54 protein-coding genes and 2 pseudogenes (1 of these 56 running past the window's edge) are annotated in these 55,664 nt (G+C 63.4%); 23 read left to right on the top strand and 33 right to left on the bottom strand.

From position 1 onward, the window contains the following. Positions 1-1,308, bottom strand: the 5' portion of a protein-coding gene (locus NKI97_RS21060; RefSeq protein ID WP_352745160.1) for an acetolactate synthase 3 large subunit. The gene continues 489 nt to the left of window position 1, outside the view; the window shows 1,308 of its 1,797 coding nt (coding positions 1-1,308); it begins with the start codon at positions 1,306-1,308; its stop codon lies beyond the left edge, outside the window. 404 nt (positions 1,309-1,712) lie between these two features. Here NKI97_RS21060 and NKI97_RS21055 point away from each other — a divergent pair, with 404 nt between their 5' ends. Next, the gene (locus NKI97_RS21055) at positions 1,713-2,453 is read left to right on the top strand and encodes an SDR family oxidoreductase (protein ID WP_352745163.1); all 741 of its coding nucleotides are present in this window, start codon (positions 1,713-1,715) and stop codon (positions 2,451-2,453) included. 72 nt (positions 2,454-2,525) lie between these two features. Here NKI97_RS21055 and NKI97_RS21050 read toward each other — a convergent pair. Then, positions 2,526-3,341: pseudogene (locus tag NKI97_RS21050) on the bottom strand (LysR family transcriptional regulator); the annotation flags it as partial. A gap of 101 nt (positions 3,342-3,442) precedes the next feature. After that, on the bottom strand, positions 3,443-4,648 hold the full coding sequence (locus NKI97_RS21045) for a multidrug effflux MFS transporter (protein WP_023676705.1): 1,206 nt from the start codon (positions 4,646-4,648) through the stop codon (positions 3,443-3,445). 168 nt (positions 4,649-4,816) lie between these two features. On the opposite strand from NKI97_RS21045, the gene NKI97_RS21040 reads away from it, so the two are divergent. The 4 genes from NKI97_RS21040 (at position 4,817) to NKI97_RS21025 (ending at position 6,641) form a co-directional block, all read left to right on the top strand. After that, complete coding sequence (locus NKI97_RS21040; RefSeq protein WP_352745169.1) at positions 4,817-5,506, top strand: TetR/AcrR family transcriptional regulator; 690 nt, start codon at positions 4,817-4,819, stop codon at positions 5,504-5,506. A gap of 134 nt (positions 5,507-5,640) precedes the next feature. After that, positions 5,641-6,177, top strand: coding sequence for an SspB family protein (locus NKI97_RS21035; RefSeq protein ID WP_352450077.1), 537 nt, complete (start codon positions 5,641-5,643; stop codon positions 6,175-6,177). Positions 6,178-6,195: 18 nt separating this feature from the next. Next, positions 6,196-6,399: a DUF4169 family protein gene (locus NKI97_RS21030; protein WP_023676708.1), complete on the top strand. Its 204-nt coding sequence runs from the start codon at positions 6,196-6,198 to the stop codon at positions 6,397-6,399. 20 nt (positions 6,400-6,419) lie between these two features. Next, the gene (locus NKI97_RS21025) at positions 6,420-6,641 is read left to right on the top strand and encodes a ribbon-helix-helix domain-containing protein (RefSeq protein ID WP_352450079.1); all 222 of its coding nucleotides are present in this window, start codon (positions 6,420-6,422) and stop codon (positions 6,639-6,641) included. 160 nt (positions 6,642-6,801) lie between these two features. Here the strand turns inward: NKI97_RS21025 and NKI97_RS21020 are convergent, their stop codons facing one another. Continuing rightward, positions 6,802-6,927 carry a hypothetical protein gene (locus tag NKI97_RS21020; protein ID WP_352450080.1) on the bottom strand — a complete coding sequence of 42 codons (126 nt, stop codon included), beginning with the start codon at positions 6,925-6,927 and terminating at the stop codon, positions 6,802-6,804. 86 nt (positions 6,928-7,013) lie between these two features. On the opposite strand from NKI97_RS21020, the pseudogene NKI97_RS21015 reads away from it, so the two are divergent. Further along, positions 7,014-7,385 (top strand): annotated as a pseudogene (locus tag NKI97_RS21015) (MarR family winged helix-turn-helix transcriptional regulator); the annotation flags it as partial. On the opposite strand, the gene NKI97_RS21010 reads toward NKI97_RS21015, so the two are convergent. Continuing rightward, a complete protein-coding gene (locus tag NKI97_RS21010; RefSeq protein WP_352836390.1) occupies positions 7,330-11,427 on the bottom strand; it encodes an AsmA family protein in 4,098 nt (1,365 codons plus the stop codon). The pseudogene NKI97_RS21015 and the gene NKI97_RS21010 overlap by 56 nt on opposite strands. 94 nt (positions 11,428-11,521) lie before the next feature. After that, a complete protein-coding gene (locus tag NKI97_RS21005; RefSeq protein WP_352836387.1) occupies positions 11,522-12,937 on the bottom strand; it encodes an FAD-binding oxidoreductase in 1,416 nt (471 codons plus the stop codon). Between the two features lie 119 nt (positions 12,938-13,056). On the opposite strand from NKI97_RS21005, the gene NKI97_RS21000 reads away from it, so the two are divergent. The 5 genes from NKI97_RS21000 to NKI97_RS20980 all read left to right on the top strand — a co-directional run bounded on the left by NKI97_RS21000 (position 13,057) and on the right by NKI97_RS20980 (position 15,165). Then, positions 13,057-13,542, top strand: coding sequence for a thioesterase family protein (locus NKI97_RS21000; RefSeq protein WP_352505630.1), 486 nt, complete (start codon positions 13,057-13,059; stop codon positions 13,540-13,542). Positions 13,543-13,689: 147 nt separating this feature from the next. After that, complete coding sequence (locus NKI97_RS20995; protein WP_023676715.1) at positions 13,690-13,887, top strand: hypothetical protein; 198 nt, start codon at positions 13,690-13,692, stop codon at positions 13,885-13,887. Positions 13,888-14,064: 177 nt separating this feature from the next. After that, positions 14,065-14,295 carry a hypothetical protein gene (locus tag NKI97_RS20990; RefSeq protein WP_352745179.1) on the top strand — a complete coding sequence of 77 codons (231 nt, stop codon included), beginning with the start codon at positions 14,065-14,067 and terminating at the stop codon, positions 14,293-14,295. Between the two features lie 130 nt (positions 14,296-14,425). Beyond that, positions 14,426-14,893, top strand: coding sequence for a hypothetical protein (locus tag NKI97_RS20985; RefSeq protein WP_352836384.1), 468 nt, complete (start codon positions 14,426-14,428; stop codon positions 14,891-14,893). 35 nt (positions 14,894-14,928) lie between these two features. Then, positions 14,929-15,165 carry a hypothetical protein gene (locus tag NKI97_RS20980; protein ID WP_352745184.1) on the top strand — a complete coding sequence of 79 codons (237 nt, stop codon included), beginning with the start codon at positions 14,929-14,931 and terminating at the stop codon, positions 15,163-15,165. 129 nt (positions 15,166-15,294) lie between these two features. Here the strand turns inward: NKI97_RS20980 and NKI97_RS20975 are convergent, their stop codons facing one another. Further along, a complete protein-coding gene (locus NKI97_RS20975; RefSeq protein WP_352745186.1) occupies positions 15,295-15,498 on the bottom strand; it encodes a hypothetical protein in 204 nt (67 codons plus the stop codon). A 106-nt stretch (positions 15,499-15,604) separates the two neighbouring features. Beyond that, positions 15,605-16,084, bottom strand: a complete 480-nt coding sequence (locus tag NKI97_RS20970) for an Lrp/AsnC family transcriptional regulator (protein ID WP_352836436.1) — start codon at positions 16,082-16,084, stop codon at positions 15,605-15,607. A 90-nt stretch (positions 16,085-16,174) separates the two neighbouring features. On the opposite strand from NKI97_RS20970, the gene NKI97_RS20965 reads away from it, so the two are divergent. Next, positions 16,175-17,083 carry an EamA family transporter gene (locus NKI97_RS20965; protein WP_352836381.1) on the top strand — a complete coding sequence of 303 codons (909 nt, stop codon included), beginning with the start codon at positions 16,175-16,177 and terminating at the stop codon, positions 17,081-17,083. Here the strand turns inward: NKI97_RS20965 and NKI97_RS20960 are convergent, their stop codons facing one another. After that, the gene (locus NKI97_RS20960; RefSeq protein WP_352836377.1) at positions 17,084-17,983 is read right to left on the bottom strand and encodes a dienelactone hydrolase family protein; all 900 of its coding nucleotides are present in this window, start codon (positions 17,981-17,983) and stop codon (positions 17,084-17,086) included. It abuts the gene before it with no gap. A gap of 191 nt (positions 17,984-18,174) precedes the next feature. Between NKI97_RS20960 and NKI97_RS20955 the strand changes: the two genes are divergently transcribed. Continuing rightward, positions 18,175-18,351, top strand: coding sequence for a hypothetical protein (locus NKI97_RS20955; protein ID WP_352836374.1), 177 nt, complete (start codon positions 18,175-18,177; stop codon positions 18,349-18,351). 9 nt (positions 18,352-18,360) lie between these two features. After that, positions 18,361-18,792 carry a hypothetical protein gene (locus NKI97_RS20950; RefSeq protein WP_352836372.1) on the top strand — a complete coding sequence of 144 codons (432 nt, stop codon included), beginning with the start codon at positions 18,361-18,363 and terminating at the stop codon, positions 18,790-18,792. A gap of 10 nt (positions 18,793-18,802) precedes the next feature. Here the strand turns inward: NKI97_RS20950 and NKI97_RS20945 are convergent, their stop codons facing one another. Beyond that, a complete protein-coding gene (locus tag NKI97_RS20945; protein ID WP_352836369.1) occupies positions 18,803-21,115 on the bottom strand; it encodes a glucose/quinate/shikimate family membrane-bound PQQ-dependent dehydrogenase in 2,313 nt (770 codons plus the stop codon). 252 nt (positions 21,116-21,367) lie between these two features. Between NKI97_RS20945 and NKI97_RS20940 the strand changes: the two genes are divergently transcribed. After that, positions 21,368-24,091: an ATP-dependent helicase gene (locus tag NKI97_RS20940; RefSeq protein ID WP_352836366.1), complete on the top strand. Its 2,724-nt coding sequence runs from the start codon at positions 21,368-21,370 to the stop codon at positions 24,089-24,091. A 12-nt stretch (positions 24,092-24,103) separates the two neighbouring features. Here NKI97_RS20940 and NKI97_RS20935 read toward each other — a convergent pair whose 3' ends face one another. From NKI97_RS20935 to NKI97_RS20915, 5 genes are all read right to left on the bottom strand, one after another. Further along, positions 24,104-25,153, bottom strand: coding sequence for an ABC transporter permease (locus NKI97_RS20935; protein WP_352836363.1), 1,050 nt, complete (start codon positions 25,151-25,153; stop codon positions 24,104-24,106). Then, positions 25,150-25,947, bottom strand: a complete 798-nt coding sequence (locus NKI97_RS20930) for an ATP-binding cassette domain-containing protein (protein ID WP_352471593.1) — start codon at positions 25,945-25,947, stop codon at positions 25,150-25,152. The genes NKI97_RS20935 and NKI97_RS20930 overlap by 4 nt, the downstream gene beginning before the upstream one ends. A gap of 86 nt (positions 25,948-26,033) precedes the next feature. Next, positions 26,034-27,047 (bottom strand): substrate-binding domain-containing protein, encoded by a 1,014-nt coding sequence (locus NKI97_RS20925; RefSeq protein WP_352836359.1) that lies wholly within the window; start codon positions 27,045-27,047, stop codon positions 26,034-26,036. A gap of 162 nt (positions 27,048-27,209) precedes the next feature. Beyond that, a complete protein-coding gene (locus NKI97_RS20920) occupies positions 27,210-28,115 on the bottom strand; it encodes a sugar phosphate isomerase/epimerase family protein (RefSeq protein ID WP_352836433.1) in 906 nt (301 codons plus the stop codon). Continuing rightward, positions 28,115-29,149 (bottom strand): Gfo/Idh/MocA family protein, encoded by a 1,035-nt coding sequence (locus NKI97_RS20915; RefSeq protein WP_352836356.1) that lies wholly within the window; start codon positions 29,147-29,149, stop codon positions 28,115-28,117. The genes NKI97_RS20920 and NKI97_RS20915 overlap by 1 nt, the downstream gene beginning before the upstream one ends. Positions 29,150-29,345: 196 nt before the next feature. On the opposite strand from NKI97_RS20915, the gene NKI97_RS20910 reads away from it, so the two are divergent. Then, entirely contained in the window at positions 29,346-30,371 is a 1,026-nt protein-coding gene (locus tag NKI97_RS20910; protein ID WP_023676728.1) for a LacI family DNA-binding transcriptional regulator, read from the top strand. Positions 30,372-30,381: 10 nt separating this feature from the next. On the opposite strand, the gene NKI97_RS20905 is transcribed toward NKI97_RS20910, so the two are convergent. Genes NKI97_RS20905 through NKI97_RS20880 form a run of 6 tightly spaced genes read right to left on the bottom strand, consistent with a single transcriptional unit; the run spans position 30,382 to position 36,835 of the window. After that, positions 30,382-31,299 carry a ribokinase gene (locus NKI97_RS20905; protein ID WP_352450095.1) on the bottom strand — a complete coding sequence of 306 codons (918 nt, stop codon included), beginning with the start codon at positions 31,297-31,299 and terminating at the stop codon, positions 30,382-30,384. Beyond that, positions 31,296-32,171 carry a MurR/RpiR family transcriptional regulator gene (locus tag NKI97_RS20900; RefSeq protein ID WP_023676730.1) on the bottom strand — a complete coding sequence of 292 codons (876 nt, stop codon included), beginning with the start codon at positions 32,169-32,171 and terminating at the stop codon, positions 31,296-31,298. Before NKI97_RS20900 ends, NKI97_RS20905 begins: the two co-directional genes overlap by 4 nt. Next, entirely contained in the window at positions 32,168-33,145 is a 978-nt protein-coding gene (locus tag NKI97_RS20895; protein ID WP_352450097.1) for an ABC transporter permease, read from the bottom strand. The genes NKI97_RS20900 and NKI97_RS20895 overlap by 4 nt, the downstream gene beginning before the upstream one ends. Before the next feature lie 16 nt (positions 33,146-33,161). Then, complete coding sequence (locus NKI97_RS20890) at positions 33,162-34,688, bottom strand: sugar ABC transporter ATP-binding protein (protein WP_352450098.1); 1,527 nt, start codon at positions 34,686-34,688, stop codon at positions 33,162-33,164. A gap of 56 nt (positions 34,689-34,744) precedes the next feature. Then, positions 34,745-35,803: a sugar ABC transporter substrate-binding protein gene (locus NKI97_RS20885; RefSeq protein WP_352450099.1), complete on the bottom strand. Its 1,059-nt coding sequence runs from the start codon at positions 35,801-35,803 to the stop codon at positions 34,745-34,747. 42 nt (positions 35,804-35,845) lie between these two features. Continuing rightward, positions 35,846-36,835: a TIM barrel protein gene (locus NKI97_RS20880; RefSeq protein ID WP_352836351.1), complete on the bottom strand. Its 990-nt coding sequence runs from the start codon at positions 36,833-36,835 to the stop codon at positions 35,846-35,848. Positions 36,836-37,049: 214 nt separating this feature from the next. On the opposite strand from NKI97_RS20880, the gene NKI97_RS20875 reads away from it, so the two are divergent. Continuing rightward, on the top strand, positions 37,050-38,528 hold the full coding sequence (locus NKI97_RS20875) for an esterase-like activity of phytase family protein (protein ID WP_352836348.1): 1,479 nt from the start codon (positions 37,050-37,052) through the stop codon (positions 38,526-38,528). Positions 38,529-38,674: 146 nt separating this feature from the next. Here NKI97_RS20875 and NKI97_RS20870 read toward each other — a convergent pair whose 3' ends face one another. After that, positions 38,675-39,463 carry a L,D-transpeptidase gene (locus NKI97_RS20870; RefSeq protein WP_352836345.1) on the bottom strand — a complete coding sequence of 263 codons (789 nt, stop codon included), beginning with the start codon at positions 39,461-39,463 and terminating at the stop codon, positions 38,675-38,677. A 193-nt stretch (positions 39,464-39,656) separates the two neighbouring features. Here NKI97_RS20870 and NKI97_RS20865 point away from each other — a divergent pair, with 193 nt between their 5' ends. Beyond that, entirely contained in the window at positions 39,657-41,129 is a 1,473-nt protein-coding gene (locus tag NKI97_RS20865) for an MATE family efflux transporter (protein WP_352836342.1), read from the top strand. A 9-nt stretch (positions 41,130-41,138) separates the two neighbouring features. Here the strand turns inward: NKI97_RS20865 and NKI97_RS20860 are convergent, their stop codons facing one another. Beyond that, entirely contained in the window at positions 41,139-42,347 is a 1,209-nt protein-coding gene (locus tag NKI97_RS20860; protein WP_352836339.1) for an MFS transporter, read from the bottom strand. 156 nt (positions 42,348-42,503) lie between these two features. Here NKI97_RS20860 and NKI97_RS20855 point away from each other — a divergent pair, with 156 nt between their 5' ends. Beyond that, positions 42,504-43,079, top strand: a complete 576-nt coding sequence (locus tag NKI97_RS20855; RefSeq protein ID WP_023676740.1) for a TMEM175 family protein — start codon at positions 42,504-42,506, stop codon at positions 43,077-43,079. A 6-nt stretch (positions 43,080-43,085) separates the two neighbouring features. Here NKI97_RS20855 and NKI97_RS20850 read toward each other — a convergent pair whose 3' ends face one another. After that, the gene (locus tag NKI97_RS20850) at positions 43,086-43,367 is read right to left on the bottom strand and encodes a hypothetical protein (protein WP_352742449.1); all 282 of its coding nucleotides are present in this window, start codon (positions 43,365-43,367) and stop codon (positions 43,086-43,088) included. 130 nt (positions 43,368-43,497) lie between these two features. Here NKI97_RS20850 and NKI97_RS20845 point away from each other — a divergent pair, with 130 nt between their 5' ends. Further along, positions 43,498-44,370, top strand: coding sequence for an SDR family NAD(P)-dependent oxidoreductase (locus tag NKI97_RS20845; RefSeq protein ID WP_352836336.1), 873 nt, complete (start codon positions 43,498-43,500; stop codon positions 44,368-44,370). Between the two features lie 69 nt (positions 44,371-44,439). Here the strand turns inward: NKI97_RS20845 and NKI97_RS20840 are convergent, their stop codons facing one another. The 3 genes from NKI97_RS20840 to NKI97_RS20830 form a co-directional block, all read right to left on the bottom strand. Next, on the bottom strand, positions 44,440-44,871 hold the full coding sequence (locus tag NKI97_RS20840; RefSeq protein ID WP_352836333.1) for a low affinity iron permease family protein: 432 nt from the start codon (positions 44,869-44,871) through the stop codon (positions 44,440-44,442). A 168-nt stretch (positions 44,872-45,039) separates the two neighbouring features. Next, on the bottom strand, positions 45,040-45,681 hold the full coding sequence (locus tag NKI97_RS20835; RefSeq protein ID WP_352680253.1) for a DapH/DapD/GlmU-related protein: 642 nt from the start codon (positions 45,679-45,681) through the stop codon (positions 45,040-45,042). Positions 45,682-45,777: 96 nt separating this feature from the next. Then, entirely contained in the window at positions 45,778-46,269 is a 492-nt protein-coding gene (locus NKI97_RS20830) for a CreA family protein (protein ID WP_352836330.1), read from the bottom strand. A gap of 205 nt (positions 46,270-46,474) precedes the next feature. On the opposite strand from NKI97_RS20830, the gene NKI97_RS20825 reads away from it, so the two are divergent. Continuing rightward, positions 46,475-47,053 (top strand): SCO family protein, encoded by a 579-nt coding sequence (locus NKI97_RS20825; RefSeq protein WP_352836328.1) that lies wholly within the window; start codon positions 46,475-46,477, stop codon positions 47,051-47,053. Between the two features lie 11 nt (positions 47,054-47,064). After that, positions 47,065-47,937, top strand: a complete 873-nt coding sequence (locus NKI97_RS20820) for a 50S ribosomal protein L11 methyltransferase (RefSeq protein ID WP_352836326.1) — start codon at positions 47,065-47,067, stop codon at positions 47,935-47,937. Between the two features lie 39 nt (positions 47,938-47,976). Here the strand turns inward: NKI97_RS20820 and NKI97_RS20815 are convergent, their stop codons facing one another. After that, positions 47,977-48,321 (bottom strand): hypothetical protein, encoded by a 345-nt coding sequence (locus tag NKI97_RS20815; RefSeq protein WP_352836323.1) that lies wholly within the window; start codon positions 48,319-48,321, stop codon positions 47,977-47,979. Positions 48,322-48,357: 36 nt separating this feature from the next. Here NKI97_RS20815 and NKI97_RS20810 point away from each other — a divergent pair, with 36 nt between their 5' ends. After that, complete coding sequence (locus tag NKI97_RS20810) at positions 48,358-50,202, top strand: aminopeptidase P family protein (protein ID WP_352836320.1); 1,845 nt, start codon at positions 48,358-48,360, stop codon at positions 50,200-50,202. Here NKI97_RS20810 and NKI97_RS20805 read toward each other — a convergent pair. The 5 genes from NKI97_RS20805 to ligA form a co-directional block, all read right to left on the bottom strand. Further along, positions 50,192-51,082 (bottom strand): LysR family transcriptional regulator, encoded by an 891-nt coding sequence (locus tag NKI97_RS20805; RefSeq protein ID WP_352450117.1) that lies wholly within the window; start codon positions 51,080-51,082, stop codon positions 50,192-50,194. The genes NKI97_RS20810 and NKI97_RS20805 overlap by 11 nt on opposite strands. A gap of 316 nt (positions 51,083-51,398) precedes the next feature. Next, a complete protein-coding gene (locus NKI97_RS20800; protein ID WP_352450118.1) occupies positions 51,399-51,695 on the bottom strand; it encodes an AzlD family protein in 297 nt (98 codons plus the stop codon). Next, complete coding sequence (locus tag NKI97_RS20795) at positions 51,692-52,420, bottom strand: AzlC family ABC transporter permease (RefSeq protein WP_352450120.1); 729 nt, start codon at positions 52,418-52,420, stop codon at positions 51,692-51,694. The genes NKI97_RS20800 and NKI97_RS20795 overlap by 4 nt, the downstream gene beginning before the upstream one ends. A 119-nt stretch (positions 52,421-52,539) precedes the next feature. Next, entirely contained in the window at positions 52,540-53,232 is a 693-nt protein-coding gene (locus tag NKI97_RS20790) for a DUF2461 domain-containing protein (protein ID WP_352450121.1), read from the bottom strand. After that, complete coding sequence (gene ligA, locus NKI97_RS20785) at positions 53,232-55,439, bottom strand: NAD-dependent DNA ligase LigA (RefSeq protein ID WP_352745230.1); 2,208 nt, start codon at positions 55,437-55,439, stop codon at positions 53,232-53,234. The genes NKI97_RS20790 and ligA overlap by 1 nt, the downstream gene beginning before the upstream one ends. Positions 55,440-55,664: the final 225 nt, after the last annotated feature.

The raw sequence follows: 55,664 nt of genomic DNA, 5'->3' as shown, positions 1-55,664 counted from the left end.
GCCCATCGTCCCGAGGCCGCCGGAACTCATCCAGCGGTTCGGCCTTTCGAAGCCGTAGAATTGGGCCGCCCACATCTGATGCTGGCCCACTTCAGTGGTGATGTATGTGTCGCGATCCTTCGTCAGCGCGTAGAGACGCTGCACCGCATATTGCGGCATGATCACGTCTTTGTTCATCTCATAGGAGAATGAATTGCGCGCGCGCCAGCCGGCGATCCTTCTCCACCAGTCCTGGAGGCGGCCTTCATCCGGCTTGCGAGGCAATGCGCGCCATAGACGAACCATGTCATCCAGAACATTGCCGACATCGCCTTGCATGCCGATATCGACGTGGACGTTCTTGTTGATCGAGGACGGATCTATATCGATATGGATCTTGCTGGAGTTCGGCGAAAAAGCATCCACACGCGAGGTCACGCGGTCATCAAAGCGCGCGCCGACACAGATCATGACGTCGCAATCGTGCATCGCCATGTTCGCCTCATAGGAACCATGCAGACCGACCATCTTGAGCCAGTTCTTGCCGGAGGCGGGGTAAGCCCCAAGGCCCATAAGCGTCGAGGTGATCGGAAAGTCGGTCAGTTGAACCAGCTCCCGCAGCAATCTCGATGCTTCCGGGCCGGAATTGACGATGCCGCCGCCGGCATAGATAACGGGACGGCTGGCATTGGCCATCAGTGCTATCGCCTGGCCGATCTTGCCGATATCACCCTGAAGCTTCGGTTGATAATTTTTCAGCGCAGCAACACCCGATGGCGGCGTATACACGCCGGACGCAAACAGAACGTCCTTTGGCATGTCGACGAGAACAGGCCCCGGTCGCCCCGACCGAGCGATGTGGAACGCCCTATGGATTGCTGACGCCAAGTCATTGACGTCTTTGACCAAAGAGTTGTGCTTGGTGCAGGATCGCGTGATGCCAATCGTGTCACATTCCTGAAAGGCATCGGAGCCGATCAATGTTGTCGGCACTTGTCCGGACAGACAGACGATCGGTACTGAATCCATCAGCGCGTCCTGCAGGGGCGTCACGGCATTCGTCGTGCCTGGGCCTGATGTGACCAGCATCACGCCGACCTTGCCCGTGGACCGGGCATAACCCTCAGCGGCATGGCCGGCGCCCTGTTCGTGGCGCACGAGGATATGCTTGATGTCGTCCTGCTGGAATATCTCGTCGTAGATCGGCAATATGGCCGCGCCGGGATAGCCGAAAATATGCTCCACACCATTGTCTTTGAGTGCGCGGAGAACGATCTCCGCTCCTGTCATGCGGTTGCTCGTATGCTGAATGGAATTATCGCTTGTCATGGTTCTGTCCCGTAGCGTGATGAGGATGGGTTGACGGGGCGTCGCCGAAATCGGGCGTAAGAAGAATTTCGGGCATAAAAAAAAGGCCCCGTCGGGAGCCTGTTTGTCGCGCACGGGTGGCTGTCGCCGGATGGTTACACCATCCTGCCCGTGCGCTTTCCTACCACTGCAAGAACCATTGCGATCTTCATGATGATCGCTGCTACACAGAAAATCGCGCATCGTCAACGTCTCAGGCTGAGGCGTCTCAGGCTGAGGCGAAAGCCCAAGGGCCTCCCATCATCGGAACCTCCGATGGCAGCATTCGTTTCTTCCCGTTTCCCTTCTTCCACGCCTTTGCGGGACAAGGCCTCAGTTTCTCGCCGCGTGGTCATGCCCGGCGAGCTGCCTCATGGAGAGATAAGATGAACCAGGAAACCACACCAAAACACGAACGCATCCTGATCGTTGGCGGCAGTTCCGGTATGGGGCTGTCGCTGGCCGAACAGCAGCTTGCCGCCGGCGCCGAGGTTACGATCGTCGGCCGCTCCGAGGACCGGTTGTTGACCGCACGGCAGCGCGTGCCTCACCCGGAAAGGCTGAGGACGATCGCAGCCGACGTCACAAGCGAGGACGAGGTCCAGCGCCTGTTCCAGGATGTCGGCACGCTCGACCACATCGTCTCGACCGCCGCCGACGTTACCGGCGTCTATGAGTTGCTTCCCGAGATGGATATCTCGGTGGCGCGCAAAGTGATGGATTCCAAAGTCGTCGGACCGCTTCTTCTTGCCAAACATGGCGCGCCTCGTCTGACGCCTAGGGGATCAATCACGCTGACCTCGGGCATCGCCGCCTATCGTCCGGCGGCGAAAGGCTCGGTGGTGGCAGCCGTTAATGGGGCACTTGGCTCACTCGCCTACGCGCTTGCCGTCGAACTGGCGCCGATCCGCGTCAACGTCGTCTCGCCGGGCTGGGTCGACACGCCGATTTGGGATGCCGTCGTCGGCAGCGGAAAGACAGCCGCGCTGGACGCCATGGCAAAGCGTCTGCTCGTCGGCCGGATCGGCCAGGGAGCCGACATTGCCCAAGCCATCACGTCCCTCATGCACAACGGCTTCATCACCGGAACCGTGCTTCATGTCGATGGTGGCCAGCGACTGGTCTAGCGATGGCCAGATTTCGCGGACCATTGCAAGGAACAGCCGCAGCACCGGCGCTTGAATGCGCCGGTGGCGCCATACCATGGTGACCGGCGTCACCGGGCTGCTTCCGACCCAGGGCAGCACGACGATATTGGCGTCAGCCGCGGAAGCCACGAGACGCGGGACCAGCGCGCATCCAAGACCGCCTTCAACAAGGCTCCGTATCGCGCCCATGCTGGCGAACTCGCCGACGAGTTTTGGACGGTCAGGCAATGTTGCGGCAAACGTTTCGTCGAACATCCGCCTATAGACGCAACCGGGCTGGGTGACGAGGAAGGCCTCGTCGGCCAGATCGTCGGGCGTTATGGCAGAATATCCGGCCAACCGGTGATTTGCCGGCATTATGGTGACGAGCTCTTCTAACGCCACTTGCTCGCTTCGCAGCTCCGGCGCCGCCGCCGGGACGGCTCCGAAATGGAAAGATACGTCCAGCGCCCCGCTTGTCACGCCGGCACGCAACCCACTGCTATCGTCCGCCCTGAGGTTCAGTTCCACATCGGGATGGCGCCGATGGAATTCCGCCAGCACAGCTGGCAAGCGTGTCGAGCAAAGCGTCTCCAGGCCGCCGACAGTCAGGCGACCGGCAACCGTGCCGCTCGCGTCGGCGACAGCGGAACGGGCTTCGTCCGCGAGGTCGAGGAGATCGTTTGCATAGTCCAGCAGGCGTTGTCCCGCCGCCGTCAGCTTCAAGCCACGCCGTGATCTGTCGAACAGCGACGTGCCTAGATCGCTTTCCAGCGCCTGGATCTGTTCGGTCACGCTCGATTGGGCAAGATGAACCCGCTCGGAGGCGCGTGTGATGTTCAAGGTGGTGGCGACCGCCACGAAGGTTTTGAGATGTCGAAGCTGCATGTCCTGAACCCGTCATATAGGCATAGGCTGCTTTGAACCGGGACCGCAAACGTGAAAAGGCCGGGAACATCGCCCGGCCTTTTTGTCTCGATAGGCGAAGTTTACTCCGCCGGCGCTTCCGCGACGTCCCGGCTGCGGCCGAGCGTTATTTTGGCCAGTGTGAAGGAGATCGCCGCGCAGAGCGTGATGCCCGCCACCATCGGCAGCGGCGTGCCGTCGAAAAACACGCCGGCGACGCCCATGGCGACCGCGCCGATGGCGAAGTGCAGCGTGCCCATCAGCGCCGACGCGGTACCGGCGATCTCGCCATGCTCTTCCATGGCCAGCACCGACGTCGTCGGGATGACCAGGCCGAGAAAGCCGTAGCCGATGAACAGCAGCGCCGCCATCACGTCGAGCCGGTCGACACCCGATGCCATCACCGCGAACAGCACCACCATCGTCGTCGCATAGCCGGTCACCGCGACGCGCACCACGCGCTGCAGCCCGAACCGCTCCGACAGCAACCCGGTCAGCTGCGACATGCCGATAAAGGCAACCGCATTGATCGAGAAGAACACGCTATAGACCGAAGGCGACAGGCCATAATGGTCGATCAGGATGAAGGACGAGCTCGACAGATAGACGAAGAAGCTCGCAATGCCGAAGCCGGCGATGGCCGTCAGGCCAAGGAAGTTGCGGTCGCCCATCAGGAAGCGGTAGCCGGAAAGTGCCGTCCCGAAGGACGACCCGGCGCGCTCCTCGACCGGCCGTGTCTCCTTGAGCGAGGTCGCCAGCAGGATGGTGGCGAGCACGGCCGCGCCCGTCACCGTCCAGAACACGGCGCGCCAGCCGAAGTTCTCGATGATCTGGCTACCGGTCAGCGGCGCCAGGATCGGCGACACCGAAAACACCAGCATCAGCAGCGACATCAGCTTGGCGGCCTCGGTGCCGGTATGCAGATCGCGCACGATCGCGCGCGGCACGGCCATGCCGGCGCTGGCGCCGAGCCCTTGCAGGAAGCGGAAGGCGATCAGCCATTCGATCGAGGGAGCCAGCGCCGAGCCGACGCCGCCGACCATGAACAGCGCCAGGCCGCCGTAGAGTGGCAGCTTGCGGCCGACCATGTCGGAGATCGGTCCGACGACGATCTGGCCGAAGCCCATGGAAAGAAAGAAGATCAGCAGGCTCATCTGCACCGCGGCAGTGCCGGCATGCAGATCCTCACCGATTGAAGGCAGGGCCGGAAGATACATGTCGATGGCAAACGGGCCGATCGCGGACAATAGGCCGAGCACGACCGCAATGCGGAGGAATTTGGCGTTCATGATAGCAGGCTCTTTCGAATTCTGGTTGCCGCCGAGGACCGACGTGTAACCCTAGGACGTTCCATCCCGTGGAGTTCCGACTCTTCTGCGGAACGAAACCCCCTTCGTGCAAGTCCACAAATTTAGACAGGCTTGTCTAATTCGTCAACCACCTCTATATAGTTTTGCATGAAGGCCAACGTCTCTCCTGACATTTTCCCGCCGCGAGGCCACGAGGCCAAGCGCATGTCGATTGTCGATGCCGCCGCCTCGGTCTTCTGCCGCGAAAGCTTTGCCGGTGCCAATATCGACATGATTGCCGCCGAGGCCGGCGTCTCCCGCCAGACCATCTACAATCATCACGGCGACAAGGAGAAACTCTTCGTTGCCATCGTCCGCGACCTCACCGAACGTTGCAATGCCGGCATCTTTGCCACGATTTCCACTTTTCCCGATCAGCCGAAGGATCTCGAGGCCGACCTCATCGCCTTTGCTGTGCGGATGAACCACAACTGCATCTGCAACCGCGACGGCAAATTCCTGCGCAAGCTGATCCAGACCGAGGGCGGGCGCTATCCCGAGTTGTTCGCCGAATGGCGCGAAGAAGGACCGGGCAGGACATGGCCGGCGATCGCCGCCCGCTTCGCCCGCCTCGCTCATGCCGGCTTCCTTGATATCGACGATCCCGATGTCGCAGCGCGCCAGTTCATGGCGCTTGCCAATGCCGAGTTGCAGACGACGTTCATGCTCGGCGGTACACCGACCGAGGACGAGGTGGTGCAATCGGCGACAAATGGCGTGCGCACCTTCCTGCGCGCCTTCGGCAAGCGGCAGCCTTTGGCCCGGGCGAGCAAACAGGGCGCGCTCGCCAGCGCTTGACGATCAAAGCCGTTTGACGATCAAATCGTCGCCAATGGGCTTCGCTTCCGCACGCCGGCGATCTATATCCGGTTTACGCCGCGCTCAAGCTTGATTACAGCTATCAGGACGATTCAACGGAACCCGACAGCCACATGGCCGACGACCACATCCGCTACGACATTCTGGCCCAGGAGGCGTTGCGCGGCGTCATGCGCAAGGTCCTGGCCGAAGTCGCGCGCACCGGTCTCCCGGGCAACCATCATTTCTTCATCACCTTTCTCACGGGCGCGCCGGGCGTGCGCGTGTCGTCGCGGCTGCGCGAGCGCTATCCCGAACAGATGACCATCGTCATCCAGTTCCAGTATTGGGACCTGAAGGTGAGCGACACCGGCTTTGAGGTCGGGCTGTCGTTTTCCGACGTGCCGGAGAAACTGGAAATCCCGTTCTCGGCCGTACGCGGCTTTTACGACCCGTCCGTCAACTTCGAGCTCGAATTCGACGTCAAGACCGATACCCCGGCGGAACAGGAGACAAAGGCCAAGCCTGCTCCCGAACCGCTGGCCATCGTCGCCGAGAAAAAGCCCGAGACGAAGAAGAAAACCGCCGAGGCGGAAAAGAAGCCTGCAGCGGCCGACGCCGTCGCCAAGGGCGCCGACGTCGTGTCGCTTGACGCCTTCCGCAAGAAGTGACCCGACGGGCGGCGTGACATGGCCGAGATCGTCAATCTCCGTCAGGCACGCAAGCAGAAGGCGCGAGCCGAGAAGGAGCGCCTGGCCGAACAGAACCGGGCGCTGCATGGCCGTTCCAAACCCAGCCGGGATCGCGACCGCCTGATCGCCGACAAGGCCGATAAATTCGTCGCCGGCCATCGCCGCGAAAATTCGGGCGATTCGGACAAATCCGATGCTTGAAGTGTGAGTAGGATCGTCTCGTGAGCCCGGTGGAAAAGCGCTCGGTCACCATTCGCGGCCACCGCACCAGCTATTCGCTCGAAAAGCCTTTTTACGACGACCTGGTCGCCATCGCGGCCGTGCGAAAACTGACGCTCGCCGCCCTTGTCGCCGAAATCGACGAGAGCCGCCCGCGGGATGCCAATCTCTCCTCGGCGCTCCGGCTCTATGTGCTGGATTGGGCCAAGCGCGGCAAATTGTAGCCTTCAGGCAACGCTATCCTGTTTCCTGCGCCGGATACGGAAGCCCAGCAAAGCCGAGCGGTCGCGTTCTTCGGCCTGCCAAGCAGCGTATCCTGCCGTTTCAGGTCGGCGAGCGTGAACTGGCCAAAATAGGCGATGTTCGTGGCAAGCCGGATCAGCTTCAAGAGGGCAATGCCGGCAACAACCCCGCCGTCGCAACCACCACCGCTATGCTGGCAATGAGCAGCACCCGGGCGTCGGTGGTAAAATCGCGCAGATGGCCGGGGTTGGCGTGATCGGACTTCATTTGCAGACCTTGCTTTCTGGCGGCGTGCCGACTTGCGGATAGGTCGCCGGCCGTGCCACCGAAGATGGCGGGCACGAGCGATGTTGGTGACACCACGCCAGCATCAGGCCCTGCTTGCAATCAAAGGGTTCCCCGGCGGAGGGCCGGTGACCATTGGCGACCACGCGGAGCGCCTGCGCATCCGCCATCACAGCGCAGTGGAATTGGTCAACCGTCTTTGCGAAGCCGGGCTGGTCGCGAGGGACCACGACGAGGAGGACCACCGCCGCGTGCCGCTGCGGCTGACCGAGCGCGCCGACGACAGTCTCACCGATCTGTCAGCCGCTCATCTCGACGAACTCGGGCGGATCGAACCGATGCTGAAGCGCTTGCTTGCTGGACGCGACACTAAGGGATGCGCCGTCACCCGCCATTCAACGATTTCAGCAGATCGTCGATCGACGAGGGATCGAACTTGAGCTTTGGCGGGGGCTGCACTGGCGGTGGCACGTTATTTGCGGCCGGTGGCGCCCGTTCCGCTCGCTCCGCCGCGGCCTTGCGTTCGGCGTCGAGCCTTGCCTTCTCTTCCGAGGCGATCCGCAACGCCTCTTCCGCCCTCTGGCGTTGCTGTTCTTCGGCCTGCGCTGCTTCCTCGGCAGCCTGTTGCGCCGCCTTGGCTTTGGCTTCGGCATCCGCTTCGGCCTTTGCAGCCGCCTCGGCTTTCGCCCTGGCCTCGGCTTCGGCCTTCGCCGCTGCATCCGCCTTCGCCTTGGCTTCAGCCTGCGCCCTGGCCTCCGCTTCGGCTTGGTCCTGCGCCTCAGCTTCGGCCTTTGCCTTGGCATCCGCTTCAGCCTTCGCTTTGGCCTCAGCCTGGGCCCTCGCCTCCGCATCCGCCTGTGCCTTGGCGTCCGCTTCAGCTTTCGCCTTGGCTTCAGCCTGCGCCCTCGCCTCGGCTTCGGCCTTTGCCTTGGCGTCGGCCTCGGCCTTCAGCCGCGCTGCTTCCTGTTGTCTGCGCAGTTCCTCCGCCGCTCTTTCACGCTCGGTTTGCAGCGCAGCGTAGTAGCGCACCTCCCGCCGCAGCCTTTGTTTCTCGAGCAGTGCGGCTTGCATGGCTTCGACCCGCTGCTGCTCCTTTTCCAGCGCACGCTGGGTCAGGAACTGTGCCAGCGGCTCGCTGTCGAACTGCCGTTTGGTGGCGCCGAACGGCCCGTCGACGCTGAAATTCAAAATCGGTTCGGAGCCGACCAGTGCCTCGTCGCCGGGCCGGTAAGCGATCTCGCCCTTGGCGTCGACGGTGCTGGTGTTCAGATCGGCGGTGATGTCGGCGGACAGCGTCGCGCCCGGGCTTTCGAATTTGACCGGCGGCGCCCTCAGCGTGCCGCCGGCGATGGTTAAGGCAATATCGGTGTCCTGCGCCGGAAAACTGCCCGCCGCGGCGATCTGCGGCACGAAGCCGGCAGTCTTCGACGCGTCGATATCGCGCCCTATCGCATCGGCCTTGGCGATGAATGCGCCAAAGGCATCGGGATTGAAGCCGGCAATAGTCATGCCCTTGAGCGTTGCCGTGCCGGAACCGGACAGCGCCGCAACCATCGCGTCGACCGATTTGCCGCTGGTCGAAAGCGCCGTCGAGAACTCGCCGCTTCCGCTGATGCCGGCCTCCGGCAGCACGGCTGCCAGATCGGCGCCGGCGAGTTTCATCTGACCGGAGAAAAGCCCGGTGCCGTCATTGTTCTTGATCTCGAACAGGCCACTCAACGCGCCGCCGAGGAACTTTGCCTTGAGGTCGGAAACGCGGATGCCCTCCTGGTCGAGCTGCAGCGACAGCGCAGCGTCATAGGCGGTGGCAAGCGGGCCGGCGGCAAGCGACGCCGCCGTCAGATCGAGATCGGCGGTAAATGGCAGACTGGATTTCTGGCTGAACGGTGCCGTCGGCCAGGTCCTGTCATTGACAAGGAAGGCCTGGTCACCGAACAGCATCACCGCGATCGGATCGAGGTCCAGCTCGTCCAGCGACAGCGCGCCGGCAAGATGCGGCAGCCCCTCTTTGATGTCGATATTTACGTCACCGGAAACCGCCGCTTCGTTGACGGCGCCGCTGAGGCCGCTCAGCACCAGGAGACCATTGCCGTAATCGGCATCGGCTGCAAGCGACGTCGACATGCCGGTGCCCATGCCGGGCAGGCCGACGCCGGTCGTCATCAGCCATGGCTCGATGTCGGCCGTTTCAAGGCTGACCTTGCCCTTGGCGGCCGCGCCCTGAGACGTGTCGGCAATTGTCCCGTCGAAACCAGCTTTGAAGTCATTGCCGGCCAGGCTGAATCGTGTCGCCAGGCCGCCGCCAAGCGTGCCTTTGGCCGAGACGTCGGCGGTCGCCTCGCCGAGCATGCCGAGTGGCAGCGCCGGCAAACCGTAAAGCGCCAGAAGCGCGGTGGCGTCGGCGTTCCTTGCGTTGAAGGTCAGCGTCACCGGCGCTTCGAGAGGCCGGTCGAGCGCCCCTTTGCCGGACAACGACGCCGAAAAGGCCGAGCCACCGGCCTTGCCCTGTGCGCTCATTGCCAGTCCGGTCGTACCGTCGCCATTGTCTGCGGCACTCGTGACCGCGTCGATGCGCGCATCCTGGAACAGCTCGGGATAGGCAGCAGCACGCTCCGCCAGGCCCTTCAGCACTGCATTGCCGGGATAATGCTGGACGGCGACGTCGATCAGCGGCTTGAGGTCGACGGCGACCACCGAGGCGTCGAGCTTGCCGGTCGGGCTCGCCGGGAAATCCTTGATTCGACCGGTGGCGCTGATCGAGGCGCCGGCAAGTCCGCCGACCGACAGTCGGTCGATCTCAAGCAGCCCCTCGCGCAATCTAAGCGCAGTATCGACGCTATCGGCGGTCAACCCGCCGGCGCTGACCGGCCCGGCCTTGATCTGGAAATCGAGGTCGCGGTCGGAAAAGCGGTTGGCGCCCTTGTCGCTGACGAAGATCGAGGCGAAGGCGGCGAGCCCATCGACATCGAGTTCGCCACCTTCCAGTTGCATCAGCACCGATGGCCGGGTGTCGTCGGGCTGGCTGGAATCGATGCGGCCGGAGAACTTCGCCTTGCCGAGGATGAGTTCGAGATCGCTGAAGGCCTGGTGCTTCTCGCTCAAATCCACCTTGGCCTTGAAGCCGGCGGCCGGCAAGCGGCGGATCGCCTCGTCGACGTCCTTCGACAGCCATGCGGCGAAGCCGGAGGGCTGCGCCACCGCCAGAAGCAGCGATCCGGTGAAACCGAAATGGTCCTCGACGCTGACCAAGCCATTGGCTTCCAGCTTGGCGCGGCCGGGCAGCGTGGCGGCCAGCGATTTTACCGCCCAGCCGCCCTCGGCCGGTTCGGCGGACAGATGCACGTCGCGAACGGTGGTGTCGCCTGCAACCACGGCCGGCAGTTTCACCTCGACCGTACCCGGTATGATCGGCTTCGGTAGACCGAGCAGCGCCTGCTCCAGCGCCGCCACCCGCTCGGATAGCGTCAATCCGGCACCGGCCGCCGCCCCCACGGCCTCGTCGAACTGCACCTGCGCGCCATTGGTCTCGATCGAGAAATGCGGCTTCAGCCCAAGGTCGACCGTAGCCTTACCGTCGGCGGTGTAGGGATTGTCGAGTGGTCCCGTCTCGAAGCGGAATTCGTCGACGCCGAGCTTCTGGTGGTCGAGCGAAAACTTGCCGTTCAGCCTGAAGCCCGGATCCGGTTTGCCGGCGTTGACTTTCAGCGCTTCACCGTCGGTGCCGCGCGGCCGCGCCGCGGTCTGGTCTGCGCCTGATATCTTGAACTGGCCCGAATAGACGGCGGCGCCCTCGACGAGGCCCACATTGCCGTCGGTCTCGACGACCAGCGGATAGGCATCCGGATCGGCCTTGAGCCTGAGCCGCATTTGCCCGTCCGGTTCGGTCTTGCCGGTGGAAGCGGCGATCGTGGTCCGCAACCCGTCCAGCAACAGCGAGCCGTCCAGCCGCCAGGGGCCGGCCAGCGACTTGGCCGAGATCGTCGAGTTGATCTCGGAAATGAGATGGCTGCGCCCGCCTGCGGCGTGGCTGAGTGCGATCTGTCCTTCCGTCACCGTCAGCTTCTCGATGGAGATCTGGCCGGGATCGAAGGGCGAGGACGGCCGTATCGTCCAGTCGACCGTGCCGTCGGCGGCGATGTCGATCGTCGCCTTCGGCCGCACCAGCCGCATGTCGAAGATCAGCACCTCGCCGCGCAGGAATGGCGCGAGTTCTGCATCCATCGAAAAAGTTTCGACGGTCATCGCCGGCTGGCCGTTGGGGCCACCGGCAACGGCGACGTTGGAAAAGGTCACCGAGGGGAACGGCAACAGCCTTGCCGTTGCATCGCCTCGCACGGTCACCTTGCGACCCAGGACGGCACTCGCCTCGCGCTCGAAATCGGCACGGTAACCTGTCCAGTCGACAAAGTACGGCACCACCAGCGCCGCACACAGCACCAGCACAAGAAGCCCACCGAAGATCACGAACAGGCGTGCGAGCATGAACTCCTAGACAGTTGATAGTAAAGTCAGTGGCACTCTACCCGCATCAGCGTGTCGATAAAGAGGCAAATAGGGGTACGGCAGCGGCCTGATGTCAGTCCTTTCCCGGCAATATCTTGCCCGGGTTCATGATGTTCAGCGGATCGAGCGCCTGCTTGATCGTGCGCATGATGTCGACGCCATGGCCGAGCTCATGCCGCAGGAAGCCGATCTTGCCTTGCCCTATGCCGTGCTCGCCAGTGCAGGTGCCGTCCATGGCGATGGCGCGCATATTGAGCCGCGCCACGAATTCTTCCGCCAGTGCGATCTCCTTCGGATCGTCCACGTCCATCAGCACCAGCACATGGAAATTGCCGTCGCCGGCATGGCCGACGATCGGCGCGATCAGCCCCATCTCCGCGATATCCGCTTCGGTCTCCGTGACACATTCGGCAAAGCGCGAGATCGGCACGCAGACATCGGTCGACAGGCCCTTGGCGCCCGGCCGCAGTGTCAGCGACGACCAGTAGGCATCGTGCCTGGCCTTCCACAATTTCGTTCGCTCTTCGGCGACGCTGGTCCACAGGAACGGACCGCCGCCATTTTCCTCGGCGATCATGCCGAAGGTCTCGGCCTGCTCGGCGACGCTGGCATCGCTGCCGTGGAATTCGACGAACAGGCAGGGACTCTCCGGATAGTCGAGCTTCGAATAGGTCTTCATCGCCCGCATCTGCAGTGCGTTGACCAATTCTATGCGCGCCACCGGAATGCCCATCTGGATGGTCGCGATCACCGCGTTGCACGCCGCCTCGACGCTGGGGAACGGACAAACGCCGCCTGAAATCGCCTGTGGAATGCCCTGCAGCTTCAAAGTCAGCTGTGTGATGATGCCAAGCGTGCCTTCCGAACCGATCAGCAGCCGGGTCAGATCATAGCCGGCCGAGCTTTTCTTGGCGCGCTTGCCGGTCGTCACTGCCTCGCCGTCGGCCATCACCGCCGTCAACGACAGGACGTTCTCGCGCATCGTGCCGTAGCGCACCGCGTTGGTGCCTGACGCACGCGTCGCCGCCATGCCGCCGAGCGAGGCGTTGGCGCCGGGGTCGATCGGAAAGAACAGGCCGGTGTCGCGCAGGTGCCGGTTGAGATCCTCGCGCGTCACGCCGGGCTCGACGGTGCAGTCGAGGTCCTGCGGATTGACCGCAATGATGCGGTTCATACGTGACGTATCGAGCGAGATGCCGCCGCCCGGCGCATTGGTGTGGCCTTCCAGCGAAGAGCCGACGCCGAAGGCGATCACCGGCACGCGATGCGCCGCGCATGCGCGCACGATCTCCTGCACCTCCTCCGTCGTCTCGGCAAAGGCGACGCCGTCCGGCGCCTGCGTCGGGATATAGGTCGTGGTGTGCGCGTGCTGGGCGCGGATCGCCTGGCCGGTCTGGAATCGCTCGCCGAGCCGCTGCTTGAGGATGCCGAGCACGGCGGCGATGCCTTCTTCGTTGCGCTCGACCGGATTGAGGTCGCTTAGAGCCATCGATTCCTCCGCGAATGAACCAGCGTCCACCCTTGTTCTGCATCTAGGGATGCGTAGTCTCACCAACCACGCTCTGTCCAGTCCACGCTCACCCCGGCATCACGAGAAGGAAGTTTCCGATGCCCATCCCCGCCCCTTTCGTCTCTCGCGCCATGGACATCGAGGAGGCCTGGATCGACTACAACGGCCATCTCAACATGGCCTATTACAACGTACTGTTCGACCGGTGCTCCGACGAGGCCTTCGAGATGATGGGGATGGGGCCGGATTATGTGAAAGAACGGCGGCTGACCATCTACACCGCGGAAGTCCATGTCTGCTACGTCCAGGAGTTGCATCTCGACCACAAGGTCACGGTCTCGTTCCAACTCCTCGACCATGACGAGAAGCGGCTGAGGGCCTATCAGGAAATCCGGCATCGCGACGGCTGGCTTGCCGCCACATCCGAAACGCTGTCGCTGCATGTCGACATGGCTGGCCCGAAGGTAGCGCCCTTCCCCGCCGACGTCCTGGCCAGGGTGGAAGCGATGCGCGCCGCCCATGCCGCCCTGCCGATGCCGGAGCGCGCCGGCCGTTCGATCGGTATTCGTCGTAAGCCGGCTTGAACCACGGTCCAACCGCCGTTAACCTTACCGAGGTTTTAACGTGAACAAGCCGAATTGAGACGTTGAACGACTCAGCGCGGCGTTGGAAAACCGTCCGCATCGAATTGCGATACGGGCGGCGGAGCAGCAGCGGTTCGGGGAACGTGCATGAAAACCGATATCAAGGTCGAGGCGGACAGGCTGGCGGCTGACCCACGCATCACCGACTATGATTTCTGGCGCTCGCTGAAGAACCTCAATAACGAGATCTTCCACATCGCCAACAACAACGAGCCGATCCCCTTCGCCATGATCCGCTGGCGCGCCATCCTGAAGCAGGCGCGGATGAAACGCGGGCATGCGTAGCACCGCTGTTGTGAAATAGCTCTCGGCTGCGCTGCCCCATCCGCACGCCGGCACCTCTCTCCAACGCCTTCCCGCGATGGTTACGGCGTCGGCGAATTGCATGATGCATCCAGGATATGCGATTCGACTTTTCAAGTAGAAGAGCGCATCAATGGTCCCGCAACGTTGGGGGGGAACATGGCGCTTTACAAATACGGCATGCACCTAAAGCAGATCGACCACGCTAACTTTGACGCAGAACGAACCCCGGGCTTTATTTCCCCGGATTCAGCAATTTATCGCTGTGTTCATTGCGGGGATGAGATCGCTGCCAACAAAAATCAGCCACTTCCACCTCAAAACCATCATCAGCATAATCCGCCGGCCCCTATCCGGTGGAAATTGCTCGTCTGTGCGGTGCAAAAATAGACGTCAATCCGCCTTTACTTCCTCGAACATTTTCGGCCGTGCACGATGACGCTACGGTTACGCCGTCGGCGAATTTGCATGGTATGGCTGCTCGATTGACTGGGAGCGGGATGGAGCACGATACAAATCTTTGGACGACCATTATCCAAGTACTTCTGGGGGCCTGCTCGCGCTTCTGGGCGTTGCTGCAGGGCCGGCGGTGACCCAATTGCTTAATGACCGCACTAGCCAAAAGGCAAAACGGACCCAAAAATACGAAGACCTGATTTCAGCTATCTACGACCATGACCATTGGCTTGCCCAACGCGTCCAAGCGGCATTCGAGGGCAGAGATATAGACAGCCAACCACCGATTCAGCGCGCTACTTTGTTGTGCTCGCTGCATTTCCCAGAACTGCTTCCGCACGTGCAAAACGTCGAGAATAAGGGACGCCCTTACCTCATGTGGATACTCGGCGTTCGCAGAAAGCGTCTAGTAAATGATCTTTCTGGCGCTTCGGACGGCATGCAGGATGCGTATAAGCCATACCAGTTGGCACTCGACCAGTTCCAGCGAGAAGCGTTTGGATTCGTTCAGCGAAACAAGAAGCTATTCTAATCCGAGACACCTCAAGAATCGAAAGAGCAAATGCAATGCCAAATGACTTTGCCGGGTTGACCAACGCGGAATTGGAACAAGCCCGTCAATCCCACCGAGAGATGCTTGACCGCATTCGGGACGCCATTGATAACTTCGACAAAGTGCCGCTGCCCACGAACCGTTTAGCTCGCGACAACCTTATTCAGAGCCACAACAAGCTGCGGGAAGCGACAGAAACGGCCCTCGTCGAGCTCGAAGAATTGGCGCGATTGCGAATCAGTGACGTTTAGCGTCAGTGGATGAATTGCGGATGCTGACTTCAGTGGGGCACGGCCTTGGCGCGGATTTTGTTGCTTTGGTTTATTGCACTTGTCACGTTGGCGGCCGTCGCTAACCCGCTAATCGCGGTTTACCTAGTCTCACAGGGACAATGGGCTGGTGCTGCCCTCTTTGCGTTCTTCAGCGTTGGTGCGATCGCGGTTGCGCGCAACGCATTCAAGGATCGAACCTGGAGGAACTGGTAGCCAGACCTTCTGCGTTGCTTGTGGCAATGCCAATGCGTCAGCTAATTCCTCTCCGCTCGGCTCCTGCGAGCTGAGCTTGTCGTACTCGTCGATCGCCACTTCCATATCCAGGCAGCGAAACGTCCTCGACCAAAGCATTGTCCGCAGCGTCAGAAAGGGTGTCGATCGGGCAACGCGGCTGTTGCCAACGCCCCGTTCTTGGACATCACAGCAGCCGCTTCACCGCCCCCAGCGGCGAGCGCGGCACCACCGGCGACGACTGGATGATCGCCGTATTGGTCATCGCGAACGGAATGATCCGGTCGATCACCCGCTCGAGCTCGGCCACCGAGGCGACATGCGCCAGCGCGATGAAACAGTCTTCACCGGTGACCCGGTCGCATTGGGCGATTTCCGGTAGGTCGCGGATGATTTCGGCTACGACAGCCAGTTGCCCCGGCACCGGCCTGATCCGCAGCCATGCCGATAGCTTCATGCCGAGCGCGGCCGGATTGATACGCACCGTATAGGCCTCGATCACACCGCTTTCCTGCAGCCGCTTGATGCGCTCGGCCACGCTCGGCGCCGACAGGCCGACCGAGCGCGCCAGTTCGGCGGTGCTGGTGCGCGCATCCTCTTCCAGCAGGCGCAGGATTTTCAGGTCCGCCGCATCCAGATCCGGATTTTCATTTCGAAGGCGTTTCAGCGGAATGCTCCTTGCTTTCGGAAAGGAAATGGCCGCAATGCCCGGCCATCATCCATATCAACGGCAAAAATCGCCTGCGATACTGACCCCATGGAAGATCGGACGCAAGCCCCAGCAGCAAGTCCGGCACTCGCCGGCCCCGCCTTTGCCTTGGCAAACGCGGTCCCGCCGCATCTCTGGTTCGGCGTCAGCGCCGTGTTCCACTATCTCGGACCGGCCTTCGCGGTGCTGCTGTTCCCGCATGTCGGCGTGCTGGGCATGGCTTGGCTGCGCATCGCCACCGCGGCACTCGTCTTTGCCCCATTGACCCGGCCATGGGCGGTCTTCGCCCGCGCCGATCGCTCGACGCGGTTGTTGCTTGTGGCTTTCGGCGTCTGCCTTGGGGTGATGAATTGCTCGTTTTACCTGGCGCTCGACCGGCTGCCGATCTCGCTGGTGGCGGCGATCGAATTCGTCGGCACCATCGGCGTTGCGCTTGTTGGCCTCAGAAGCCCGCGCAATCTCGCCGCCCTCGCAATCGCTGTCGCCGGCACCCTGTTGCTGATCGACGTCAAATGGTCGAGCGATCCCGTCGGCCTGTTCTGGGCCTTCCTCAACGGCACGCTGTTCGTTAGCTACATCGTGCTCGGCCACCGCGTCGCGCGCGGCGGCGCCGGCGATGGCATCGCCGGGCTGGGTGCCGCCATGGCGGTCGCCCTTCTCGTCGTTCTGCCGATCGGTTTCGCCGATGCTCTGCCGGCTTTCTCGGCGCCGCCGCTGCTGCTTGCGGGGGTCGGCGTCGGCATCTGCTCGTCGGTCATTCCCTATATTTGCGACCAGCTTGCCATGTCGCGGCTACCGCGCTCCAGCTTCGCGCTGATGCTGTCTTTGCTGCCGGTCACCGCGACGTTGATCGGCATCATTGTGCTGCGGCAGGTGCCGAGCCTCACCGACTGCATCGGCATCGCGTTGGTGGTGGCCGGCGTCGCCCTTCACAAACCGGCGCCGGCGCCCACCTGATCAGGCCAGCTTCTCCTTTAGGAAAGCGATCGTTCGGCCCCAGGCGAGGTCAGCCGCCTTCTTGTCGTAGCGGGCCGCCGACGTGTCGTTGTTGAAGGCATGGTTGGCGCCTTCATAGACATAGACCGAGTATTCGACATGATCCGCGTCGAGTGCCTTCTTGAAGGCATCGATGCCTGCATTGGTGCGGGTGTCGAGCCCGGCATAATGCAGCATGAGCGCGGCCTTGATCTTCCGCACGTCCTCGGCCTGTGGCTGCATGCCGTAATAGGCGACGGCGGCGGCGAGGTCCGGCGCGTTGACGGCCAGCATGTTCACCGTGCCGCCGCCCCAGCAGAAGCCGACGGCGCCGACCTTGCCGTTGCCGTCCTTGTAGCCTTTGAGGTAGGCGACGGTTGCCACGGCATTGGCGGCGACCTGTGCTGGATCGAGCTGGGAAAACAGGTCACGTGCCCTGTTTTCATCGTCCGGCGTGCCGCCGAGCGGTGTCATGAAGTCCGGCGCAAGCGCCACGAACCCTTCCAGCGCCACGCGCCGCGCCACATCGCGAATATGCGGGTTGAGACCCCTGTTCTCGTGCACCACGATGACCGTGCCAAGCTTGCCGGTCTGATCCGCCGGCTTGACCAGATAGCCCTTCATCTCGCCGGCGCTGCCGGGATAGCTGATGTCCTCGCCTTTCACACGCGGATCGTCTTCCGCCACGATTGCCGCCTGGGCCGAGTTCGCCGCCAGCAGCGGCGCGATCGCGGCAGCTGCCGCACCCGATCCGGCAAGCCTGGTCAATTGCTCCATGAAGCGCCGCCGGTCGAGCGTCAGGTGCGTGTATTCGTCATAGGCATCGATCATCGCCTGGGTAATGACAGGCTCGGCGGCAGTGGGTCCGGCAGGTGTTGTCATGGCGCGCTCCTCGTCGGCGCCCCCCGCGGCAACATAGAGCCGAAGCTTGCCTGGTCCAGTCACGGCTGAGTGAGGCTGCAATAAGTCCCTGCACGAGGCCGTGATGCCGCGCGCCGCACTGTCGTTAAATTTTGGTCCTTTGTGGCAATGCTAAATGCACGCACCACGATGTAAAAAGAAGTTACCGGGCTATGATTGACGACGAAGGAATTACGCCCATGACCTTTCCCTCCCCGCTTCTGGCAAGTGGGTTCGCCCTCGCCGCTATAGCTTTGCTGGCGCTGCGGTTCACTGCCTTCACCGCCTTCAAACGATCGTTGATCAAAATCCGCGTCAACCGGCACCCGGCCGCAAACACCAAAGCCTGAGGAAAGGTCATGGACGTTCAGGACATCATCAACACCGTCTCCCAGAAATCCGGTCTCAACCAGGCTTTGACGGAAAAGATCGCCGGCATGATTTTCTCGGTGCTCGAACACGAGGCGGAAGGCACGACTCTGTCCAGCTTCTTTGCCAAAATCCCGGGAGCCGACGCCCTGGCCAAGCAATATGATGTCATGGCTCCCGGCGCGGCTTCCGGTGGTGGCCTCCTGTCCTCGCTGGAGGGCGCGCTCGGCGGCGCTCTCGGCGAAAAGACCGGCGCGCCGATCAACGCCGTCGCCATACTCAAGGCATCAGGCCTCACGCTCGCACAGATCAGCCAGGCCGGCACGATGCTGGTCCAGCAGGCCGAGACAGCCGCCGGCCCGCAGCTGACCAGTGAGGTACTTGCATCGGTACCCGACCTGAAAGGGCATCTCGGGCTCTGAAGGAACTTCTCTATTTCGGCAGCGTATAGGCCATCACATAGTCGCCCGGCTTGGTACCGACCGAGCCGTGGCCGCCGGCAACGATGACGACCAACTGGCGTCCGTTGGCTACCGTGTAGGTCATCGGTGTCGACTGCCCGCCCGCCGGCAGCCGCGCCTGCCAGAGCTGTTTGCCGGTCGTCAGGTCATAGGCGCGCACATAGTCGTCGACCGCCGCACCGAGGAAGGCGACGCCGCCGGCAGTGATCATCGGCCCGCCAATGCCGGGCACGCCGACCTTGAACGGCAGCGGCAGCGGCGTCATGTCATAGACGGTGCCGTTGCGATGCTTGTAGACGATCTTTCCGGTCCGAAGGTCGGCACCCGCCACATAGCCCCAGGGCGGCGCCTGGCAGGGAATGCCGAGCGGCGACAGGAACGGCTTCAATATTACTGCGTAAGGCGCACCGTCATTGCGGTTCAGGCCCTGTTCGCTGCCCTTGGTGTCACCGGGCGGCGGCACGTCGGCGCGCGGCACCAGCTTGGAGATGAACGCCAGGTATGTCGGCATGCCGAACATCACCTGCCGGACCGGATCGACTGCCACGCCGCCCCAGTTGAAGGTGCCGAAATTGCCGGGGTATATCAGCGAGCCCTGCAGCGACGGCGGCGTGTAGCGGCCCTCATAGCGCAACTTCCGGAGCTCGATCCGGCAGGCCAGCTGGTCGAACATGGTGATGCCCCACATATCCGCGCCGGTCAGCGGTTTCGGACTGAAGCTCAGGTCCGAGAGCGGCTGCGTCGGCGAGGTATGGTCGCCTTCGATCGCGCCGCCCGGCGCCGGCACTTCCTTGACCGGAACGATCGGCTCGCCGCTGCGCCGGTCGAGCACATAGAGGTCGCCCTGCTTGGTCGGCCCGACCAGCGCCGGCACCACGCCATTTTCCGTGGTGATGTCGACCAGCGTCGGCTGCGCCGGCACGTCCATGTCCCAGAGATCGTGGTGCACGGTCTGCCGCACCCAGCGCAATTGTCCGCTGTTGAGATCGAGCGCGGTGATCGAAGAGGAGAATTTCTCGTCATTGGCGCTGCGTCCGGCACCGAGTTGGTCCGGCGTCTTGTTGCCGAGCGGCACATAAAGCAGGCCGAGCTTCTCGTCGACGCTCGCCGTCGACCACATGTTGGGTGAGTTGTTGGTGTAGGTCTGGTCCGGCGGCAGCGGCGTCGTCTGATCCGGATTGCCGGAATCCCAATTCCACAACAGCGCGCCGGTGTCGGCATCGTAGGCACGGATGACCCCGGACGGCTCCTGCGTCGAATAATTGTCGTTGACCGCGCCGCCGACGATGATCTTGTTGGCGACGATCAGCGGCGCCGAGGTCGAATAATAATAGCCCGGCTTCGGGTATGGCATGTTGGCGAGCAGGTTCAGCGTGCCGCCTTCGGCGAAAGTCGGGCAGACCTGGCCATTCGCCGCATCGAGCGCGATCAGCCGGGCGTCGGATGTCGGCAGGTAGATGCGTGTGGCGCAGGGCTGGCCGGCGGCGATCTTGGCATCGGCATAATAGGACACGCCGCGGCAGGTCTGGTGCTGGCGGTCCTTGTTGAGCTTGACCTGCGGATCGAAGCGCCATTTCTCCTTACCGCTCGCGGCATCGATGGCGATGGCGAAATTATGCGGCGTGCAGATGTAGAGCGTGTCGGCGATTTTTAGCGGCGTCACCTGATAGGTCGTCTCGCCGATGTCGTCGGGCCCTTTCACGTCGCCGGTGCGATAGGTCCAGGCCGGCTGCAGATTGGCAACGTTTTCGGCGGTGATCTGGTCGAGCGGCGAATAGCGCTGGCCATATTGCGTGCGACCGTAATAGTGCCATTCGCCAGCCGGCACGTTGCCGCCGAGATCGGCCGTCGGCGTCACCTTGTCGGTGTTGAGTTCACCCGCAATATCCTTTGGATCGGTCGTCATCGAATAGCCGGCGACGGCAAGCGATGCCAGCACGGCGAGGATCAGCGGTGCGCGTCCGTCGGGACCGGTAAGCCCGCGCCGCGCCCATGGCGTCAACAGCCATAGCGCGACAAGCACGATGATGCCGCCGCGCGGGCCGAGCTCCCACCAGTCGAAGCCGATCTCCCAGACCGCCCAGGCGAGCGTGCCGAGCACGATCGCCGCATAGAGCCACAGCGCCGTGGATCTGCGCCTGTAGAGCAGCCAGGCCGCGACAAGGAAAGCTAGACCGACGATGACGTAATACCAGCTGCCCCCCAGCGTCACGAGCCAGATGCCGCCGCCGCCAATCGCCAGGCCGATGAGGAAAAGGATCAGGGAGGTGATGACCACAGCCAAGACGGTGCTCCTTCGACTGGTGCGCTCCGCGACGCCTCCATGGGCAACCCCGCATTGCGTTCCTGCCCCCACGCAACTTTCTCCGGCCCGCTTCCCCTGTCAAGCAAGCTCGGCGTTTTACGGTGCCGGCCCATCGCAAGCCCGGCGTTTTGGTTAGCGGACCCATCCAGATTGTGAGTCCACCGACTGGACAGAGAACAAAACGGAGACACTTCTGGCCTTTCGCTGCCGAATCACTACATTCGGGGAGAGATGTCCGGCTTTTCGGAAGACATGCCCTTTTTTGACGAACCGAACGCGCGGCCCGTGGCCCCGTCGGGCATTGCCGCGCGCGCCATGGCTGCCCGCAGCGGCCACAACAATGCGCCCGACTATCTCAAGGGGTTGAACCCCGAGCAGCGGCTGGCGGTTGAGACCACCGAAGGCCCGGTTCTGGTGTTGGCCGGCGCCGGCACCGGCAAGACGCGGGTGCTCACCACCCGCATCGCTCACATCCTTGCCACCGGCAAGGCTTTCCCCTCGCAGATCCTCGCCGTCACCTTCACCAACAAGGCGGCGCGCGAGATGAAGCAGCGCATCGGCCTGTTGATCGGCGAAGGCAATGTCGAGGGCATGCCGTGGCTCGGCACCTTCCACTCGATTGGAGTGAAGCTGCTGCGCAGACATGCCGAGCTGGCCGGGCTCAAATCCGACTTCACCATTCTCGACACCGATGATGTCGTGCGCCTGATCAAGCAGCTTATCCAGGCCGAAGGGCTGGACGACAAGCGCTGGCCGGCCAAGCAGTTCGCCCAGATGATCGACGGCTGGAAGAACAAGGGCCTCGGTCCCGCCGACATCCCCGAGGGCGATGCCCGTGCCTTCGCCAACGGCAAGGGCCGCGAGCTCTATAAGGCCTATCAGGAGCGGCTGAAAACGCTGAACGCTTGCGACTTCGGCGATCTCCTGTGCCACCCGATCCGCATCTTCCGCGCCAATCCGGACGTGCTGAAGGAATACCACAAGCGCTTCCGCTACATCCTCGTCGACGAATATCAGGACACCAACACCGCCCAGTACATGTGGCTGCGGCTGCTGGCGCAGCGGCCGCAATCCTCCCCCCTTGAGGGGGAGGTACCCGCGAAGCGGGCGGAGGGGGTTGCCGCAGAAGGCACCGCTAGAGCGTCGAGCACTGCCGCCGGTAGGTCGAGCACTGCCGCACGGACCCCACCCGACCGGGCTTCGCCCGGCCACCCTCCCCTCAAGGGGGAGGGAAGCCCGCGCCTGTCCACCGTAAATATCTGCTGCGTCGGCGACGACGACCAGTCGATCTATGGCTGGCGCGGCGCCGAGGTCGACAACATCCTGCGCTTCGACAAGGATTTTCCCGGCGCCACCATCATCCGGCTGGAGCGCAACTATCGCTCAACCGCGCACATCCTCGGCACCGCCTCCCATCTCATCGCCCACAATGAGGGCCGCTTCGGCAAGACGCTGTTCACCGAAAAGATCGCCGAGGACGACGAGAAGGTGCATGTCCATGCCGCCTGGGATTCGGAAGAAGAGGCGCGCGCCGTCGGCGAGACCATCGAAGCCTATCAGCGCCAGAAGCACAATCTCAACGACATGGCGATCCTCGTCCGCGCCTCCTTCCAGATGCGCGAGTTCGAGGACCGCTTCGTCACGCTCGGCCTCAACTACCGCGTCATCGGCGGCCCGCGCTTCTACGAGCGCCTCGAAATCCGCGATGCGCTGGCCTTCTTCCGCGTCGTCGCGCAAGGCGCCGACGACCTCGCCTTCGAGCGCATCGTCAACGTGCCGAAGCGCGGCCTTGGCGAGGCCACCATCCGCCAGATCCACGACACCGCACGGGCGCTGCGCATCCCGATGCTGGAGGCGGCGGCAAAACTCGCCGAGAGCGACGAGCTGAAGCCGAAGCCGCGCGCCGCGCTGCGCGAGGTATCGGCCAATTTCGAGCGCTGGCAGAAGGCGCTGGAAACCACGCCGCACACCGAGCTCGCCGAGACCATTCTCGAGGAGAGCGGCTACACCGACATGTGGAAGAACGACCGCTCGGTGGAAGCGCCCGGCCGCCTCGAGAACTTAAAAGAACTGATCCGCTCCATGGAGGAGTATGAATCGCTGCGCTCCTTCCTCGAACATGTCGCGCTGGTGATGGACGCCGAGCAGAACGCCGAGCTCGATGCCGTCAACATCATGACGCTGCATTCGGCCAAGGGCCTCGAATTCGAAACCGTGTTCCTGCCCGGCTGGGAGGAAGGCCTGTTCCCGCACCAGCGCTCGCTCGACGAGGGTGGCCGCTCCGGGCTGGAGGAGGAGCGCCGGCTTGCCTATGTCGGCCTGACCCGCGCCAAGAAGAACCTGCACATCTGGTTCGTCTCCAATCGGCGCATCCACGGCCTCTGGCAGTCGACCATCCCGTCGCGCTTCCTCGACGAACTGCCGGAAGCCCATGTCGAAGTTTCCGAGAGCGGCAACTCCTATGGCGGCTACGGCAATGCCTATGGCGGCGGCTCGTTCGCCTCCGGTCGTGGTGGCCAAGGGGCGGGCAGGCAGAACCCCTACGGAGCATCGCGCTTCGACAACGTCGGCGGCAACAACAGCGCCGAGAAATCCGGCGCTTTCTCCAGCACCTATGCGACGCCGGGCTGGCAGCGTGCTCAGGCCAACCGTACCGAGGCGACCGACCGCAATTGGGGCACGCGCTCCGGCCACCAGGTCGAGCGCATCGGCTATGGCGAGACCGACTCCGGCTACGGCGCCGGCCGCACCTCGGTCAAGGGCCGCACCATCGATGGCGAGCTGGTCGCCAAATCGGTCGCCGACACGCCGTCCCCCTTCAGCGTCGGCGACCGCGTCTTCCACCAGAAATTCGGCAACGGCAACATTTCCGCCATCGAAGGCAACAAGCTGACCATCGACTTCGACAAGGCCGGCCAGAAACGCGTGCTCGACGGGTTTGTTACTGGGGTTTGAGGTCGCCGGGCGCTAGCGATACCGCGCCTGGTTCCACTTATGGCCGAGCAGCGACAGGATGATGATCAGGCCGTTGAAGAACTGGACATAGAAGCCGCTCAGGCCTGCCGCCACCACGCCGGTCTGGATGAACGAGACGGTGACCGCGCCGATCGCACCGCCGACGACGGTGCCGATGCCACCCCAGGTCGGGGTGCCGCCGACGAACACCGATGCCAGCACCGGCAAGAGATAACCGTCGCCCGCCGTCGGCCACCAGGTGAAGTTGATCATTACCGAAAACGTGCCGGCGATTGCCGCGCCGATGCCGACGAAGACGAACACTTTTACGCGCACGCGCTTGACATCGATACCCATCTGCTGGGCGCTGTCGGGATTGTCGCCGACCACCTTGACCTGCGCGCCGAAGCGATGGCGGTTGTAAAGCAGCGCCGACAGCACGACGAAGGCGATGGCCCAGAAGGTCTGCACCGGAATGCCGTAAAGCTGGCTGGAGAAGATCTTGTAGGCCCAGCTGTCGGCAAGGCCGGTCAGTGCAGTCGACCTGCCCTCGTTGATGATCTGGATCAGGCCGCGCAGCAGGAAATTCATGCCGAGCGTGGCGATCAGCGACGACAACCCGCCATAAACGACCAGGGAGCCGACCAGGAAGCCGAGCAGCATGCCGGTGACCATTGCGGCGGCGATGCCGAGGAACGGGTCGTAGCCGGCCTGCACGACCAGCGCAAACACCCATGAGGCGAAGCCCATCGTCGCCGGAAACGACAGGTCGATCTCGCCACAGGTGACGACGAAGACCAGCGGCACAACTACGAACAGCGCCACCGGCAGCGTGGTCAGCACGGAGCTGTAGAGATACCAGGTGGTGAACACGATCGGGTTGGCGATCATGAACACCGCCATCATGACGATGAACACGGCAAGCGTGCCGAGCGCGGCGCGGTTGTCGAGGATGAACCCGCGCAGCCAATTGTCGGACGGGTGTCTCCACTCTTTCCCGGCGGTTTCGCCGTGCGTGCCGCCGAGGGGGCTCTGCAGATCGGGTTCCATGGTCTTGCTCATCGTGCCGCCCTCCCCGAATCCCCCGCGTCGTGCAACCCCGGCAATCCGCTGGGGTGGGCGACGTCTTCCATGAAATTGATCAGGTCTTCGGCCGATTTGACCTCGCTGCGGTCGGCGCTGAGCGCGACCTTGCCGCGGTCCAGCACCACGAAGCGATCGGCGATATCGAAGACGTGGTGGATGTTGTGGCCGATGAACAGGATCGAGCGCCCGCTCGCCCGCACCTGGCGCACGAAGTGGAAGACCTTGGCGGTTTCAGTCAGCGATAGCGCGGTCGTCGGTTCGTCGAGGACTATCAGCTCCGCCTTCTTATAGATGGCCCGCGCGATCGCCACGCCCTGGCGTTCGCCGCCCGAGAGCTGGCCGACGATCGACTGTGGCGTGAACACTTTCGAGGTGAAGCCGATCTCGCGCATCAGCCGGCTCGCCTCCGCGATCTCCTTGTTGACCTTCAGCCAGCCAAGCCAGCCGGTGAGCTCGCGGCCCATGAAGATGTTGCGCACAATCGTCTGCTGCACGGCGAGCGCCCGGTCCTGGAACACCGTCTCGATGCCGGCGTCGCGCGAGCGCGCAGGGCTCCATCCGGTCACCGGCTTGCCGCGGACGAGAATCTCGCCGCTGGTCGGTTTGACCACGCCGGACAGGATCTTGATCAGCGTCGACTTGCCGGCGCCATTATCGCCGATCAGGCCGACCACCTCGCCGCGATCGACGCTGAGATTGACCCCGCCCAGCGCATAGACCTGGCCATAGGACTTGCTGATGTCGCGCAGTTCGATGATACGTTCGGCCATGGCGATCCTGCCTTGATTGTCGCGTGCCGGCCTTTTCGCCGGCGGTCCCGCCGGCCGGGCTCAATCCCGGCCGGCGGCTTGGGAGGTCAGCGCAGCGCCTGCTTGGCGAGCTCGGCGACGATCTCGTAATTCTGCGGCGTGACGAAGCCGGCGCCGGTGTCGACATTCATCGGTGCGAGACCCAGCACAACCTGCTGGCAGAGGCTGAGGATCGGCAGATAGCCTTGCAGGAACGGCTGCTGGTCGGCCGTCAGCTGCACCCAGCCGCCCTTGAAGCCCTCGACGATCTGCGGGCTGGTGTCGAAGCCGAAGTTGAAGATATCGCCCGGCTTCCTGCCCGCCGCCTGCATATAGGTGGGCACATTGCCCAGCATCTGTCCGCCGGGATAGCCAACCGCCTTGACGTCGGGATTGTTGAGCAGTGCCGCGGTGATCACCGGAAGGGCCAGATTGGGGTCGGAAGCCCATTCGCCGCTCGGTGGCGAGGAGAGCTGTATGACCTCGACGCCCGCTTCCTTGAGGGCAGCGACAGTGCCGCGTTCTCGCGCGCCGCGGCTCTCGTTCTCGAACGGGCCGATCATGATTGCCTTGTCGCCGGCCTTGAGCCCGGCCAGCTTGACCGCCTCGGCGCCGAGCGCGCGGCCCTGCTGCTCCTGCTGGGCGCCGACATAGCCGCCGCCGAACGCCGCCGTGACCGTCGGCACCGGCACGTTCTGGTACATCATCTTGATGCCGTCCTCGTGCGCCTGTTCGGCCAGCGGCATGATCGCGGCGTCGCCGGGGTGGCCCATCATGGCGATGCCTTGGGGCTTGACCGCGACAGCCTCGCGCAATTGCTGCACCATCTTCTCGACATCCCATTGGGAAAAGATGTAGTCGACCTTCGGCCCGAGATCGGCCGCCGCCTGCTTGGCGCCATTATAGACGATGGTGCCGAAGGCATCGCCCTCGGCGCCGCCGACGAAGAAACGGATATGGACATCCTTACACCACTGGGCATCGAGCGCCTGCGCCGGCAGGGTCGAGAGTGCGGCGGCGAGCGCCATCGCGGCCGCCGCGACGGTCGAGCGCAGAACTGTCCTTCTCATCGTAATGCTCATGCACTTATCCTCCCTTTGTTCCCTCGCTAGCCGAGGGGTTTTGACGATCGCTTCGGCATTGCGCCACAATCTTTCGCTGGCCGGCACCTCCCGGCTTGTCCTGTTTTTATGCATGTCGTTATCGCAAAACCGCTGGGCACTTTTGCGCGACATGCATTAGCCTCACACCGGGTTCGGCAGGTAGCTCGCGCCTCCCCGGCATTGTTGGAGATAATCCAGTGCCCGCGCCTGGCCGGTGATCTCAAGATCGCCGCGGTAGACCGGGTCGTGCCAGCCCTCGATGTCGATGGCGCCCTTGTAGCCGGCCAGCCGCAGCTCGCTGATCACCCGCGTCCAGTCGCTATCGCCGAAGCCAGGGGTGCGCATCTGCACGAACGGCAGGCGACCGAACACGCCATGTTCGCGGATCACGTCCCAGCGCACCGTCGCGTCCTTGCCGTGGACGTGGAAGATACGCGGCGCCCATTTGCGGATCTGCGGGATCGGATCGATCAGATAGACCAGCTGGTGGCAGGGCTCCCACTCCAGGCCGAGATTGTCGTCCGGCAATTCGTTGAACATCAGCTCCCAGGCGTCCGGATTGTGGGCGATGTTCCAGTCGCCGCTGGCCCAGTTGCCGTCCATGGCGCAGTTCTCGAAGGCGATGCGCACGCCCTTATCGGCGGCCCGCTTTGCCAGCTTCCCCCAGACCTCGCGGAAGCGCGGCAGGCTGTCGGGCAGCGGCTTGCCGCGGATGCGGCCAGTAAAGCCGCTGACCACATTGGTGCCGAACAGATGCGCGTTGTCGATGATCGTTTCCCACGCCTGGAGCACGCCGCGATCGACTTCACCGCTCTCCAGCGGATTGCCGAACACCCCGATTGACGAGACGACGACATCGGCATCGCCGATCGCCTCGCGGATCTCGCCCGCCAACCGCGGAATGTTCTTGCCGCCCAGCGTCTGCCAGAAGAACGGCTGGATGCTCTCGAAGCCGAGCGGCAGGATCTGCCTGACATAGGCGGCCGGGTCGTCCAGATTGGCCCGCACCATGGTGCCGATCCTGATGTCGAGCAGCGGGTTTGGCATCATGATCCTTCCTGTGAGGCGATAGCGACCCGGCGCCCGGTTTCGGCGCTCTCGATTGCGGCGAAAACCATGGCCAGGCTCTTGATGTTGTCGGCGCCGCGCGTCTCCGGTTCGGTGCCGGTCTCGACGGCGCGGACGAAATCCTGGATGATGCCGAGATGGCCGCCGACGCGATCTGCCGGGTCGAGCGGCGGCACGGCTATCGGTTCGGTGCGGTCGAACAGGCCTTCACGGACCGGCCGCACGACTTCCGCCTTCAACCCGTCCGCGCCGTCCCAGACAATGCTGCCGCGCTCGGCGACGATCCGCCATGTGCTGTCCCAGCTGGTACGGAAGCCGGCCGCGCACCAGCTGCCGGCATAGGTGAACAGCTTGCCGCCGCCGAGGTCGAAGCTTGCGGTTGCCGACGACCCTTGCCGATACCAGGAATTGGTCGGCTCCCACTCGTGGCAATAGACGCCGGCCGGTTCGCCGGCCACCATGTAGCGGGCCGCATCGAATGTGTGGATCGCCATATCGAGCAGCAGCACATGGCGCATCTCTTCGCGAAAACCGCCGAAATGCGGCGCAACGAAGAAATCGGCGTGGATGCTGGTTGGCGCACCAATGGCGCCGGAATCGAGAAAGCGCCGGATGCGCCTGACGTTGGCGACATAGCGGCGGTTCTGCACGACGGCATGGATGCGGCCGGCGCTGCGGGCCGCCTCGACAATGGCACGCGCATTGTCCGGGCTGTCGGCCAGCGGCTTTTCGGTCAAGAGATGGCAATGGTGGGCAAAGGCGGAAAGCGCGACCTCGCGGCGGGCGGCGGGAACCACGACGTCGAATACCGCGTCGGGCCTGGTCTGGTCGAGCACGGCGTCGAGGTCGGTTCCGATGACGGCGCCGGAAAGCTCGTATTCGCGCGCCCTTGCCCGCGCCCTTTCGGCGTCGAGATCAACCAGGCCGACAATGGCGAGCCCGTCGATCTGCTTGGCCGCATCGAGCCAGGCCTTACTCATCGCGCCGCAGCCGACCAGGACGACATTGATCATCCAGCACTCCTCCCTCTCGGCCCCTCCAGACCGATCGTCACGGCGTTCACGGCAGGGCCGCAAACGTTTCTTCCGTAAACGTTTACGAGAACACACCCGATGGCGTAGAATGTCAATTGGCCGATAGCGAAAAACGTGATGCCGGCTTGGCCTGAAGAGCGGCCGGTGCTAGCCAAGCAAGGGGGAGAACTGTCCTTTGGCGTCCAGTATTCACGACCTTGCGCGTCACCTGAATATTTCCATCGGCACGGTGTCGCGCGCGCTCAACGGCCGCGCCGACGTCAATGCCGACACGCGCCAGCGCGTGCTCGATGCGGCCAAGAAGCTGAACTATTCACCGAACCAGTCCGGCCGCAGCCTGCGGCGCGGCGCCACCCATTCGATCGCCTTCATGCTGCAGCCGCATCCGGGCGACCAGGAATATGGCGAGCCGTTCTTCATTCCGTTCCTGACCGGGTTGCAGGCCAAGCTCGCCGAAAGCGGCCTTGACCTGATCGTAGTGATGGGGGCGCCGGGCGACTATCAGCAGGAGCGCCTGCGCCGTGTCGTCGAGACGCGGCGGGCCGATGCGGTGGTGCTGGCCTGGACGCGGCGCGAGGACGAGCGCATCGACTATCTGACCCAGGCCGGTTTCCCGTTCGCGACGCTCGGCCGCAGCCGCTCCGGCGGCGATTCCTATCCCTCGCTCGACCTCGATTTCGAAAAAGCCGGGGCTGACGCGGTCGATCGTCTCGTCGCGCGCGGTCACCGCCGCATCGCCGCCATCCGCCCGTCGCTCGACCTCAATTTCGGCTATCTGTTCCTCGCCGGCTATCGCAAGGCGTTGCGGCGGCACGGCATCGAGTTCGACCCCGAACTGATCGCCGACGGCTTCATCAACGAGGCCGGCGGCTACGCCGTGACGCCGAAGGTCATGCGCTCCAAGGACCCGCCGACGGCCATCATCTTCAACAATGACGCGATGGCGCTTGGCGGCTGCAAGGCTTTGGCCGAGGCCGGCATCAGGCCCGGCCACGACGTCGCGGTGATCGTCATCGTCGACACGCCGCTTTGCCGCTATTTTTCGCCGGCGCTGACCGGCTTCCGACCGGCGCTGGAGCCGATGGGCGAGCGGTTGGCCGAAATGCTGCTGGCATCGATCCCGGCTTACGCCGGCGCCGAAGGCGCACGCATCATCCGTGAAGTCTGGCCGCTGGAACTGATCGCGCGCGACAGCGATTGAATCGCGGCGGTCACTGAGCAGGCTCAGATTGAACAAGACCCCCGCGCTCGCGCTCCGGCGTTGCGACCAGCGAGGCAGCGGCGGCATTGGCGGCGGCAAGTGCCGCCTCGACGGGCTCTCCACGCGCAAGCCACGCCGCAAAGGCGCCGACGAATTCATCACCGGCACCGTGGGTGCTGACCACCTCCACCGGCATCGCCGGCAAGGCGAATGCCTGGCCGTCGCGGTCGCAATAGGCAACGCCCTCGCCGCCGGCCGTGACGATTGCAGCCGGATAGAAACCGACGAGCATGCCGGCCGCCTTCGCAGCACCCTCGAGCGTGTCGACGACCGAAACGCCGGCCAGGAACTCCGCCTCGATGGCGTTGACGATGACGATGTCGGTCAGCGCGATCAGTTCGGCTGTCAGCTTTCGCGCCGGCGCCGCATTGAGAACGACGCGGCCGCCATACGCCTTCACCGCTCGCGCCGCGGCGATATTGGCGGCTTCCGGCACCTCGTTCTGCAGCAGCAGAACCGCCGTTTGCGCCATCAGCTCGGTCGCCTCCGCAATGTCCTTTTCGCCGAGAGTGAGATTGCTGCCCGAGACGATCACCGCGCCATAGTCGCCGCTGTCGTCGAAAATCGCCACGCTCATGCCCGAGCCGGCGCCCGAAGCCACTCCCACGAAGCGCTGGTCGACGCCGTTGCGACCGAGATTGTCGAGAAGCGCGCGGCCGAAATCATCGTCGCCGACAGCTCCGATCATCGCCGCACGCACGCCGGCCCGCGCTGCCGATACCGCCTGGTTGCCGCCCTTGCCGCCGCATTTTGGATGCCAGGCATGACCGGTCACCGTTTCGCCCTTGCGCGGGCGATCGGCGGCTTCGACCATGATGTCGTAATGCAGGCTGCCGAATACGGTCACCAGCGGCGGGGAAGCCGTCATGTGCCCTTATCTTTCCGTTTCGACGTCACCGCAGACATGGTGCGGCCGAGATTGCGCTCCGCCGCCTGGTAGTCGCGTTGCGCGACCGCGACGAACAGCGCGTCGAGAATGTTGAGCTGGGCAATGCGGGCCGCTGCGTTCTCACCCATCAACGGCGAGCCTTGCGCGGTCGAGCAAAGCACGATGTCGGCGACGGCTGCCAATGGCGAGTTGTCATAGTTGGTGATGGCCAGCGTACGCGCGCCGCTTTTGCGCGCAAGTTGGATGGCGTCGATGACGGCGCTCGTGTTGCCGGAATGCGAGAAGCCGACAGCAATGTCGTCGGCGCCGAGCAGCGAGGCCGACATCAGCATCATGTGCGAATCGTCGTAGACAGAGGTGCGGATGCCGATGCGCAGGAATTTGTGCGAAACGTCGCGTGCGATCTGCGCCGAGCCGCCGACGCCGTAGAAATCGCGATTCCTGGCGCGGTAAAGCAGATCGGCGGCACGGTCGAAATCGTCCATGTCGAGGATGGCCAGCGTCTCCTCCAGCGCCTGGATAGAGGTGCGGAACACCTTCTGCACGATCTCGGCCGAACTGTCGTCCACCGACAGCTCCTGATGCATCTCGGCGGTCGGCAGGCGGCTGTATTCATAGACCGCCGTGCGAAAATCGCGATAGCCGGAAAAACCCAGCTTCTTGGCGATCTTGACCACCATCGCCTCCGAGACACCGGCCTCCTCGGCGATCTGCTTGAGCGGTATGGTCTCGTCGAAGCCGCGCCGTCCGAAGACGGTTTCAACCACCTTCGCCTCGAGCGGCGTCAGATGCGGCATCATCATGCGAATGCGCGGTCCTACTGCTTTCAGGTCCAGCCCGGTCAAGGTCATCCACGTCCCCTCGTCACGCGATCGATAAGCATCGCGGCGAGGATTATAAGGCCAGTTGCCAGGAGCTGATAGAAGGACTGCACGTTCATCAGCGTCAGGCCGTTGCGCATGCTGCCAAGGATGACGGCACCCAGGATGGTGCCGACGACGCTGCCCTTGCCGCCCATCAGCGAGGCACCGCCGATCGCCGCCGCTGCTATGGCGTCGAGCTCCCAGAGATTGCCCAGAATGGGTTCGGCCGCACCCAGCCGGCCGATCAGGATCTGCGCTGCAAGCGCTGCCAGCAGGCCCGAGATCATATAGGCGGCGATCTTGGTGCGGGCGATCGGCACGCCGGCTATGTAGGCCGCCTCCTCATTGCCGCCGACGGCGAGCAGATATTCGCCAAACGGCGTCTTCTTGAGGATGATCCAGGCAATCAGCGCGACCACGGCCACGATGATGACCGCCAACGGCAATCCGAACAGCGAGCCGTTGAAGATGGCACGGAAGCCGGCAGGCAGGCCGAGCACCGGATTGCCGCCGGTATAGATCAGCGCCAGCGCCCGGTAGGTGCTGAGCGTCCCCAGCGTGACGATGAAGGGCTGCAGCCCGACATAGGCAACCAGCACGCCGTTAAGCAGGCCGCAGGCGAGGCCGATGGCGAAGCCAGCGGCGATGGCCAGCGGAAACGGCACACCGGCAACCAGCATCGAGGCCGAGATGACCGCCGAAAGGGCTGCCGTCGGCCCGACGGACAGGTCGATGCCGCCCGAGATGATGACCAGCGTCATGCCCAACGCCAGGCAGGCATTGATGCTCGACTGCTGCAGGATGTTGATCAGGTTACGCTCGGCAAAAAAGCCGGGGACCAGCGCCCCGAAGACGGCAAGGATCACCACCAGGCCGATCAGCGTGCCGGCGTCGCGCACGGAAAACCGGTGCAGGAAATCTGCCCTTGGGCGCGCTGCTGTGTGTTGGCTTATATCGGTCATCCGCTGGTCCTGTCCGTTATGCACCGGCCCGATGGCCTTGCGCCTTGCCGGCCTCAATCTTCGTTTGGGGTATGGCGTGCGCGGCGATCGCGTGTTCGCTGAGACTTGCGCGGCCCAGTTCGGCGGCGACCGTGCCGTCGCGCATGACCAGCACGCGGTCGGCGAGCCGGATCACCTCGGGGAGTTCGGACGACACGACGATTACCGAATGGCCTTCGGCGGCGAGTTCCTCGATCAGGTGGTAGATCTCCGCCTTGGCGCCGACATCGATGCCGCGCGTCGGCTCGTCGAACAGAAGGATCCGCGTTCCCGCCGCCAGCCAGCGGCCGATGATCGCTTTCTGCTGGTTGCCGCCGCTGAACAGCCGAATTGGCCGGTCGAGCAGGAACGGCCTGAGATTGACTCGCTTCATCTTCTCGGCTGCGACGCGCTTCAGCCGGCGGTGGTCGATGAGGCCGCGCGGCGCGAACACGCCCATCGAGGCCAGCGCCATGTTGCTGGAGATCGACCGCAACGGCACGATGCCTTCGCGCTTGCGCTCCTCCGGCACCAGGCCGATGCCGGCCGCGATCGCGTCGCGCGGACTGGAAAGCTTTACCGCCTTGCCGTCGATCTCTATTGCGCCTGATGAGGCCCGGTCGGCGCCGGCCAGCAGCCGCAGCAGCTCGGTGCGGCCGGAGCCGACCAGTCCGGCAATGCCCAACACCTCGCCGCGATGCAGGTCGAACGAAACGTCACGGACCTTGGTTGCCGAGGCGAGGCCACGCACGCTCAGCCTGATCTCGGGGGAAGCATGCGAGCGGTGTTGTTCCTGGGCAAGCTCGCGGCCGACCATCATCGAAACGACGGCCTTTTCCGACACCTGCGCGAGATCGACGGTTTCGACCACAACGCCGTCGCGCATGACAGTGGCGCGCTCGCAGATGCCGAACACCTCGTCCAGCTTGTGCGAGACATAGATGACGGCGACACCGTCGCGTGCCAGACCGGCAATGACTTCCGCCAGCTGTTCGAACTCGCTCGGCGTGAGGCTCGACGTCGGCTCGTCCATCGCCACGATCCTGGCGCGGTCGAGCAGCGCCCGGGCGATCTCGACGATCTGCCGCTGCGCCACCTTCAGGCTGCCAAGCGGGGCTGCCGGATCGATGGTTGGGTCGATGGCGGCCAGCGCTTCCGCAGCGCGGCTTTCCTGCTCGCGCCGTGCGACGAAGACGCCGCCGCGCGTCAACGGATGGCCGAGAAACATGTTCTGGGCGACGCTGAGGCGTGGCACCTGCTGTAATTCCTGATGGATCATCGCCACGCCCGCGGCGCGTGCGGCGACCGGATTGTTCAGCATCACCGGCTTGCCGTCGATCAGCACGCTTCCCGCCGTCGGTCGGTAGACGCCTGACAGTATGCGCAGCAGCGTCGATTTGCCGGCGCCGTTTTCACCGAGCAGGCCATGGATCTCGCCGGCGCCGACCGAAAACGACACTTCGCTCAGCGCCCGCACAGCCGGAAACTCTTTGGAAATGCCCTCGAATTGCAGCCGCGCTGACATTGCTTCGGTTCTCCAGGCAAGGTGCCGACCCAAGGCCGGCACCTGCCGGCCCTGCTCTACTGGCCCGCTGCCGCGTCCTCGAGCAGCGCCTTGCGCACGGCGTCGCCGGCGCCAGAGTAACGGTCGGCATTGTCCTTGGTGATCAGCGCCTGCGGCGTGGCAACGACGCGCGGCAGCTTCTGCCCGGCCACCAGCCGCAGCGCCGATTCCAGCGCCACCTCGCCGGTCAGCACCGGGAACGAATCGACGGTGCCGGTCAGCTCGCCGGCGCGGATCGAGGCATAGGCGTCGGAGATGCCGTCGGTGCCGAAGACCGCAACCTTGTCCTGCAGCCCGGCAGCCTTGACCGCCTCGACGATGCCCAGCGCCATGCCGTCATTGTTGGCATAGAAGCCGATCAGGTCGGGGTGCTGCTGCAGGATGTTGGTGGCCGCGTCGTAGGAGGTCTGGCGATCCCAGTTACCGGGGACGCTGGCGACGACGTCGAACTTGCCGGCCTCGGTGATCGTTGTCTTGAAACCGTCGGTGCGCTGGACGGCGGCGTAGACGCCGGCCTGGCCTTCGACGATGGCGACCTTGCCGCCATCCGGCCGGTTCTTGATGAACCATTTGGCGACGCGCACGCCGTTGTCGCGCTGGACATTGCCGACATAGTGCTCGGCCTGCGGGATGACCGCGTCGTTGACGTTGACCACCGGCACATTGGCTGCCTTGGCCTGTTCCATGATCGGCTGCAGGTTGGAGTCGGTCTGCGGCGAAACGAGCAGCACGTTGTAGCCTTGCGTGACCAGGCCTTCGGCGATGGTGAGCTGGCCGAGCTGGTCGCCCTCGCTCTGCGCCGCCTGGTAGACCACGGGCACGCCGGTGCGGTCGCCGAACGACTTGTAGCCCTCTCCCAGCGAGCGCCAGTATTCGTTGGTCAGCGTCTTGGAGACCGCACCCGCCTTGGTGCCCTCGGGCAGCTTGGGGAAGGCCCCGAACTTGGCCTCGAGCTGCGACCAGTCGATGCGATCGTTCTCGGTGTCGGAATTGAGCGGCGCGAGGTCCGCGGAAAACGACGAGCCTATAGACAGCGCCATCAGGGCAGCGGTGGCGGTGGCAAGCAGAAATTTCATGGTCTTTCCTCCCTGGTTGAAAACGGTGATGGCGCCGGAGCTTCAGCTGTCCGGCCCGAGCATGGCTTCCTGGACGATGGCCTGCGAGGCGACCGCGTCCTGACGGTCGACGGCGGCTGACAGGCGATTGTCCTTTTCCAGCCGATCGACGACGCGCAGCATGCGCTTGACAGTCGCGATGTTGACTTCGCATTCGTGGACCGGGTCGAGCCCGGTCATGTCGGGGAACGTGTCGAAGTAGATGGCGCCGGCATAGCCGTCTCGACGGATCTGCCTGAGCAGCTCGATCGTCTGCAGCGTATGCACGGCCCCGACCATCAAGCCGTCGTCGCGCTTGGCGTAGCCGTCGTTGAGATGCACGCCGAGCAGCTTGCTGTGTCGCGCCACCAGCGCAGCGGCAAAGGCCGGCTGCTCGTCGGCGTAGAGCACATGGGCGAAATCGAGCGTCACGCCGAGATTGGGCAGGCCGATCTCGCGGATCGCCAGCAATGTCGTCGCCGCATCGGGCATCAGGCTGTAGGAGCGCGGCTCGTTGGGTTTGTATTCAAGGCTGATCTGACAGCCCGGATCATGCGCCGCTACTTCACGAATACCATCGATTTCGTGTTGCCAAACTGTTGCGTAGTCAGCCTGGAAGGCGTAGTCGAAGCCATCCTGCCCGAGCCACAAGGTCATCAGGCTGGCGCCGGCCTCGCGCGCGGCGTCAATGCCGGCCTTGGTCAGGTCGATAGCCTCGCGGCGAACGGAAGGATCCGGATTGGTGAAGGCGCCGAGCTTGAAAGCCGGGTTAGAGTAGTAGCGCATGGCGAAGCCATTGATCGAAAGCCCGAAATCGCTGAGTTTGCGTGCCATTTCCGCAGGCTTCTCATCGACATGGTCGGGAAAGTTGAGGTCAAGGTCGGTCAACTCCGCAACCTTCGCCGCACGTGCCGCCATTTGCAGCATGGACGGTTTGCCGACAAGATCGGGCCACTCGGACTGTGGCCGCGAGGCAAAGGAATTGAGGCGGGTGGCGAAACGATAGGCAGTCATCGGGGACCTTTCATTGTCATAACTTTACATGAGAACGATTATTTGTAAAGTTGTTAATAGGCCAATTGCGACCACGGGGGACAAGCAAGCGCGGCACTGTCACGCAAGTATCATGTTCGCGTCCTAGATCGCTTCTCCGAAAGCTTTCGCGGCATCCTTGATCCGACGCGGCGCTTTTTCGGGCCCCGGCAGCTTTGTCACAAAGAGGATTTCCATGAAAAACCTGCACCGAACCGCGTCCCTCGCCGTCGCGCTGGCGATGTTCACCGCATTGACTCCGGCCTTGGCAGAAAACGCCGCAACCGTCGGCGGCGTCAGCTTCGTCAACAAGGGCATGGTCGGTGTCGGCCGCATCCCGGCCAGCCAGAAGGACAAGTTCGGCGAGACGTTTGGCTCGGGCTCGGGCATGTCGATCGACGCTGCCGGCTGGACGCATGGCGCCGATGGCTACAAGGGCTCGTTATGGCTGTTGCCGGATCGCGGCTACAACGTCGTCGGTACCACCGATTACCGCCCGCGCCTCAACACGATCGCCCTCGAGTTCGCCCCGATCGCGCCGGGTGCGGCACCGGCCACCGGCCAGGAACAATCGGGCCTCAAGGCGACGCTTGCCGACACCACGCTTTTGACCGACGACAAGGGCGCCGACGCAACCGGCCTCGATCCGCTCAACGGCGTGCGTGCCGCGACCGACGACATGCCGATCCTGCCCGAAGCCAACGGCAAGCTCGCGCTCGATAACGAAGCGATCGTACGGCTGCCCGACGGCACGATGTTCATCTCGGACGAATACGGTCCGAACATCTACCGCTTCTCCGCCGATGGGCGTCTGATGTCGGCAACACAGCCGCCGGCGGCGCTTGTCCCGATGCGTCACGGGACGCCAAACTTTGCTTCCGACAATCCGGGACCTGGCGCGGCAGACCCAGATCCGAAGGATCCCGAAACCGGCCGTCAGAACAACCAGGGCCTCGAAGGCATGGCGCTGACGGCGGACGGGAAGTTCCTGATTGCCGTGCTGCAGTCGGCCCCAAGGCAGGATGGCGGCGATTCCGCCTCGACGCGCCAGAACACGCGCGCGCTGGTCTACGATGCCTCGGATCCCGGCCAGCTCAAGCTCGCGCATGAATATGTCGTGCCGCTGCCGGTGTTCACCGATGCCAAGGGCAAAACCAAGATCGCCGCGCAGAGCGAAATCGTGGCGCTGTCGGACAAGACCTTCCTGATGCTGGCGCGCGACAGCGGCAATGGCCAGGGGCTGAAGGGCGACACTTCGCTCCATCGCGAGATCAGCGTCGTCGATGTGTCGGCGGCAACCGATATCGCCGGCACAGAGTTCGACAAGGACAAGCCACTGGCACCCAAGGGTGAGCTCGATCCATCGGTGACGCCGGCCAAGCTGACGCCGTTCATCGACATCAACGACAAGACCGAGCTCGGCCGCTTCGGGTTGCACAATGGCGCGCCCAACGACCGCAACAACCTTTCGGAGAAATGGGAGGCGATGTCGGTGGTGAGCGTCCTCGATCCAAAGCTGCCCGACGACTATTTCCTGTTCGTCGCCAATGACAATGACTTCCTCACGCAGGACGGCTTCCAGGTCGGCGCGGCCTACAAGGCCGAGGATGGCGCCGATGTCGACACCATGTTCCTGGTCTATCAGGTCACGCTCCCAGGCCTCGCCAAGAAGTAGCGGCACCCATACAGGCGGACGCGCCGAACGCGTCCGCCTGAACTGGCGCGATTGAGCGGTCGTGCCCTTCAGTTGCGGCTCGCCCGCGCAAGGACGGTGTCCTAGTGCGTTGCAAAACCTGCGACTGACGATCCAGTCGAAGGCACTTACCTCAACATCTCCGCGTCCTTTGGCACGCCGACATCGATCGGCTCGGCCGTCCTGTTCGACACGGCGGCGATCTTCCCGGCGGCCGACAGGTTCGGGCGCACGAAGACCGGCGCGACGCCGTCGACGCGGCTGTAGAGATCGATAATGTCCTGGTTCATGAAGCGCACACAGCCGGAGGAAGCGTTCTTCCCAATGGAATCCCACTCCGGCGTGCCGTGCAGCCTATACATCGTGTCCTTGCCGTCGCGGAAGAGATACAGCGCGCGGGCGCCAAGCGGGCTCTGCGGGCCGGGCGGCATGCCGTCCTTGTATTTCGCCAGTTCCGGCCGGCGTTGGATCATTTCCGGCGGCGGCGTCCAGACCGGCCACTTCTTCCTCACCTGAACCACGGCGCTGCCGGTCCATCCGAAACCGGCCTTGCCGAGGCTGACGCCATAGCGAATTGCCTTGCCGCCGTCGCGCACCAGATAGAGGAAGTGCTCGGAAGTATCGACGACGATCGTGCCGGGTTTTTCTCCAGTCGGGTCGGCCACGATTTGGCGCACGAATTTCGGATCGACCTTGGCTACCGGGATTGCCGGCAGTTGATAGCCCTCGTCGATGCGCGCGGCATACATGCTTGCGGCATCGCCGAGCGCCGGATCGCTTGGTGCCGCGGGCACCGGCGGCGCCGCCACGTCCGTCGTGGTGCACGACGAAAGAGCCACGGAGGCCGCGCCCAGAGCGGATGCACCAAGAAAGGCGCGCCGGTTCAGGCGCTCAAAAAACAACGGAATATCGGACATGAGCCCCCCGGCTTACCCATGAGACCCAGGAAAATGCGGCCCCACGCGTGCGGGATCAATATACGATTCCGGAAGGTTTGAGAAATGCTTAGACCAAGGCACGCCAGGCGGAATTTACAGCGCCGCATCGACCTCTCCCGTTAAATCGGCAATCATTGCGGACTCAAGACAAGTCTTCGCCGAGTTGCCTGCCATGGACGACAACATGCCCGCGCGCCGGCAGACCGGCGACCTCACCAGTGGACCTATCCCGCGCACCCTTTTGCTGTTTGCCCTGCCGGTGCTCGGCTCCAATGTGCTGCAGTCGCTCAACGGCTCGATCAATGCCGTGTGGGTCGGCCGTTTCCTCGGTGAAGCGGCGCTGACCGCCACGTCCAATGCCAACCTCGTACTGTTTCTCATCCTCGGCACCGTGTTCGGCATCGGCATGGCGGCGACCATCCTGGTCGCGCAATCCGTCGGCGCTCGTGACCTGCCCGAAGCCCGGCGCATCGTCGGCACCAGCGCCACCTTCTTCTTCCTCGTCTCGGTGGTGTTCGCGGTCTGCGGCTGGATCTGGGTCGATGCGATCCTCGATGCGCTCGGCACGCCGGCCGACGCGTTGCCGCTGGCGCGCTCCTATCTGCGCATCATCTTCCTGGCCGTGCCGATGATGAACCTGCTGTCCTTCGTCATGACGGTGCTGCGCGGCGCCGGCGATTCGCGCACGCCTTTCCTGTTCATGGCGCTGGCCGTCGTGCTCGACGTCGTTTTGAACCCGTTGCTCATCCTGGGCATCGGCCCGTTCCCCGAACTCGGCATCGCCGGCTCGGCCACCTCGACGCTGATCGGCCAGACGGTAAGCGTGGTTGCCATCCTGATCGTGCTTTATGCGCGCAAGCACCCGCTGCGGCTGGCCGGCCCTAATCTCGCTCTGCTGCGGCCGGACCCGGCGCTGCTGCGCATCGTCGTCTTCAAGGGCGTGCCGATGGGCCTGCAGATGATCGTCGTTTCGGCCGCGGCGCTGACGGTGATGGGCATGGTCAACTCGTACGGCTCGCAGGTTGCAGCTGCCTACGGCATAGCCGCACAGCTCTGGACCTATATCCAGATGCCGGCGCTCGCCATCGGCGCCGCGGTGTCGTCCATGGCGGCGCAAAATGTCGGCGCCAGGCGCTGGGACCGGATTGGACGCATCGCCACCTCCGGCGTCGGCTTCAACCTTGTGCTCACCGGGATGCTCGTCGCGCTGCTGTTCGTATTCGATCGCGCGGTGCTCAGCCTCTTCCTTGGCAGCGACAGTGCAGCACTCGACATCGCCACTCACATCAACAAGATCGCGTCGTGGTCCTTCATCCTGTTCGGCATCACCATCGTGCTCTTCGCCACCGTGCGTGCCACCGGCGCGGTGATGCCGCCGCTGATCATCCTGGTGATCTCGGTGCTGCTGGTGCGCACCAGCTTCGCCTATTTCTTCCGAAGCGTGATCGGCGAGGAAGCTCTGTGGTGGAGCTTTCCGGCTGGCTCTATAACCTCGCTCGTGCTGGCCGCGGCCTATTATCGCTTCGGCCGCTGGCGCAGCCTGCACATGATCGAGAGCCGGCCGGCTGCCGGCGAACCGCCGGATACCGGCCTCGGCGTACCGCGCCAGCGCGCGCACCTTTCGCCCGAGACACCGAACGGCTGAAAGGTCGGCTCAGCGCGCGTATTTCGCGCCAAACCCGAGAGCGACCAGGGAAAAGACGACAATCATGCCGGCAAAGGCCAGGCTTGCCACGGTCGCACCTGTCACCGTCGACAGAACGCCGATGCCGATGACCGGCAGCGCGTTGCCGCAAAAACAGCAGATGAAGAAGGCCGAGACGACTTCGGCGCGCCGGTCCGCCGGCGCGATCTCGTTCACCACTTGCAAGCCGCCGCGATAGCCGAGCGCTGCCGCCACGCCGCACAAGGCGGTCCCGGCAATCATTATGGCCATCGAGGCGAAGACCTGCGCCGCAACAATCAGCGCGACGGTTGGGATCATCAGCGCAAGCGCTGCGAACATCGCAGCTCGGCTCGAAAGACGTGCCGTCACCACAATGGTGGCGGCCGTCACGATCGCCAATTCAAAGAACAGAGCGCCGGCTTCAGCATGGTTGGTTACCTGCAGCTGCTGCGCCAAAATGCTCGGTGCGAGTGCTGCATAAAAGCCGACCAGCGCCATTGCGCCAAAGCCGGTCACCGCCGGCGCAACGAAACTTGCGCGGATGGCATCGGGCACGGAAAGCCGCGGCCGCATCGAAACGTCAGCCAGTTTCCCCGGCCGCGAAACGGTTTCCCGCGTGCGCCAGACCAGCAGGGTTACAGTCGCGAGCATCGCCAGGTAGACGACGAATGTCAGCCTGAGCGGCCAAGGCGCGTATTCGGCGAGCAACCCGGCCCCCAGCGCACCGAGGCCGAGGCCGAGAAAATTGGTGCTGGTGGCAATCGTCGCCGCCTGTGACTTGTCGTCGGTCGGGAGCAATTCGGCGAGCCAGGCGGTGCCGGTGCCCGCGCCGACGCCGATTCCCAGTCCGCTCAGAATTCGGGCGATGTCGAGCCAGGCGACATTTTCGGCGAACAGGAAAACCACCGCGCTGACGACGGCCACCGCCATCCCGGCCAATGCCATTGGACGGCGCCCGATGACATCGGACACACGCCCTAACGTCAGAAGCGCTGCCAGATTGCCGATGACATAGACGGCGTAGACCAGCGTCAAAGTGATCTGCGAGAAGCCGAAGACCTGCTTGTAGATGATGTAAAGTGGCGTCAGCGCCGTGCTGCCGGCGAAAAGAGCCGCAATCATGGCGGCCACGGCGGCCGCCGCAGCGCGGCCGCCGAGTTCGTGATCGCGCGTCATGACTTGAGCGTGAGCTGTCATTTTTTCGACCTTTTGCTGTTCGGGATCTGACATCCTAACGCCTTTTTCGCGTCAGCCGTTCCCCCTCCCCGGCTTGCTCCTGACAAGTTTGGCAGCTTTGCCGATGGCGCTGAGCGAGATCCTCTTTTAACTTCAGCGGATTGTCAGGGGAGATTCATGGGCAAGGGACGAGTCGAGGCATTCACCGATGGCGTGGTCGCCATCATCATCACCATCATGGTGCTGGAATTGAAGGTGCCGCATGGCGAGGATTTTTCCGCGCTGGCACCACTCTGGCCGATCTTCCTCAGCTATGTGCTGTCCTTCATCAATGTCGGCATCTACTGGAACAATTTGCACAACATGTTCCATACCGTGCAGCGGGTCGACGGCCGCGTGCTGTGGGCGAACCTCAACCTGCTGTTCTGGCTATCGCTGATGCCGGCGACGACAGCCTTCATGGGTGAGAACCATTTCGCGCCGGTGCCGGTTGCCGTCTATGGCGTCGACCTGGCGCTCTGCGCCATCGGCTTCAACATCCTCACCATGGCCCTGCATCGACTGCACGGCAACGAGACTCTCTTCGCCAGGGCGTTGGGCAATGACCTCAAGGGAAAGATCTCGCTGGTCCTCTATCTTTCCGCCATCGCGCTGACCTTCGTCAATCACTGGATCGGTGTCTCGATCTATGTCCTGGTGGCGATGATCTGGTTCGTGCCGGACAGGCGCTTCGAGCGGCTGATCGAGAAATAGGCCCGTCTAGCCCCGCATTTCTTTCAGCTTTTCCGCTACCGAAGCGGCAAGGTCGGCGTAGCGCTCCTCCAGCCGCTCGGCCGCTTTGATCACTGAAAAATCATGGCCGAATTTTTCCAGCGCCATGCGCAGCTTTTCGACGAATTCGGCCTGTTTTTCTAGCGCCGAAAACAGCGTCCTCACCTGCGCTTCGCTGATGTCGGGATTGGCGAGCATCTGCGGCACCTCGCGGCTCATCTGGTCGCCGGTGGCGGTCTGTTCTTTCAGGATCTCGATCCAGTCGGTCAATCGTCAGGTCTCCTTTTTCGATATCAGCATGCGCAGCGCCCGCCGGTGCGGTCAACCCGAAGATGCCGGCACCGGCTTGCGCGAGCCTCTTTCCGCGCTAAGTTCGCCGCGGCCAGAACAGGAGAAAATCATGACCACCGACGCCGAGATCCAGACCGCCCTGCCCGCACTTGCCTCCGGCAACGTCGCCGTCATTACCGGCGCGGCCAGCGGCATCGGCCTTGCCGCCGCCAAACGGCTGGCGGCGATGGGCATGAAGATCGCGCTGGCCGATATCGGCGGCGCACGCCTTGATGAGGCCCGGCGCGCCGTCGCCGCCATCGCCGGCGACAGCGCCGTGATTGCCATTGCCATCGATGTTTCGAAAGCCGACGAGCTCGACCGCCTCGCCGAAAGGACATCCGGCACTTTCGGCGACGTGTCGCTGCTGATGAACAATGCCGGCGTCGGCAACAACCCCGGCAAGCCCTGGGAGAACCGTGACGCCTGGAAGCGACTGCTGGACATCAATTTCTGGGGTGTCGTGCATGGCGTAGAGGCGTTCGCGCCACGCATGCTGGCGGCGGGAAAGCCCGGCCTGATCGTCAACACCGGCTCCAAGCAAGGCATTACCACGCCGCCCGGCAACCTCGCCTACAACGTCTCCAAGGCTGGCGTGAAGACCTATACCGAGGGCCTTGCACACGCGCTGCGCAACGAGCCGGGCGCCAGTGTCGCGGCGCATCTGCTTATCCCCGGGTTCACTTTTACCGGCCTGACCGAAGGTGCGACCGAAAAGCCGGCCGGCGCCTGGACCGGCGAGCAGGTCATCGACTTCATGCTGGCCTCGCTCTTGCGCGGCGATTTCTACATGCTGTGCCCCGACAACGAGGCGACCCGGCCCATGGACGAAAAGCGCATGGCCTGGGCGATCGGCGACATCATTGAGAACCGTCCTGCTCTGTCGCGCTGGCATCCGGACTACAAGGATGCTTTCGCGGCATTCATGACACGCAGCGCATGATCCCGAACCGAAGATCACCGTAGCAAAGAATCGGGTCCGATCTTCGCAGGTATGCGCCGGACCTTTATATCACGCCGCTGCGTGCTTCTTCGTGTTCCGCTTCTTCGCCATGGCTTTCTCGGCTGCCAACTCGGCAAGCTTCTGATCATGCCGCTTCGCTGCCTGTTCGCATTTCTTGCGGATCTCTTCGACTTCGGTCTCAGTCAGGTGTTCGATACCGATGAAGGTGTTCTGGGCTGTGCTGACCCGGATCAATTCGTCGAGCTTCGCCTGGATCGCGGCGCCATCGCGGTTCTGGGTGTTCTGAATGAGAAACACCATCAGGAAGGTGACGACCGTCGTGCCGGTGTTGATGACGAGCTGCCAGGTGTCCGAAAAGCCGAACATCGGCCCGCTTGCCGCCCAGGCGACGATGATCAGGAAACAGACGGCAAACGTCGGCGGCAGGCCGGCAAAATGGGCGACGTTGTTGGCGATCCTGGTGAAAAGCTTCTCAATCATTCAACCTCCCTCAGCAGCCGGGCGACGAACCCGGACGGAAGCCGAGTTCATTGTGTCTGCAGAAACAGTTGGCAGCCGCTCCTGGTTCCCTCGCGGCGGAAGGTCGCGGGTACATTGTTGGAGGAGCAGATCGCGTAGGCCGTCGGACCGCTTGCAGATAGCCCGAACTCAGGCGGCGTCGTTTTCCCAGCGGTCGAGGAAAGCCTCGATGGGCAAGGCCTGCATGTCGGGGACTGCCCTGGCCAGTTTCTCGACCGGCCAGTCCCACCAGGCAAGACGTTCGATCCGGGCCGCAGTTCCCGCGCTGAAGCGCTGCCGCAATGGCCTGGCCGGAACGCCGGCGACGATTGCATAGGCCGGCAGGTCTCGCGTCACCACCGCGTTGGCACCGACGATCGCGCCGTTGCCGATCACTATGCCAGGCATGATCACGGCGCCATGGCCGATCCAGACATCATGGCCGATGCTGACGGCTCTCGCCCGCCGCCGGTCGCGGAATGCCTGATCGACACCCAGCCAGCGGAAGTACTCGTTGGGCCGATAGCTGATCTTGTGCTGCGTCAGCCGCTCGACCGGATGCTCCAGCGCATTGATGCGGCTGTTGGCGGCGATCGAGCAGAATTTGCCGATCGTCGTATAGATCGCCTCGGCGTGGCGCTCGAAGTAGGAGAAGTCGCCAACTATGACTTCACGTAAGATGACGCGCTCGCCGATCGACGCATAGCGTCCAAGCTTGCACGCCTTCAGCTCCGCCGTCGGATGGATGCGCGGCTCGGGATCTTTCAGGACAAGGTGTTCGGGACGGTCCATGCGCGCGCTTTACGCCCGCGCGCATAGTCTCGCAAGCCGAGTGCAGCGCCGCGCATCCGTTTGGACGCGCCAAGGACCCTGTAGCACCTTAAGTCTCTATTTCGGCTTGCCGCCGGTCCACACCACGTTCTGGCCGTAGAGCGGCACGGTGGTGACCGACATTTTTGCCGAGCCATCCTGCACCTGGCGCGAATGCGACAGGTAGATCAGCGTCTCGTTGGCCTTGTCGTAGATGCGGTTCACCACCTGCTTTTTCCAGATCAGGCTGATGCCTTGCTTGAACACCTCCTCGCCGGCCTCGCTCAAGTCGATGTCGCCAATGGTGATCGGCCCGGTCTGGCGGCAGGAGACCGAGGAATCGGACGGGTCCTCGAACCAGTTGCCTTTCTGCAGGCGGTCGATCACGCCACGGTCGAAATAGGAGACGTGGCAGGTCACGCCCTCGACCTTCGGATCCTTGATCGCCTCGACGATGATATCGTTGCCGAGCCAATCGACGCCGACCTTGCCGACTTCCTCGGCGGCGGCGGCCGCGCCGGCGCCAATGACAAGGCATGCGGCTAACGCGCCGCCAATCAGTTTTCGCAAAGAGGCCTCCTGCGGTTCGAATTTTGCCGACCTCAGGTGGGACGAACGGCAGCGCTTTGCAAGCAGATCGCCTCCCACAGGATTGCCGGTTGCGGCAACGCGACATCTTTGCGTCGGCGCGACCGAACCGCTAAGAGTGTTCGCCAAGCCAGGGCCTTCACGGCGCCAACCCGGCGCCCGATGGAATAACGACGGACTTTCACTGATGATGCGTTCAATTCTGGTCGGTATTCTCGTCCTGATGGCCGCCGGAATCGGCTGGCTCACCTTCGACTGGTACCGCGGACATTATGGCGGCGAGCCGTTCGGAGCACCGTTCACGCTGGTCGACCAGAAGGGCGCGCCGGTCACCGAAGCCGCGTTTCGCGGCCACCCCAGCGTCGTCTTCTTCGGCTTCACGCACTGTCCGGAAATCTGCCCGACCACGCTTTTCGAGTTGGCCGGCTGGCTGAAGACGATGGGCGACGACGGCAAGAACCTGCGTGCCTATTTCGTTACGGTCGACCCGGAGCGCGATACGCCCGAAATCATGAACACCTATGTCAGCAATTTCTCCGATCGCATCCTCGGCATATCAGGCGATCCGGACAAGGTCCACGCCATGGCCAAGTCCTTCGGCATCTACTGGAAGAAAGTCGACACGAACGACGGCGACTACACGATGGACCACACTGCTTCGGTGCTGCTGCTCAACGCCAAGGGCGATTTCGCCGGCACCATTGCCTATGGCGAAAACCCGGATGCCGCCATCGCCAAGCTCAAACGGCTGGCGGCGGAAGGTTGACACATCCGGTAATGACGCAGACGCGTTTGTATTTCACCGCGGGCAAGATCGAGGCTGATCGCATCTTCGCGGCGCTCGGTGCGGCATTCGACGATGACGGCCTGCCGATTGCGGTGCTCGAGGTCGACGAGGACCGCGACATCCACGAAGTATCGCTCTATGCCGACGACGACGTCGATGCGGTCGAGGCGCGGCTTAGGGACATCCTTGCCGGACTGTCGCTGTCGAAACCGATAGCGCGCGAAGCGCTGCCCGACATCGACTGGGTGGCGCGCTCGCTGGAGGGATTGAAGCCGGTGCGGGCCGGGCGCTTCTTCGTCCATGGCGCGCATGACCGCAGGAAGCGACACAGCGGCGAACTCGCGATCGAGATCGAGGCCGGCCTTGCCTTCGGTACCGGCCATCACGGCACCACCGCCGGCTGCCTCGAAATGCTGGAGCAGGTCATACGGCGCGAGCATCCGCGCAACGCGCTTGACCTTGGCACCGGCAGCGCGGTGCTCGCCATCGCGGTGGCCAAGCTCGCGCATATACCGGTGCTGGCGACCGACATCGACCCGGTCGCCGTCAAGGTGGCCGCCGCCAATGCACGGCTGAACCACGTCAAGGGGCTCATTGAAACGGTGGCGGCGCCCGGTTTTCATCATCCGATCTTTGCCGCGCGTGCGCCCTTCGACCTGATCGTCGCCAACATATTGGCGCGGCCGCTGATCCGTCTGGCGCCGCAAATGGCCGGACATATCGCGCTCGGTGGCTCGATCGTTTTGTCGGGCATCCTCGAGCGCCAGCGCGATGCGGTAATCGCGGCCTATGTCGGCCAGAAATTCCGGCACGTCCGCACCTTGCACCGCGAGGGCTGGGTGACGATTCACCTCAAGCGCTGAGGCGCAGCGCCTTCAACGCAAGCCGGAATCAGCTCGGACCTAGCGCGAGTTCGCCGCTTTCTTCAGCTGTTCGCGATCGTAGCCGTGAGCTTTCAGCGTTTCGTCGTCAAAGCCAAGCAGAACGCCGCTCACATACCGGCTCGCCTCGCGCTGGCGAGCTTCGATCAGCGCTTTCACAGCGTTTCTGAAAAATCCGCGTCTAGGTGAAATCGTGGACATGACGGTCTCCTTTGCAGGGCAACAGGACTCTTTCCTCCACGTGAAGAAGGTAAGCCTTGCTGACGCTTTTTGAAATCGCCGATTCTGCATGGCCTCCATGCGCAAAGAGACACGCAGCAACCGGGAATGATCGTTCCGAAAATCGATTCCGATTTTCGAGGTCATGCGCTACGGTCGCGCCAGCATTCGAGGAGAGCCGACATGTTCCAGACCTTCGATTCCGCCGGCGATCCGGCCGTTGGCAAGCCGCGCGTGGCAATGCTGCGCCAATGGTTGGCGGCGAACGGGCTGGATGGCTTCATTGTGCCCCGTGCCGACGAGCACCAGGGCGAATATGTCGCCGATCGCTCGGCACGGCTGAAATGGCTGACCGGCTTCAGCGGCTCGGCCGGCGTCGCCATTGTGCTTGGCGAGCGCGCCGTCATGTTTGTCGACGGGCGCTACACGCTGCAGGTGCGCCAGGAGGTCGATCTCGACATCTTTTCGATCGAGAGCCTTGTCGACAACCCGCCGGCCAACTGGATCAAAGACAATCTCGGCAAGGGCGTGCGGTTGGGCTTCGATCCGTGGCTCCATACGATCAGCGACGTCACGGCGCTGAAAGCCTCGGCCGAGAAGTCCGGCGCGACCTTGGTGCCGCTCGAACAAAATCCTATCGACGCCGTCTGGCAAGATCAGCCCGGGCCGCCATTGGCGCCGGTCGAGATCCACCCGATCGGCTTTGCCGGCGAACTGGCCAAGGACAAGCTGGTGCGGCTCGCGGCAGCCATCGAGAAGGACGGCGCCACCCATGCCGTGCTGACCGACCCCTCCTCCATTGCCTGGGCGTTCGACATCCGTGGCGGCGACGTACCGCACACACCGCTGGCGCTCGGCTTTGCCGTGCTGGCCGCCGACGGCTCGCATCTGCTTTTCATGGACCAGCGCAAGTTTTCGCGCACTGTCGCGGCCTACCTGACGCAGCTCGCCGAATTGCACGACCCAGGTGAATTCGAAACGGCAATCGTCACCCAGGCCAAGAGCGGTGCAAAAATCGCGCTGGACCCGGTTCTAGCGGCGGACAAGCTCAGGATGCTGGTCGAGGATAATGGCGGCACCGTCATTGCCGTGCCCGATCCGGCCCGCATTCCACGCGCAACAAAGAACAAAGCTGAGATCGCCGGCGCACGCGCCGCACATCGCCGCGACGGCGCCGCGGTCGCCAAGCTGCTGTGCTGGCTCGACCGCCAGAAGCCCGGCACGCTCGACGAAATCGCCGTTGTCACCAGGCTTGAGGAGACGCGCCGCCAGACCGGCGAAGAAACGCAGATGCCGCTGCGCGACGTATCGTTCGATACCATCTCCGGCGCTGGTCCTAACGGCGCCATCATGCACTACCGCGTCTCCCGCGCCACCAATCGCAAGCTGGGGGATGGCGAGCTGTTCCTGCTCGATTCCGGCGGGCAGTACCAGGACGGCACCACCGACATTACCCGCACGGTTCCGATTGGCGCGCCAACCGAGGAGATGCGCGAGCGCTTCACGCTGGTGCTGAAAGGCATGATCGGCATCTCCATGCTGCGCTTCCCCCAGGGCACGCGCGGCTCCGAAATCGATGCAGTGGCGCGCCTGGCGCTATGGAGACACGGCTGCGATTTCGCCCATGGCACCGGGCACGGTGTCGGCTCCTATCTTGCCGTGCATGAGGGCCCGCAGCGTATCGCCAAGACCGGTACCGAGAAGCTGCTGGCCGGCATGATCGTCTCCAACGAGCCCGGCTATTACAAGGAAGGTTCCTACGGCATCCGCATCGAGAACTTGATTCTGGTGACACCGGCCGAGGCAATCGAGGGCGGCGACATCGCCATGCACGGCTTCGAGACACTGACGCTGGCGCCGATCGATAAGCGGCTGGTCCGATCGGACCTTTTAACCCGCGACGAGTTGCATTGGCTTGACGAATACCATGCGCGCGTACTGGCCGAGATCGGACCGATGCTCGACGGCGAAACGCTGGCCTGGCTGGAAAAGGCAACCGCGCCGCTGCCGCACGACTTCAAGCAATAGCCGCGGCGGCAACGCCGGTTGACAGGCTTTGCTCCGCAAGCAGTCCCTGCAAAGCGGTGACGTTGGGAGAACCGGCTCCCTTGCGCCAGAACAACACTGTGACGGCATTGTCTTCGTCAGCGGGCAGTTCGTGCAGCTTTAGCCAGCGGCTTTCCGGAAAACCCGAAAGCACGCTTTTCGGCATCAGCGCTATGCCCATGCCAGCCACCACGCAACCAAGGATGGCATGGTATGAGCCAAGCTCGATGGTTTTCTCGGCCATGAACCCTCTGCGCGCATACCATTGTTCCAGCCGCTTGCGGTGCGGACAGCCGTGCTCGAAGGCTATCATGGTTTTGGGCATGTCCAGGTGGTCTTCGACCGAAACGCGCGATGCCGCCGAGACAATGACCAGCTGCTCGTGGAATGCGGGCAGCTTTTCGAACGGAACGTCAGCGATCGGCTCGGCGGCGAAGGCTGCATCGAGTTCGCCGGCAAGCATGGCGGTCGCGAGAACCTGCGGATTGCCGGTGCGCAACTGGATTTCCACTTCGGGATGCCGTGCATGGTATTCGGCGAGCAGACTTGGAAGCCGTGCCGCGGCGGTGCTCTCCATGGCACCTAGGCGAAGAGTGCCGCGCGGGCGTGGATCGAGCATCGCCGTTCGCGCCTCCTCCGCAAGCGCCAGCAGCCGATCCGCATAGCCGACCAATCTGTGACCGGCCGGCGATACGTGCAGGCGCTTGCCCTCCCGGATAAACAGCTGCACGCCGAGATCCTCCTCGAGCTGCCGGATGCGTGTGGTCACGTTCGACTGCACGCGAAACAGTTTTTCCGCCGCCCTGGTGATTCCGCCCTCGCGCACCACCGTGCGGAAGATGCGCAGATCGGCCAAATCCATACATCTCTCCTGGAGAACATAACGATCTTAATTATTCATTTTAACTGATTATGCCTTTCCCGTAAATCGCCGGTGTAGCTGCCGATCAACACGGCAAACCAGGGGAGATGGAAATGTCGCGTGAGCCCTTCGGCATCCAGCCGATCGATCTAAGCGCATTGACGCCGAAGCAGCGCGAAGCGCTCTATAGCGACGCCGTGCGTCGCGCCCACCAGGAGAGAGCGGAGGCGATCCGGCTGAGCCTGTCGCGGGTCGGCGCGGCAATAGTCGCTGCGGTAAGGCGCATGTGTGCTCTCGCCGTCAAGGCAAAAGTCGATCAGCCGACGAGCTGCCGCGCGAGGATCAGCACGGCAGCACCCGCCAGGAACATCGCCATCAGGCCGCCGCGCAGTGAGACCAAGGCGGCAACGATCAAGGCTGCCCATTCCGCCGGCCCGGCGCTGAGCGCCGCCGGCGCCACCAGCGTGGTCAGCACCGCCGCCGGCACGGCGCTGAGCCCGGCTTCGACGCGCGGATGGATATGATCGAAGCGGGAGATCACCAGATGACCGCCGATGCGGGTCAGATAGGTCGCGATCGAAGCGGCGATGATGATCCACAAGGTCGTGCTCATGGCCGTGCCTCCACGCCGCTGTGGCGGGGCGGCAGGATGACGGCGAGCAGCACGCCCGCCAGCGCACCTATGGAGACATGCCAGGGCGAGCCGACCGTTTTGTATGCAATGATGGAGGCGGCAGCGCTGGCGACGACCACCGGCAGCCACAGAGGCCGCTTGCGGAAGCTCATGACCAGGCCGAGAAAATAGATCGGCAGCAGGAAATCGATGCCCAACGCATCGGTGTCGGGAATAAGCTTGCCGAACATCGCGCCGAGCGCGCTTTCGATGATCCAGAACAAATAGACCGGCAGCCCAAGCCCCATATACCAGGTGAACCCGACGGTCTCGCCGGCCTCAGCCTTGCGCTCGGCCACCGCGAACTGCGGATCGGTCAGCACAAAATAGCCTATCGCCTGCTGCACCAGTGGCCAATGCGCAATGCGCCGGCCGATGCCAGCCGAATAGAGCACATGGCGAAAATTCACCGCGAAGATCGACAGCACGATCAGCCACGGCGCGACATGCTGGCCGAACAGCTCGATGCCGACCATCTGGCTGGCGCCGCCGAACACCGTTGCGCTCATCAGGAACGCTTCGAGCACGGAAAACCCGTTGTCGACCGCGAGCGCCCCGAACAGCAACGCAAACGGCGCCGACGCCACCACGACGGGCATGCTGAGCCGCACGCCGTCCCAGAAATCGCTTTTCGCACTGTTTTCGGAGATTGCTTCCGCCGACATCGACCGCTCCTCGGGAAGCGCCTATGTAGGGAGGGCGGCGCGGCTTGTCACACCAATTCGCTTGAGGCAAACGATCAGCGGAAATGACAGCTGAAGGTCGCGCAAACGCGCTTCCGTGCCTAGCGCGGCGAAGCCTTGCCTTCGATCGCCCTGCCCCAGTCAAGCAGCGGTTTAGCCCGCATGACGAAGTCGACGAGTTCGTCGACCAATCCAGCTCCGTAGATATCCGCCGGCTCGATTGCGTGCCGGACGGCAAAATGCCGGTTGCGGATCGCGGCAGCGAGATCGGGCTCGGCGATATGCTCGAAGCCGCGCGGCGTGCGCTTCATGCAGCCGTCCGGGTCGAATTCGAGGCCGTTCTTCTTCAGCGCCGCAACGAGGGTACGGAATTCAGCGGGCCGCTTCGCGATCGCGTTGCGCAGCGCCAGCAATAGCTCCGGTCCAGGCTGCCACCAGGCAACGGCGGCAAAGCAGCGCTCCAGCCCGATATGGACGTAAAACACGCCCTGTTCCATCTTGGTGCCGTCAGGCGAAAGGATCGCCGACAAATGCCGGTTATAAGGCCGTTTGTCCTTGGCGAAACGCACGTCGCGATTAATCCGGAACAGCGACTTCTTGCGGTCGCCGCGCAGGCCGAGCCCCGCGGCCGTGAAGCGCTCGGAGAGCGTCTCGACCAGATCGCCGAAGGGATCGCGCAGGTCGCGTTCGAAAAGGTCGCGGTTCTCTAAAAACCACTCCCGGCTCTGATGAAAATCCAGCGCCTTGAGGAAGGGAATGGCCTTTTGCCCAAAACCGTTGAACGCAGCCGCCATCACCCGCCCTTGCCAATCCGCTGCAGCCAGGTGTCCTCGTCGATCACCTCGATGCCGAATTTGGTCGCATCCTTCAGCTTGGAACCGGCGCCTGGCCCTGCCACCAGAAGATCGGTCTTCGCGGAAACCGAGCCGGCGACCTTCGCGCCGAGACGTTCGGCCATCGCCTTGGCCTCCGGGCGCGTCATCTTTTCCAGCGTGCCTGTAAACACGATTGTCTTGCCGGCGACCGCACTATCGGCTGAGACGTTCACAATGTACGGCTTCGGGTGGACCTGTGTGAGCAGCGCTTCAAGTACGGCGTCGTTGCGTTCATTGCCGAAGAAATCGCGAAGGGCGCCTATCACCGTATCGCCGATGCCGTTGATCGAAGGAAAAACGGTGTGTGGATCGGCTGCCGCTGCTGTCTCCTTGCCAATGCGGATCAACTCCTCGATCGTCGAGAAGGTTCGGGCGAGCACAACGGCCGTCGTTTCGCCGATATGGCGGATGCCCAGCGCAAAGATGAAGCGATCAAGTTCGGGTTCGCGGCGGGCGTCGATGGCAGCGAAGAGCTTGTCGAGGCCGTCATAGTTGCGTTCCTCGACGCTGCGTACATTCTTGCGCGTTTTGCCCGATGCGGCGTCGCGCTGCCTGGCCTGCTCCTCCCGTCGCTCCGCCAGCGCCTTGGTGACGGCGGGACGGCGGTCCCGGAGCGTGAAGATATCGGCGGCAGTTTTGACCAACCCGGCATTGAAGAACAGGTCTATGTTTTCAGCCCCCAGGCCTTCGATATCCATGGCGCCGCGCGACACAAAGTGGCGTAATCCTTCCACGGCCTGCGCGGGGCAGATCAGCTCGCCGGTGCACCGTCGGCGGGAATCCTCCTTGCCGGTCTTCTCGTTGATCTCGCGCGTTGCGGGCGAGCCGCAGATCGGACATCTGTGCGGGAATTCGTAGGGCACGGCATCAGTCGGCCGCTTGTCGGCGACGACACTCACGATTTGCGGAATGACGTCCCCTGCCCGCTGGATGACCACCGTGTCGCCGATACGCACGTCATAGCCGTCGCGGATCGGCTGGCCGTTGCTGTCCAGACCCTTGATGTAATCTTCGTTGTGAAGCGTGACATTTTCGACCACGACGCCGCCGACCGTGACGGGTGCAAGCCGGGCAACGGGCGCCAGCGTACCGGTACGGCCCACCTGAATGTCGATCCTGAGCACGGTTGTCATCGCCTGTTCGGCTGGAAATTTGTGGGCAATGGCCCAGCGTGGTTCGCCAGTGACGAAACCCCATCTGCGCTGCAATTCCAGCTGGTCGACCTTGTAGACGACGCCGTCGATGTCGTAGCCCAGCGATGAGCGCTGGGTCTCGATTAGGTGATAGTGCGCGACCAGTTCCTCGACCGATCTTGCCCGGACCATCAGCGGGCTGACCTTGAATCCCCACTCCGCGAATTTTTGCACGGAATCGTATTGGGTCGGAGCTGGATCCTTTGAAGCATAGCCCCAGGCGTAAGCAAAGAATTTAAGGTTGCGGCTGGCGGTAACTAACGGGTCCTTTTGGCGGAGCGACCCGGCCGCCGTGTTACGCGGATTGACGTAATCCTGGCCGCCTATCGCCGCCGAACGTTGCTTCAGCGCCTCGAATTCCGCGTAGGTCATATAGACCTCACCGCGTATTTCGATGACCTCGGGCCAGTCCGATCCCTTCAAGGTCTTGGGAATATCGGCGATGGTCTTGATATTGGCGGTGATGTCCTCGCCGACGACGCCGTCGCCGCGCGTTGCTCCCTGCACGAACACACCGCCTTCATACCGCAGGGAAGCCGATAGCCCGTCGATCTTCGGCTCCGCCGTGAAGGCGATGTTCAGATCCTTGTCGCGGTCAAAGAATCGCCGGCCCCGTTCTATGAAGTCCGCGACGTCCTGGTCGGTATAGGCCTTGGCAAGGCTGAGCATCGGCACCGCGTGGCGCACCTTGGCAAAACCTTCGGCCGGCGGGGCGCCGACCCTGCGTGAGGGCGAATCCTCACGCACAAGATGCGGGAACTGCTGCTCGATGGCGAGGTTGCGCCGGGTCAGCGCGTCATATTCCGCATCCGTGATTATCGGCGCGTCCTCGCCATGGTAGCGCCGGTCGTGCTCGGCGATCTCCTGCGCCAACCGCTTCAACTCGCTTGCCGCCTCGCTTTCGCTGAGCGACTCGACTGGTTTTTCGTCCATGCACTGCTCCCTCCACGGTGGCGCGACACAATAGAACAGGATTCTCTCACGAGGGAGAGACCAGGCACGGAAAATCATTCCTGAACAGCAGGATGGCGCCAGACCCTGACTCAGGTCGCGAGCGCCGGAAACGAACTCGCCTGGAGTATCCGTGTTGGTCAAGGGAGAGATGGTGTCCAGGTCCGATTGTCGCTGAGTAGTGCGTTTGCGAGGATGATGAGCTTT

The sequence above is a fragment of the Mesorhizobium sp. M0296 genome, from assembly GCF_040321675.1.
Lineage (GTDB): Bacteria > Pseudomonadota > Alphaproteobacteria > Rhizobiales > Rhizobiaceae > Mesorhizobium.
Note: the sequence above shows the minus strand (reverse complement) of the source record. Positions and strands in the feature narration are given on the sequence as shown.

Bases quoted from the DNA above. Each gene is read 5' to 3' on its own strand.
- NKI97_RS21055 (WP_352745163.1), top strand. From the start codon at position 1,713: ATGAACCAGGAAACCACACCAAAACACGAACGCATCCTGATCGTTGGC.
- NKI97_RS21045 (WP_023676705.1), bottom strand. From the start codon at position 4,648: ATGAACGCCAAATTCCTCCGCATTGCGGTCGTGCTCGGCCTATTGTCC.
- NKI97_RS21040 (WP_352745169.1), top strand. From the start codon at position 4,817: ATGAAGGCCAACGTCTCTCCTGACATTTTCCCGCCGCGAGGCCACGAG.
- NKI97_RS21035 (WP_352450077.1), top strand. From the start codon at position 5,641: ATGGCCGACGACCACATCCGCTACGACATTCTGGCCCAGGAGGCGTTG.
- NKI97_RS21030 (WP_023676708.1), top strand. From the start codon at position 6,196: ATGGCCGAGATCGTCAATCTCCGTCAGGCACGCAAGCAGAAGGCGCGA.
- NKI97_RS21020 (WP_352450080.1), bottom strand. From the start codon at position 6,927: ATGAAGTCCGATCACGCCAACCCCGGCCATCTGCGCGATTTTACCACC.
- NKI97_RS21010 (WP_352836390.1), bottom strand. From the start codon at position 11,427: ATGCTCGCACGCCTGTTCGTGATCTTCGGTGGGCTTCTTGTGCTGGTG.
- NKI97_RS21005 (WP_352836387.1), bottom strand. From the start codon at position 12,937: ATGGCTCTAAGCGACCTCAATCCGGTCGAGCGCAACGAAGAAGGCATC.
- NKI97_RS21000 (WP_352505630.1), top strand. From the start codon at position 13,057: ATGCCCATCCCCGCCCCTTTCGTCTCTCGCGCCATGGACATCGAGGAG.
- NKI97_RS20995 (WP_023676715.1), top strand. From the start codon at position 13,690: ATGAAAACCGATATCAAGGTCGAGGCGGACAGGCTGGCGGCTGACCCA.
- NKI97_RS20990 (WP_352745179.1), top strand. From the start codon at position 14,065: ATGGCGCTTTACAAATACGGCATGCACCTAAAGCAGATCGACCACGCT.
- NKI97_RS20980 (WP_352745184.1), top strand. From the start codon at position 14,929: ATGCCAAATGACTTTGCCGGGTTGACCAACGCGGAATTGGAACAAGCC.
- NKI97_RS20965 (WP_352836381.1), top strand. From the start codon at position 16,175: ATGGAAGATCGGACGCAAGCCCCAGCAGCAAGTCCGGCACTCGCCGGC.
- NKI97_RS20960 (WP_352836377.1), bottom strand. From the start codon at position 17,983: ATGACAACACCTGCCGGACCCACTGCCGCCGAGCCTGTCATTACCCAG.
- NKI97_RS20955 (WP_352836374.1), top strand. From the start codon at position 18,175: ATGATTGACGACGAAGGAATTACGCCCATGACCTTTCCCTCCCCGCTT.
- NKI97_RS20950 (WP_352836372.1), top strand. From the start codon at position 18,361: ATGGACGTTCAGGACATCATCAACACCGTCTCCCAGAAATCCGGTCTC.
- NKI97_RS20940 (WP_352836366.1), top strand. From the start codon at position 21,368: ATGTCCGGCTTTTCGGAAGACATGCCCTTTTTTGACGAACCGAACGCG.
- NKI97_RS20935 (WP_352836363.1), bottom strand. From the start codon at position 25,153: ATGAGCAAGACCATGGAACCCGATCTGCAGAGCCCCCTCGGCGGCACG.
- NKI97_RS20930 (WP_352471593.1), bottom strand. From the start codon at position 25,947: ATGGCCGAACGTATCATCGAACTGCGCGACATCAGCAAGTCCTATGGC.
- NKI97_RS20925 (WP_352836359.1), bottom strand. From the start codon at position 27,047: ATGAGCATTACGATGAGAAGGACAGTTCTGCGCTCGACCGTCGCGGCG.
- NKI97_RS20920 (WP_352836433.1), bottom strand. From the start codon at position 28,115: ATGCCAAACCCGCTGCTCGACATCAGGATCGGCACCATGGTGCGGGCC.
- NKI97_RS20915 (WP_352836356.1), bottom strand. From the start codon at position 29,149: ATGATCAATGTCGTCCTGGTCGGCTGCGGCGCGATGAGTAAGGCCTGG.
- NKI97_RS20905 (WP_352450095.1), bottom strand. From the start codon at position 31,299: ATGACGGCTTCCCCGCCGCTGGTGACCGTATTCGGCAGCCTGCATTAC.
- NKI97_RS20900 (WP_023676730.1), bottom strand. From the start codon at position 32,171: ATGACCTTGACCGGGCTGGACCTGAAAGCAGTAGGACCGCGCATTCGC.
- NKI97_RS20895 (WP_352450097.1), bottom strand. From the start codon at position 33,145: ATGACCGATATAAGCCAACACACAGCAGCGCGCCCAAGGGCAGATTTC.
- NKI97_RS20890 (WP_352450098.1), bottom strand. From the start codon at position 34,688: ATGTCAGCGCGGCTGCAATTCGAGGGCATTTCCAAAGAGTTTCCGGCT.
- NKI97_RS20885 (WP_352450099.1), bottom strand. From the start codon at position 35,803: ATGAAATTTCTGCTTGCCACCGCCACCGCTGCCCTGATGGCGCTGTCT.
- NKI97_RS20880 (WP_352836351.1), bottom strand. From the start codon at position 36,835: ATGACTGCCTATCGTTTCGCCACCCGCCTCAATTCCTTTGCCTCGCGG.
- NKI97_RS20875 (WP_352836348.1), top strand. From the start codon at position 37,050: ATGAAAAACCTGCACCGAACCGCGTCCCTCGCCGTCGCGCTGGCGATG.
- NKI97_RS20870 (WP_352836345.1), bottom strand. From the start codon at position 39,463: ATGTCCGATATTCCGTTGTTTTTTGAGCGCCTGAACCGGCGCGCCTTT.
- NKI97_RS20865 (WP_352836342.1), top strand. From the start codon at position 39,657: ATGGACGACAACATGCCCGCGCGCCGGCAGACCGGCGACCTCACCAGT.
- NKI97_RS20860 (WP_352836339.1), bottom strand. From the start codon at position 42,347: ATGACAGCTCACGCTCAAGTCATGACGCGCGATCACGAACTCGGCGGC.
- NKI97_RS20855 (WP_023676740.1), top strand. From the start codon at position 42,504: ATGGGCAAGGGACGAGTCGAGGCATTCACCGATGGCGTGGTCGCCATC.
- NKI97_RS20845 (WP_352836336.1), top strand. From the start codon at position 43,498: ATGACCACCGACGCCGAGATCCAGACCGCCCTGCCCGCACTTGCCTCC.
- NKI97_RS20840 (WP_352836333.1), bottom strand. From the start codon at position 44,871: ATGATTGAGAAGCTTTTCACCAGGATCGCCAACAACGTCGCCCATTTT.
- NKI97_RS20835 (WP_352680253.1), bottom strand. From the start codon at position 45,681: ATGGACCGTCCCGAACACCTTGTCCTGAAAGATCCCGAGCCGCGCATC.
- NKI97_RS20825 (WP_352836328.1), top strand. From the start codon at position 46,475: ATGATGCGTTCAATTCTGGTCGGTATTCTCGTCCTGATGGCCGCCGGA.
- NKI97_RS20820 (WP_352836326.1), top strand. From the start codon at position 47,065: ATGACGCAGACGCGTTTGTATTTCACCGCGGGCAAGATCGAGGCTGAT.
- NKI97_RS20815 (WP_352836323.1), bottom strand. From the start codon at position 48,321: ATGACCTCGAAAATCGGAATCGATTTTCGGAACGATCATTCCCGGTTG.
- NKI97_RS20810 (WP_352836320.1), top strand. From the start codon at position 48,358: ATGTTCCAGACCTTCGATTCCGCCGGCGATCCGGCCGTTGGCAAGCCG.
- NKI97_RS20805 (WP_352450117.1), bottom strand. From the start codon at position 51,082: ATGGATTTGGCCGATCTGCGCATCTTCCGCACGGTGGTGCGCGAGGGC.
- NKI97_RS20800 (WP_352450118.1), bottom strand. From the start codon at position 51,695: ATGAGCACGACCTTGTGGATCATCATCGCCGCTTCGATCGCGACCTAT.
- NKI97_RS20795 (WP_352450120.1), bottom strand. From the start codon at position 52,420: ATGTCGGCGGAAGCAATCTCCGAAAACAGTGCGAAAAGCGATTTCTGG.
- NKI97_RS20790 (WP_352450121.1), bottom strand. From the start codon at position 53,232: ATGGCGGCTGCGTTCAACGGTTTTGGGCAAAAGGCCATTCCCTTCCTC.
- ligA (WP_352745230.1), bottom strand. From the start codon at position 55,439: ATGGACGAAAAACCAGTCGAGTCGCTCAGCGAAAGCGAGGCGGCAAGC.